This window comes from Chloracidobacterium sp., assembly GCA_015075585.1.
In the GTDB taxonomy this organism is placed as follows: Bacteria; Acidobacteriota; Blastocatellia; order Pyrinomonadales; family Pyrinomonadaceae; genus OLB17.
The window spans coordinates 1,679,214-1,736,884 of record JABTUB010000001.1 but is presented as its reverse complement, the minus strand read 5'-3'; the positions used below and the strand labels follow the sequence as shown (position 1 = coordinate 1,736,884).

Below are 57,671 nucleotides of genomic sequence, written 5' to 3'. Positions count from 1 at the left end.
CGCGCCGATCCCGCGGCCGGGAAAAGTGATCTGCATCGGCCTGAATTATCGCAACCACGCCATTGAAGCAAAAATGGCGATCCCGACATCGCCGATCATTTTTTCAAAGTTTTCGTCCTGTGTTATCGGCCCGGACGAGCCTATATTATTGCCGAGTTTGAGTGCGCAGGTCGATTATGAGGCTGAGTTAGCAGTTGTCATAGGGCGCCGGGCAAAGGCGATCAAGAAGGCGGACGCACGCAGCGTGATACTCGGATATTGTAATTTCAATGATGTTTCAGCGCGTGATCTGCAGTTTGCCGATGGCCAGTGGCAGAGAGGGAAGTCGTGTGATACATTCGCTCCGATGGGCGAGTACATAGTTACCGCAGATGAGGTCCCGGAACCGGAAGATCTGCGGATCCGTTTCCGGCTGAATGGTGAGACGCTCCAAGATTCGAGCACCTCTGAGCTGATCTTTGGCGTATCGGAGTTGATCGCATTCCTTTCGAACCACATCACGCTGGAGCCGGGAGATGTAATTGCGACCGGAACGCCTCCGGGTGTCGGCTTTGCTCGAGACCCGCAGATCTTTCTCGAGGACGGCGACGTTTGCGAGGTTGAGATCGAAGGCCTTGGTATATTAAGAAATCCGGTTATCGCATCTAATGTAAATGTTTGATCTTAAAGGGAAAACGATCCTTGTAACAGGAGCGGCCTCGGGCATTGGCGAGGCTGCGGCAAACGCGGTTGCGTCAGCAGGAGCCTTTGTTTATGTAGCCGACATCGTGCCTGATGAAGGCCGCCGGGTGGCGTCAGCGATCGTCGCTAATGGTTATCGTGCCGAATATATTCATCTCGATGTTGCCAATGAAGATTCGTGCGGCAGCGTAGCCGCATCTGTTCTATCGGAGAGAGGAAAGCTTGATGTCCTGGTCAATAACGCCGGCATCGGCCATGTCGGGACGTTATTGGAAACCACGTCTGAAGATCTCGATCGGCTATACGCGGTCAACGTGCGTGGTGTTTTTGCGTTAACGAAAGCTTTTCTGCCGTCAATGATCGCGGCCGGGACAGGAGTTGTCCTGAATTTGGCCTCGATCGGCGGTGTTGTTGCGATCCGCGAGCGGCTGGCATATTGCACGACCAAATTTGCCGTTGTCGGCTTCACAAAAGCCGTCGCACTCGACCACGCAAAGGATGGTATAAGGGCGAATGCGATCTGTCCCGGGCGGGTTGAGACACCTTTTGTAAAAAGCCGTCTGGCTGAATATCCTGACCCAAAGGCCGCCTACGTCGAGATGGCGGCTACTCAGGCACTGGGCCGAATGGCAACGCCTGATGAGATCGCCGCTGCGATCGTCTATTTGTCGAGTGACGAAGCGGCATTCGTTACCGGTACCGCATTCGAGATCGACGGCGGTTTTGCGGTCGGGAAGTAGCCGTGCCCGGCCACGTGTACGCTTTAATTACAACTATTTATCAGACCCGTTGCGTCTGATAATAAAGATTATGTAATAAATACTGTGGAGATTCTTGAGCCGTCCGTCATCCGATCAATTCCGGCCAGTCGTCCGGCGGTGTGTCCTTTTCATCACCTTCCGATGAGTTTTGCGCCTGTGAACTCGCCGACAGTTCAAGGACGTTCTTTTCCACATATATCGGACAATCAAGCCTTAACGCAAGTGCGATCGCATCTGAAGGACGAGCGTCAAATGCCACGAGTTCATTGTCCTTGTCGATCAGTTCTATTCTTGCATAGAATGTGTTATCGAGCAGGTCGGTAATTACAACGGATGTGACGGAAAGCTGGCACTGAAGAATGACATTTCGCAAGAGATCGTGTGTCATAGGCCGTTGCGGCGTTACCTTTTCGATCTCGAGTGCAATGGCATTGGCTTCGAATGCGCCGACCCATATCGGAAGCATGGCGTCAGTATCGACGCCTTTTAGCACGATTATCGGCGTGTTCGTGTTCGGATCCATGATCAAGGCGCCGATCTTTACTTCTATCTGGTCTTCATTCATTCGGTTAGATCATCTCTCCAAATAGTGAATTTGATTTGATCTGCGTTATCCGCACATCCGCGATCTCGCCGAGCAACGACTTGTCGCCGACAAAATTTACGATCTTGTGGCAGGTTGAATGGCCCGTAAGGCCATTGTCAGTTCGAGACGCAATACCTTCAACTAATACCTTAAGTGTTGACCCTAAGTATCTCTTTAATCTATCATTCCGCGTTTCACGCTGAGCCTTCTCAAGCTCCATGAATCGAACGGTCTTTTCCGCAGGCGACACGTCGTCCGGCATATCGAACGCGGGCGTTCCCGGACGCGGCGAGTATTTAAAGATATAAGCGCTGTCATAGCCGCAATATTTCACGAGGTTGACGGTGTCGCGAAAATCATCGTCTGTTTCGCCCGGAAAGCCGACAATTATGTCAGTTGTTATCGCGATATTGCGGTGCGACGCTTTGATCCTGTCGATCTGTTTAAGATAGCGGTCAATTGTGTGGCCGCGTTTCATCAGTTTAAGGATGCGGTTGCTGCCGGATTGAACCGGAAGGTGCACCCAGTTGCAGAGATTTTCGTTAGATTCGATGGCTTCAACGATATCTTCATTAAAATCGCGGGGAAATGAGGTCGTGAACTTTACACGTTCGATCCCTGTTGCCGCCACTGCTCGCAATAATCGAGAGAACGCCGACTTCCCTTCAAAATCTTCAAGTCCTTCCTCACTTATCGGCCTGTAACTGTTTACGTTTTGGCCGATTAGATGAACTTCCTTTGTGCCGTTCTTACGAAGCTCGTTGACCTGATCGACGATCCCGGAAGCGGAGAGGCTCCGTTCCCTGCCCCGTGAGAAAGGAACGATACAGTATGTGCAGAATTTATTACAGCCCTCTATGATCGGCAAAAATGCGACGTACGGCGAATGTCGATGCGTGTCGGCAACGGTCCAATCATAATCATCCTCGCGTTCGCCAAGGTCCAGCAATTCTCGCTCACCGTTCAAAGCTCGTTCCACAGCGGAGCCGATCCTGCCGACTGCACGGGTACCAAGAACGAAATCGACGCCTTGTATCTTATCGAACAAAGTGTCGCCTTCGAGTTGAGCCACGCATCCCATGACACCGACCACCGGTTTGGGGCCGCTGCCGTGGCGGATCCTTCCGACACGCGTGTAAAGTTTCTGTTCGGCCTTTTCGCGGACGCTGCACGTATTGAGTATCACAACATCGGCTTTTTCGGCTGTATCGGTCATCTCGTAACCTTGGCTCCCGAGTGTCGTCGCAACGCGCTCCGAATCGGAGACGTTCATTTGACAGCCGTATGTTTCGAGATAAACTTTCTTCATAGATGTCTGAAAAATCCCCAAAAACCAAGTCAGTCGAACGAGATTTTATCCACCTTCACCTGCACACCGATTATAGCCTTTTGCAAAGCACTGTCCAACTTAACCCATTGGCGAAGCGGTTGACAGAGTTGGAGATGCGGGCTTGTGCAATCACTGATCTTGGGAACATGTATGGTGCCGTGTCATTCTTCAACACGATGACGAAGGCCGGTATCAAGCCCATCATCGGATACGAGGCGCACATCACATTCGGCAGCCGATTGGATCATTCTGCGATGGTTGCGGCGGGCGAACGGGCGTACTTTAACATCGTGTTGCTGGCCGCGAACGCCCAAGGCCTAAAGAATCTGATAATTCTTGCCTCGAAAGCCTTTACCGAAGGTTTTTATCACCGGCCGAGGATCGATATGGAGCTTCTCGATGAGCTGTCCGGCGGCCTTATCGGCTTGTCAGGCGGGATTATCGGGCCCGTCGGACACTACCTGTCAGATGGTGCGTTTGCAAAGGCGCGATCGATCGCCGGTCGATTTTCGGAGATTTTCGGGCCTGAGCACTTCTATTTGGAACTGCAGGAGAGCGGCATCGCAAGTGGCCTAAATAAAGGAATAATTGAACTTGCCGCTGAGATGAGCCTTCCGCTCGTTGCTACGAATGATGTTTACTATTTAGATGTCGAGGATGCGCGTGCTCGAAGGAGCCTTATTGCGATCGCCGAGGGACAGACGCTGCCGCCGGCGTCCGAGCCGAGTGAAGACATTTGGCGGTACCTGCGTTCAGCCGGCGAGATGTGGAAGATCTTCGGCAAGGAGGTTCCGGAAAGCCTTACAAATACGCTCAAGATCGCTGACATGTGTGATGTTGCGATCGAGCAGGGGGCAGATGTTCGTCAATTGCCGAAGTTTCAGATCCCTATCGGTTCCGATGCAAAAAATGAAGACGAATACTTCAAAAAGGTTCTTCGCGACGGATTTCTCGAACGCCAGCGCGAAGATTGGGCTCCGCTGATCGAGGAAGGCCTCCTAAATCACACTATTGAGGATTATGAAGAACGCCTGCGCGTGGAGATCGAGATCATCCTCCGAATGGGTTTTGCGGGCTACTTCCTGATCGTGTGGGACTTCATTCGATATTCCCGCGAGCAGAATATTCCGGTTGGGCCGGGACGCGGTTCGGCGGCAGGCTCACTCGCGGCGTATTGCATGCGGATCACCGATGTCGATCCTTTGCAGTACGGTCTTCTTTTTGAGCGTTTTCTCAATCCCGAACGCGTTTCAATGCCCGACATTGACATTGATTTCTGCATACGCGGGCGTTCAAAGGTCATCGAATACGTTACCGAACTGTACGGACGTGATTCCGTTTGCCAGATAGTTACATTCGGTACGATGGCGTCAAAGGCTGCGATCAAGGACGTGGGGCGCGTACTCAAACTGCCATACGGTGAGGTCGAGCGAATTGCGAAGTTAATGCCGCCGCCGCGTCGCGGTCGAAATATCAGCATCAAACAGGCTATCAAAGAAGTTCCGGAGATCGGGGCTGCGATGGCGGAGAATCCCGCAATACAGGAGTTGGTCGATCTGGCTCAAAAGGTTGAGGGTTGCTCGCGTCATACGTCGGTACACGCGGCGGGCGTTCTCATCAGTCCGCGGCCGCTTCACGAGCTTGTCCCGATCGCGATGTCGGTAAAGGACGAATTAACGAGCCAATATCCGATGGGTGATCTTGAGAAGGTCGGCATGCTGAAGATGGATTTTCTCGGCCTTACGACACTTACGATCATTCAAGATTGCCTTGACTCGATGAAAGAATTGGCCGGCATTGAACTAGATTGGAAAACGATCTCTACATCCGATCCCGAGACAATGCAGCTGTTCGCAGAGGGAAGGACAGATGCGGTATTTCAGTTTGAATCGTCCGGAATGCAGGACATCTGCCGGAAGATGCGCCCGGAGAATATCGAGGATCTGACGGCCCTGAACGCGCTGTATCGCCCGGGACCGCTTGACGGCGGCATGATCCCTGATTTCGTGGCTCGCCGCCGCGGTCTCAAGAAGGTTGAATATATCGTTGATGAGGTGAAGGAGTTTTTGGAACCAACCTTCGGCGTTTTCGTCTATCAAGAGCAGATCATGAAGATCGCACAGCATCTTGGCGGTTACAGCCTTGGAGAAGCGGATCTGATGCGTCGAGCGATGGGCAAGAAGAATCTGAAGGAGATGGACGCCCATCGCGACCGGTTCGTAGCGGGAGCGGTTGCGAAAAAAATAGACAAAAAGACGGCCGGCGAGATATTTGACCTGATGGCAAACTTCGCCGATTACGGATTTAACCGCAGCCACAGCGTTGCCTATGCGATGCTTGCGTTCAGAACCGCGTATCTCAAGGCGCATTATCCGGCATATTTCTTCTCATCCGTACTTTCCCACGAAGCCGATGATACGGCGAAGGTGTATAAGTACTCGAATGAGCTGCGGTCGATGGGGCTTGAGCTGCTTTCGCCGGATATAAATGAGAGCGGCCTTGGCTTTACACCGCTGCCGAAGGCCGTCCGGTTCGGTCTTTCAGCCATAAAGGGAATTGGATTTTCGGGTTGTGACGCTATAATTCGAGCGCGCGGGACAGTTCCTTTCACTTCCCTTTTGGATCTGGTCGAGCGTGTTGACCCTGCAGCCCTGAATCGGCGAAGCCTTGAAAGCCTTATTGCAGCGGGCGCCTTTGATTCCTTAATGCCGAAGGGTGAAACAGCTCTATCGTGGCGATCGAGGCTTACCGCATCTGTCGATGATGCTGTCAGGCATGGCCAAAGGATGGCCGATGCCCGCCTTCGCGGCCAAAGCGGTTTGTTCGAAGCCGCGTCGGAAGAGATATCTGTTGAACTTGCCGATGCTCCGCCGTGGACCACAATGGAGCTTGCAAAGAATGAAAAGGCCGCGATCGGCTTCCATTTCACGGCTCATCCGCTTGACGAGTATCGGGGAAAGCTCGATGCCATGGGCATCAGAGATATTGCGGAGATGAGTAATATTACGCCGTCGGGATCGTCGGTCCGAATGGCAGGCCTGGTGACGGACTTGCAGGTCAGATACAGCAAGAAAGGCAATCGCTTCTGCACTTTTCGGATCGAAGACCGCACAGGCGGCGTTAAATGCATAGTTTGGGCCGAGGCATTCTCAAGATTTCAAACGATACTAAAGGAAGATCAGATGATCGTGGTCGAGGGTAAGAACGAACAGCCTGACGGAGCCGATATGAATATCATCGTAGCGGAGGCCGTGACGCTCAACGACCTCGTGGCGTCAACAGCCCGATCGATCGTAATCGCTGTGCCGCAGGGGCTTACGAAGGAGAGTGACTTCGATGATATCCTGCAAGTGTTGGATGATCATCCGGGAAATTGTGAAGTGTTTTTTGATGTTAAGATCGAAGCGATAGAGGTCAGACTAAAGGTTGAGGCACCGCGTGTGAGCGTCTCCGGCGATCTTATCAGACGGATAGAAGCTGACGGATGCAGCGTCAGTTGGAATTAAGTAACATAGAGCCATGAGCACAGCTGCTTTTGAACGAGTTCAAACGGCGAGGCATCCTGACAGGCCATATTCCATGGACCTTTTCGAGGATATCTTCACCGATTTTACAGAGATCCACGGCGACCGGCGATTTTCGGATGATCCCGCAATGGTGGTCGGTTTTGCAAAACTCGACGGCCGAGAGGTAGCGGTTGTCGGCCAACAGAAAGGCCGAGATATAAATGACCGACGCCATCGGAATTTTGCTATGTCAAAGCCGGAAGGCTATCGAAAAGCATTAAGGTTGATGCGAATGGCTGAAAAATTCGGACGCCCGATCATCACGTTCATCGACACGCCGGGAGCGTATCCGGGAATTGATGCGGAGGAGCGCGGCCAGGCAGAAGCGATAGCCTTCAACCTTCGCGAAATGGCATCGATAACGGTGCCGATCGTGATTGTCGTACTCGGCGAAGGCGGCTCGGGCGGTGCCTTGGCGATAGGTATCGGCGACCGCGTTCTGATGATGGAAAATGCTGTCTATAGCGTCATTACGCCGGAAGGATGTGCTGCGATCCTGTGGAAGGACGCGAGCCGGGCAGCCGATGCGGCAGAGGGGCTAAAGCTGACGGCGGACAGCCTGAAGAGGTTCGGGATCATCGATGAGATCATTCCCGAACCTGAACTTTGGACTATCGACGCAGAAGGTTCTTCGGAAGAAAACAGCAGCTACAGATCGATCGCAGGCCGCTTAAGGTCGAGACTGATCTCAGTTCTGGATGAACTGTCCAAAAAGGACGCAAAAACGCTCGTGCAGGAACGTTACGACAAATTCCGTGCAATGGGCGAATGGATCTGAGTACTCGTTCTATTGCTCACGCTCAGCCGAGTCAAAACGGTATGTCGTCTTCCGGCGAATCCGGTACTGCAACAGGTGCATTTGCCGACGAAGAACCTTTCGCTGAGGGCTCTGCTCCGGTATATTGCGGTTCGTGATCGTCCGAATACGAAGAGCTCCCCGCCGTGTCGTCACGGCCTGCGCTGATGAACTGCATATCTGTTGCTTGAACGTCGAGCGTATAGCGATTGTTATTATCGCGATCCGTCCACTCTTCGATACGCAAGCGGCCTTCGATATAGACAGGACGTCCTTTGGAGAGATACTTGTTGGCATTCTCAGCTTGGTTTCCCCAAAGCGTGACTTTGAACCATGTTGTAACATCCTGAAATTCGCCCGATTTATCACGGCGCTTCTCATTCGTGGCCATGGAAAAGCTGCAAACGGCCTTTCCCTGCGGCGTAAATCGAAGTTCAGGGTCGCGTCCGAGGTTTCCGACAAGGATAATTTTATTGAATGACATATTTTCCCGAAAACTTAAGTTAAAGATTGAACATCAATATAACACGTTACTGCCTCGTGATAAAATCAATTTTGCCGCTCACTTACATTACCTGATGCACCCTTTGTTTAGACTTACGACCGCGTTTGCGATCTTGTTCCTCCTGGCAGCAGCGACTGTGCCCGCTGCTGTCCGGTTTAGCGAAAAAGCTCCGGTCGATCTGCATCAATGCTGGCGGTCTCAGGACGATGAAGGCTTTATCTCGATCGCTTCGGCAGCGAAACGTGTATTTGGCGTAACAGCGTCTGCACGGGTGGTCGCACTCTCCGCTTTGACCGGCGACCGTCTTTGGTCGGTCGAACTTGGCGGAGTTCCCGCAGCAGAAATGGTCGCCGGTGTCGCGGGGCTCCTTGTGGTGTCAAGATCATCAACCGCCGCCGGTTCAGCCAAAACCAGCCTGCGGCTGCTTAGCTTTGAGACAGGTATCCCGAGCCGAAGCGCTGAGCTTCCCTTGGCGGAAAAGTATTTCCTGCAAGAATTGAACGGGTCTGTGATCATAGCCACCTCGGCCGGCCATGTCCTTTCTCTGGATGCCGTTACTCTAGAAACGAAGTGGGATCGAAAACCGGTCGGTGCGATCGACGGAGCAAATATTTCCGCAAACGGCATCGTACTTATCAGCGGCGAAGGACAGGTACTTGTTCTGTCGCCGCAGGCGGGCGAGGTAGTTTCGGTTTTTAAGACGATCGGAAAACCTGTCGCTGTGCTGGGCATCGGATCAGATAAGGTGATCTACTCGGACGAGCGAGGCAATATCGTGTCCGCTGCTTCCGGCCGAGGATTTAAGGCCGGTGCTCGTGCTGATACGCTTTGGATGATCAACGATCGAGTCCTTGTAACGTCATTTGATAATTTTATCTATTTGCTTACGCCGTCGGGAAGTGTCGAGTGGAAGAGGCGGCTTGGCGGGCGTCCTGCCGGAGTTGCGTTCACTGACGACAAACGCTTGCTCGCATTCGCGCTCGGTACGGCTTCGGCGGTCCTTCTCGACATACGCTCCGGAAAGATCGTCGGCGGCCTCATTTTACCCGAATCAGCGAACTTCGTCCGTCTTCCCGCGGCCCCCGGAAGTAATACCTTTCTGCTGAACGGTGACATCATCGGTTATTCGATCGGGCCATGCAAAATAAAAGGCGACACCCAAGAGTGAGTGTCGCCATAAAGGAGCAAAGACCCGGAAATATATCTTCAATGCCCGGCAGAATGCCTGTGCATTATCTCGTAGATCTCGTCTTTTAATTGAAGTTTTTTCTTCTTGAGGGTAGATTCCTCAAGCTGTTCGTCATCGCTGGGAAAGGTTAGGTGAGCCAATTCTGCTAAGCGTTTTTCATAATCCTGATGTTGCTGTACAAGATCTCTGAACATTGGGTCGGTCTTCAACAATTCATCTCGCACCGCATCAGGCGTTGACAAGTCCATAACGAACTATTCCTCACTTTTCAAAGTATTCGTATCAGCCCGTTGCCGAGCCCCCAAAGTTCGGTAACAGGCTTGATTTGATGTTATCCCAAACCAAATAACAATTCAAGCAGAATATGGTCGGGACAGCCCAAGCCGCATCAAAAGGGCATTTTCCGTGGGATCCGCATAGAAATTGGTTCGTTCACCGGAGATAGTAAAGCCGTTGTCTTGATAAAAACCGATCGCCGGATCATTCGACGCCCTAACCTCCAGCCAGACGTTGGAAACTCCGGCCTGACCGCAGGCGCTGAGAAACGCCTTCAGTAGTTTGGTACCTATTCCGGATCGCCGCGCAGCCGTCGCAACACCGATATTATAGATCTCAGCATCAATTCCAACCGTGTCCGCCGAAGCCGGAACGATCCTTCCTACAATGAACCCGACGATCTCGCCGCTCTCCGCTTCGGCTCGCAGCATTATGGCGTTTGGAAGCCTTAACTCCTCGATATAGCCTTCCGCTGACCACGAGCTAAGCCGCGCCTCCTCTTGGATCTCAAGTATCCGCGCGATATGCCGAGCTTCGATCGGCCGAATTCGTATCTGCTGCATAGCTATGGCTTTGATAAGAACAGCGGAGCGACATCGAGACTGATGGCCGCCGATCCGGCCGCAATGCCGATCGCCTCCGCGGGACTTGAGGTGATCGGCACCGGCTTTGCCGTCGAACTCTCAAATAGCAACTTTAAGTTGTCATCCGACTGCTCGTTCAAGTAAACGATACTGCCAATTCCGAGGTTTCTTGGCAGGGACATAAGATCTTTAGCTGCAACAACTTGTGGGGCTCCGATCGAGGTCATTGTCTCGGCCGTCCTTTCAAAGACCTGAAAACAATAGGCCTCGCGGCCAACGAACAGGACGACGGCCAGCTTTCCGTCTGTCGCTGCGGCTGCGGCCAGCGACTCGAGTAACGAAACTGGTTTGAGGTCGATAGCAAGGGCACGAGCAAGCCCTTTTGCGGTCGCGACCCCTATCCTTATGCCCGTAAAACTTCCCGGCCCCGCCGAGACGAATATCTTCGAAATATCGTGCTTGTTGACGTGATTTCCGCTCAGCAGATGATCTAGCTCGATCAGAATGTCCTCTGCCCTTGATCTGCTTTGCTGCCCGACGGATGTCGCCAGTATTTCTCCATTCTCTAATATTGCCAAGCTGCCGCCGGAGATCGCGGTCTCGATCGCAAGGGAAATTTCTGTTGTGCTCACAATATTTTTGTCTTATCTCGGGCGGAACGGAATATCTTGAAAAGTCCCGGCCCCATCCGCCTGAATATCAGTCCAATTTGATAGTGCAGCCGAATTCTTGCGTCAATGTTCCCTTCCATTTCAACGACGGACCGCAGAGGGTTTGGCGGGATACGCTTTCTTAATTGAGCGATGAACATTTTCGGATCATTCAAAAAATGACTTAGCGGCCTGATCTGAACCGTTCGCCACTCCTTTTCGACAGCACGAAATACCCACCCGGGAATATTCTTTGCATCATCGGCAAAAGGAAGTCCGTCGAGTTCAAGCCCCAGATACTTGTGGGCAAGCCCGAGCACGCAAATGATCCACCGCCGGCGTTTCGAACTTACCGAATTCAGGCAGATATTCCAATCGAAATCAACCGCCCGATTTTTTACAGCATAATAGATATCCCACAGCCGATCCTTATTCCAACCGCCATCTATCAGCCAATGTACACACAGTAAGCGCAGATGGTCCTCTTCGGTGAGGACCCGGATCGACGTGCCGCCGATCTCGACAAGACGGCTTCTGCCGAACAGAGTATCCCACGGCGTTGCGTCAAAAGATCGCAGCCCGCAATGCGGATCGATCGGCAGCCCTGAATGTGATGCTTCAGCAAACAGAGCTTTTGCAGCCGCAAAATCCGCTTCCGCAAACGCGAGATCAATATCCGTCGAATATCGAAACCTTCCTTCCGGAAACATCAGGGCCGCGGCAGGGCCTTTGATCAGGATGGGTTCAATGCCGTGACTGCGAAAAATGGTGAAGGCATCTGCCGCCCTACGGTCGGCGAGTGCATGTTGGAGTGCCAACCACCGTTCATGATCGGAAAGGTAATCTGCGCTGCGGTTGGCGTTAAGATCATTCACGACAAAAGAGTAGCAAAGACAACGGATCTTCACTACTCTTCGTTATATTATACCGGCCCAAGTGCCTACGGTGCGCAGACACCGTTGTTGCATTGTGTTTGACTAGGACATGTGTTAAGCGTCGCACAGTTTGCAGCAGAGACACATGCACACGAACCCGCGGCCATAACACTTTGCGGTGTAACCAAGGATGCGATGACCGGCAATGCTATGACCGAAGCAAGGCCGATCTTCTTAAGGACTTCGCGCCGTGACTGTCCCTTGAAATGAGTGCCGGTCCCCGCTTCCAAAAGATCGTTCTCATTGAGCTGATCAAGTGCAAGCCATACAAGGTCTTCATTAACCTTGCCGCGGGAGCTCTCTTCAAGTCGGCGAACAATGTCTTGGACCGAGTTACTGCCGTCGCAGGACTGCCATACGAGTGCTGCGGACTCATTTAGACAATGAGCCTTGTCGCGGTCAAGATCATAAACAAGCACCTCGCCGGGCATCTCTTGAATGACCAGTCCGGACTTGCGAGCTATGGGATTGTGCGAATTTTTCATCTTATCCTCCAGTAAATATTGTGAGCGTACCGAAAAGCTAACGCCTATTTTATCTAAGAATTACAACTTGTCAATAAAGAGAATGGCTTTATCAACAAAATTTTTTGCATTACTCCGCGTACTTTCAACAAAGGTAACACGAGATGCGAGTTCGTTCAAGACCTTAATTGCAAATTTCGGTGAAAATTTTAATGAGGTTGTTTGTCTCAGCAATCGCATCAGACCTTCGCCTGCTGTCAGAAGGTGCGGCCTGAATCTGCTGTTCTTCCTATACTCGAGAAACATAACGGCGCAAACGGGTGCAGCACCCTCAGCAACAGAACCGCCCAATGCACGCGGATCGGTAATGATCCGAGATGACGGATCGTCGAAGTCCCTGAGCCAAAGTTTCCGCGCGAAAGGATGCACATTGCCTGAATGGTCAATTACGGCGTATTCGTCCGAGTAATAGGTTGCACCGCGGCGCAGAAATTCAGCTACGACCGTGGTCTTGCCCGCAAAACTGTCGCCGGGGAAAAGGATCACTTTACCGTTCCAGCCAATTGCACCGCTGTGCAGGAACACGACATCAGGTGCGCGTTCAGCGATCAGCAACCGCACTCTTGTGTCGAAATACTTGAAGAAGCCTTCTGTTAATTCACAAGCCCCTTCAACTTCGCCGTCAATAGAAATAGCGGCCTGTTCTCCGACCCTGTTCAGTGTCAACAAGTTCGCGGCATTATCGGCGAGGTATGGATCACACCTTTCCAGGAGAGCACTCCGTATTATCTGGCTTCCCTTTTCAAAAAGCTCCGCGTCGTTCGAGGTGAAAGAAACAGGAACGCCGAACGAAATGAAGTCGAATGAGTATTTCTTGGTCATAACTTCCTTTCTCCATACTTCACAGAAAGCAGCAAGACGGCAAGGAACGTAATGAGCAGTACGCCGAATACGATCAGAGCACCGTACGAAAGCCCGCCGAAGAGTGCAAATAGCGTTGCCGTCCCGGCGAGTGCCGCAATAGCACCGTAGAGCGTTGCCATCGCCCAGTGCGGCCTGCCTCCGATGACGAGCCTTTGATAAAGGTGCTCGCGGTGAGCCTGCCAAACCCTTTCGCCGCGCACGAGCCGCCGAGTGATGGTAAATACGGAATCAAAAACGAATGGCCAAACAATTACGATGGAGAAGATCAGAGCTCTTGTGTCTGCGATCGGTTCACCTTTGTGTATAACGAACGGAAAAGATGACAGACAAAAGCCAAGGAAGCTGCTCCCCGCATCGCCCATGAATATCTTTGCGGGCTGCCAGTTGAACAGCAAAAATGCAGCGGAGGCGGCCGCTATAGTTGCTCCGAAGACCATCGCATTCGGCCGGTTGCCCGACAGCATTCCGTACGCGAACCAGCCAATTCCGGCAACAATAGCCTGCAGGCCTGCGATCCCGTCAATGCCGTCCATAAAATTGTAGGCGTTGGTCATCCAGACGATCCATAAACCGCCCAGGATCAAGGAAGCGGCCCCGATCGTCAGACTTACTTCTCCCGGAAATGAAAGCACAGGCATTGCTCCATAGGCAATCATTACTAAGGCTGCGGCTCCAAGATGCACCGCGAGGCGTATAAGGAAAGAGAGTGAATGAACATCATCCAGCCACCCGACAATGATCACAAGTGCCGCGGCAATTACATACCATACAGGCACGTTCACGCCGAGAAAATATGACCCTGCGCAAAATGCGATGAGTATCGTTATAGCGGCTATGACGCCGCCGCCGCGTGGTGTCGGCGTGGTGTGAGAACTCCGTTCGTTCGGATGATCGAGTATGCTTCGTGAAAGGGCAAAAGCGCGAAATTGCCATACGCCGACAAGCGTTACGAGAAATGTTGCTGCCGCTGTAACGGATATCGTCAGCATTGCGAGAGTGCCGCGAGATAATTTTCGGACGCTGTTGCGGCAGAATATTTCGTCAGTGCAGAGTTTCGCGCCCGTTCGCTCATTTCCGCGAGATCCTTCTTTGAACTAAGTATCTGATCGATCACGGTAAGCAATGCATTGGTGTTGCCCGGCCGAATATGCCATCCGACATTATCTTCGTCGATAACCGTCGCGAGTTCGCTTCGTTCGTCCGTAAGAGCCAGGATCGGTTTGCCTGCGGCAAGTATGTTGTATGTGCGGCTCGGCATCGAAACGCCCCGCATCTTGCTTACGAGCGAAACAATAGCAACATCACACGCGTTCAGGAAGACGGCCTGTTCGCTCCGCGGCCTCGGTTCAAGGACAGATACATTCTCCAACTTTCGGCCCCTAACCGAATCTTCGAGCCAACGGCGCTTTACACCCGAACCAAGGAAAATGAAGTGAATATCATTCCGAGCCTTAAGCTGCTCTGCAGCAGCAACAATGGTCTCTATGTCATTCGGATGTCCCATATTTCCGGCATAGAGGAAAACGGTCTTATCGACGATGCCAAGTTCTTGCAGTAATGTGTTCTCGCTGCGCGGACGAGGCTCGACGGTCTCAAGTTCTGCCCAATTCTGAATAATATCGATCGGTACGTCCAGACCGCGGGCCTTCTCGCTGACAAGGTCTTTCATATCACGTCCAACGACGATAATTCGTGCTGCGTGCTTAAACAACCAGCGGTTCATCAACGCGATGAACGAAGTCAGCATTGAAGACTCTTTTGCCTTGCCGACGGCGAAGAGTATTTCGGGGTAATTGTCGTGGATAAGCGGGACGTAGTTTGCCCCCCTTATCAGAGCCGCCAGAGCGGTAACGAACGGCATCGACGGCGGCGTTGTTACTACAAGGACGATGTTCCTTCGCCTGAAGCTTGCGACGGCTCTCAAGAACATCCCGATGCCGAGCGTCGCCATATTTACGAGACGGAAAAGAATGACGTTCTTATTAAGCGTGCTGCCTAAGGCTCGAAATATTTCTACACCGTTATGGATCTCATACCGGTCGGCGCGTGTACCGCGTGCGGAATAGTTAGGCTGGCCGCAGATGACCTTGACGTTGAAATGAGCCGCCATGTCTTCAGCCGTACGCGTCAGATAATATCCGGTCGAGGTCATTTCCGGATAATACAATTCGCTGACGATCCAAAGCGTCCTTTTCTTTTCGTCCGTCGCCATACTCCTTCACAGTTCTCCTATGAAGTGTGGCGTCGAAGGCTAAGGTATCCGAGGACGATCTTGCTGACCGCTTGCGATACATTCGTTGTCATATACTCTGCCGGCGGCTGCCAGTTTGCCGGCTGGGCTATCGCAAGTTCGGCTGCTCGGACGATATCTTCCGGATCGGCGCCGCTAATGATATTGCTGCCGCATTCTACCGTCTCAGGCCTCTCCGTCACATCGCGCAGAGTTACGTTCGGAATGCCGAATATCGAACACTCCTCCTGCACTGTACCGCTGTCGGTCAGCACTGCCAGCGAATTTTTTTCAAGCTTTACAAAATCGAAGAAGCCCATTGCATTCAGAAGCCGCACTCGGGCGGTGCCGGCATCAATGCCGTACTCCTTTATGCGTTCCGCCGTTCTCGGGTGAACGCTGACCAGAATGTCTTTGTCGAATTTTTGGGAAATTGCGGCAAACGCCTTGAATATCCCTGCTATACGCCGGGGAATATCAACATTCTCAGCTCGATGAAGCGTTACGAGAACATATTCGAACGGAGCGACGTTCAGTGTTCGCAGGACTCCGCTGCCGTCGATCTGAGGCTGAAAATCATCGAGTACTTCTTTTATCGGATTGCCTGTTACGAAAATCCGGTCACGGTCGATACCTTCCCGGACCAAATTCTCCTTGCTGCGCTGCGTGTACGGCATCAAGACAGTGCTCGAATGGTCGATGATGCGCCGATTGATCTCCTCGGGGACACGATCGTCGTAGCAGCGGTTGCCCGCCTCCATGTGAAAGACGGGAATGCCGCGCCGAGCGGCAACAATGGCACTCAATGCGCTGTTCGTGTCGCCGAGAATAAGTATCCGATCAGGCTTGTGTTCGGCCATAACCTCATCACATTTCGTGACGATCAGGCCCATCTGTTCGCCAAACGACGAAGAACGTATCCCGAGGTGGACATCAGGCGTTCTGACGCCAAGATCGCGTATGAAGATGTCGCTCAGGCTTTCGTGATAATTTTGCCCGGTGTGTACAGTAACGTGCTCGCTGTGCTGGTCGAGCAGCCGCATAATAAGGCTAAGTCGAATGATCTCGGGGCGTGTCCCGAATATCGTCATTATCTTCATAACTTAATTTCCGGACATGAACCGTTCGATCTCACTGCTGGCGCCGCTCAAAAGCTCGCGCAGTTCGCTGACCGAGATATTGTCGTTGCGCGATGAATATTCAGACGTCAATGCCGGCGTGATCTTGTCGATATCACGCAGCTCGGGCAGTACCGGCAGTATCACATAGTAACCGCCGGACTCGATGGTTCGAAAGCATTCTTCTTCCGACACCATGATCTCATCCACCTTTTCGCCGGGCCGTATTCCCGTAAATATCTTTTCAACCTTTGTTTCGCCCATGAGTGCATCGGCGACGTCAACTATCTTTGCGGCCGGAACTTTTGGAATGAATGTGCAGCCGCGGCGTCCGCTCCTTACCGCTTCGAATACGGTATCAACCGCGCGGTCGAGACTTAGCAGGAACCGTGTCATTTCGGGCAGAGTTATCGTGATCGGCTGACGGTTCTTTATCTGCTCTACGAACAGCGGCACGATCGATCCGCGTGAAGCGATGACATTGCCGTATCGAACGCAGTTGATCGCAACATCAGGGCGATCGCGATTTGCCTCAAGCAGAATGCGTTCCTGAAGTGCCTTTGTCATTCCCATCACGTTGATCGGCTTACATGCCTTATCGGTCGAGATGCCGACAACGGCCTCGACGGGCAGTTGGTTTTCGCGGAGCGCACGGACAATATTCTCTGCTCCGCCGATATTGGTCATCACTGCTTCATACGGAAAATACTCGCATGACGGAACCTGCTTCAGCGCTGCTGCGTGAAACACGATATCGGCATCACGCATCGCGGTTATAAGTGATGAAAGGTCCCGCACATCGCCGATGCGGAATTTAAGCTTCGATCGCGAATTCTCGTATATAACTTCGTCCGTTGCTGTCTTCCGTTCCATAAAGTCGAGCCGCATATAATGCTGCTTCGCTTCATCGCGTGAAAACACGGTTACGCTTGCGATATTTCCCATCTCGCCGGTCAACAACCGTCGAACAAGCGTTTGACCAAGCGAGCCGGTCCCGCCTGTTACAAGAATTCGTTTTCCTTCTAATAAGCTCATTTTTTAAAATTATCGTAGTCGGTGCGGTCTGCTGCCATGATCTTGATCATTTCCGGCCAAGGCAACGGCTTAAATCCGGTTGCGGCTGCAAACTTTCCGCCGTTCAGACTGCGATCTATCACCAACTCGTCGGACGGAGTGATCGTCACATTCGCGTTATATGCATCATTGATCAGCGATAAAAGCTCGAATTTATTGATCGGCTCCGAAGCTACTTGGTAAAGGCCGCTAAGTTCGGGTTGTTCAGCGATCAGATCCCCAATTATATCGGCAAAGATGATCGTTGGAAAGCCGCTGTAGATGGCGTGCGTAAAGCCTTTGACCTCGCCGCCGCGGTTGGATAGAAACCAATCGACGAGGCTGTGCGAGGTGCCTAGTTCGCGGCCGATGATCGAGGTTCGCAGCGTCAGGCAATTCGGTGCGGCCACCTCACCCAAAGCTTTACTCTTTCCGTAGAGATCAATTGCATTCGGCTGATCGTCCTCGGTGTAATTGCCTGCTTTACCGTCAAAAACACAGTCCGTACTTATGCAAATCAGCCGAAAACCCTTTTCCCGAGCCAGTTGAGCAAGTTTATGCGGAAAGACGGAGTTGATCTCAAGCGTTACAACGACATCATTCGCTGTCGGCAGCTGTTTGATCACACCAACAGCGTTGACGACGACATCGGGACGGAGATCTTCAACAGCAGCGGTAACGGAGTCGAAGTTTCGAACATCAACGCCGTCGTAGATCTTCGCTCCGTCGAAAAAACGGTATCGGTCGATCGACGAGCGGTTTGCTCGAATTGTTGCAGCGACCTCAAATCGCCCCGCAAACTGCTGGAAAAGCTTATGGCCGAGCATTCCCGCCGCACCGATGATAAGAACCTTCATTAGAAAATATTATTAGATCGTGTAACTTAACTGTTCTTTGTTAACGTGTTCCATTAACACCGTCTTCAATTATTTCTGCGTACAACTCGGCATATCTTTCAGCGACAGCACGAGGTGAGAAGCGCTCAATATTAGCAAAACCTTGTTTTAACAGCGCTTCGCGACGATCCTTATCGCTGATAACGCGTTCAAAACCCGCACGGATGCTTTTTTCATCGAACGGATCAACAAGCTCGGCCCCTCCGCCGGCAACTTCACGCGTCGGGCTGATGTCACTTGTAACCACCACGCGTGCAGCCGCTTGAGCCTCTATGATCGGAAGGCCGAATCCTTCATACGTTGAACAAAAGCTAACTATATCAGCATCGTGGTATGCCGCCAGCAGCTCATCGTCGCTGAGCTTATCAACAGTAGAATACTCGATATCGGTCTCGGACAACTCCTTTCTGATCGCTTCGTCAATGATACCGACAATTCGCAGATGGCATTTAATGCCCTTAAGCGAACGGATCAATCTAGGAACGTTCTTATTGACAACCGTTCCAAGCTGCAGAATTACGGGGCAAACCTCATTGAATTCCTTCTCGACAGATTCGAATCTTGGATCCAAAGGGTTTTCGATCACTCGGATCTTTGATTCGCAATCTGGCAGGTATTTTACGATCTCGTCCTTCGTTGCCCTTGATATTGCCGTTATGTATTTAACCCTGCGGATCGGCCAATCGACAAACAGCTTCTTTAACAAAAATCGTCTTATACCCTTACGCTCATTCATTAAGAACAGATCGTGTACAGTCAACACCGTCCGATCTTTTGGAAGGGTCAATGCGATGTAGTGGGCGGCACCCGTAAGATGATAAATGTCAGCCTTTTCCGCGTGAAAGAACAACAGGTTCTTTACTATACCCGAAAGGCTGTTGTCATACTCAAGGTTCTGAAAAGCAAAATTGAATCTTTCGGGGTCGAGCGCACCGGCCACGATGCGAAAGACCTTCTCGATGCTGACGAACATCGACGGCTTACGCTCAACGAATATAACCTTGGTCATTGCCGACGGACTCCGGAGCCTGCCGCCATTGCCGCACGGAGCATATCCTCGGAAACGACTGTCGTGCCGACATGGCTAACCGCTATTCCGGCGGCAATATTTGCCAGTTCCGCGGCTTTCCGAAGCGGGATGCCGGCTGCAGTCGCCGCAGCAAGCGTAGCAACGACCGTGTCTCCGGCTCCTGTGACATCAAATACTTCGAGAGCGCTCGCATCGAGATGGAACGTCTCGCTTCCCTGTTCAAAGAGCGTCATTCCGCGTTCTCCCTCTGTGATAAGAGCTGCCTTAAAATTCCCTTCCGCGATTAACGCTTCGCCTGCGGATGCCGTATCCGTCATGCCCGTTGCGGCTTCCGCCTCTTTTGCATTCGGCGTTATCAAATTTGCACCGTAATATCGTGACAGGTCACTGGATTTCGGATCGACAATAACGAATCTATCACCAGCGGCTTTGAAAATGTACGACAAGACGGCGCCGGTGAGAAACCCTTTAGCATAGTCGGAAATTACGATGACGTCCGCGTTATGGATCGCTGCATGAACATCATCTTCTGATATTTCTTCGACCGGATCGGTGGATTCGTTGTCCACACGCACAACGTGCTGGTGATTCGCTACGATACGCGTTTTTACGGTTGTAGGACGCCCTGATATCTCAAAAAGCCGCGGCTCGACGCGGGTTGTACTCCTGATCAGGCCTCTAAGCAGGTTACCGGCGTCGTCATCGCCTACGGCACCGATGAGGATCGCTTCGGCACCGAGGCCTGCAATGTTTGCCGCTACATTGGCGGCTCCGCCGGCATTGTCGGACATCGTTCCCAGCCGGACGACCGGAACGGGAGCCTCCGGCGAGATCCGGCTGACGTCGCCCCACCAATAGCGGTCGAGTATCACATCGCCGATGACGGCGACACGCTTGCCCGAAAATGATGCGCCGTCGATCATGCCTCGGCCTCCTCGGCGAGCAGAGCGTCGATGATCTCGCACCAAAGATGTGCAATGAGAATATGGCACTCCTGTATCCGCGAAGTTCGGGCGGAAGGAACCATTATGCACTGGTCGGTCAACGCCGCCAATTTTCTGCCGTTCGCACCGGTCAACCCGATGATGGTGCAGCCGAGCGAGCGGGCAGCCATCACAGCGGCGATGATATTCGGCGACGTCCCGCTTGTGCTGATCGCGATCAGGCAGTCGCCTTCGCACGCGAGGGCCTCGATCTGCCTTGAAAAGACCCGCTCAAAGCTGTAATCATTTGCCAATGCTGTTAGAGCTGAAGTATCGGTCGTGAGAGCGATCGCTGGAAGCCCTCTGCGCTCCGATTCATAACGTCCCGTAAATTCTGCGGCGAGGTGCTGCGAATCTGCCGCGCTGCCGCCGTTTCCGCATATCAGCACTTTTCGGCCCGATCGAAAGGTATGAAAAAGCGTTCCGGCCGTCTCGTTGATCTGAAGCCGCATGGTGGAGTTCAGAGCCTCGACCGCGTCCAGATGCTCCGCGATCGCGTCGTATTTTCCGTCAGTGTCAGTATTATTCGCAGGATCGTCTGCCGAGCGGATTGCAGCTACGATCTTGCTTGAAGAAAATCCTTCGAGCAGCGGCAGCGAATGAACCTCACCGCCATTGGCTTTTACAATATCCGCTCCGACGATCTCATTTTCGGCCCAATCGCCGCCTTTTACCAGTACGTCCGGCATTATTTCCTTGATAATGCGTGCGGGAGTCTGTTCATCAAAGACAACAACATCGTCAACTGACCTAAGGCTCAGAAGTATCTGCCTTCGCGACTCTTGATCGATGAATGGCCTGCCGCCGCCTTTTGTCCGGCGGATCGACTCATCACTATTTATTGCGACGATCAAGTGGTCGCCAAGGAGCCTGGCACGACGCAAAAGGTCGATGTGCCCCGGATGGATGATGTCGAAACAGCCGTTCGTGAATACAGTTCGCATGATCAATCGGCTTTTATCCTCAACTTTACGACGAGGTTAACAAAGAAGAAACTAATCAAAATGACCGCGAGTGTTCGGATGATCGACGGAAAGATGGTCGCGTAGAATGACTCGTAGCTGACAAGTGTCAGCAGCGGAACATAAGCCACATATTTCCACATCGACGGCGTCGGCGTTTCGACAAAAAGGCGGTAAATTATCCGTAAATAAATGCCGAGAAGGAACATTCCTATCGGTATCCCGATGGGCCCGAAATTTCGCAAAAGATCGGCGAACGGCGAAATAGCGAAAGAATTATCGCTGTAATTGAAGTAGAGTGTGCTGTACGCACGGGCGTCAGACGTCGGCGGCTTGTCGGCCCAGAGGAATCGCGGCACGAATGATGTCAGCGTGTCATTTATGATGTTATTTTCGAGACCGTAGCTCGCCTCATACGGTGCTAAACGTTCGTAGTTTGAAACAACAACCGCGACGGAGCTCAAATTTTCAACGCGATCAGCCATCGCCTGAGCACTATCACGCAACAAAATGGCCGGGTCCTGTGTTGCCAGATAGTCGATCGTCGCACCGATCTGACCGACGTAGTCGCCCGCTTCTACACGGCTTTCGCTGCCCTTGATATTGCGGAAGGATGTTCCGTAGATGATGCCTATGCAGACCGCTAGCACGATCAGTGTTCCGAAGATAAAAGAATTTCGTAAGCCGAGCTTTCGTCCCGAATATTTGAACGCCATCGCGATCGGAAACATGCTTAGGACAAGTCCGCTTCGGCTGCCTAGCAGTGCGGCACGGAATGGGATGAAAAGGATCAGCACGACGAGGACGATATAATAAACCCCTGTTTTTCTGCGGGTGCTGAATATCGCAAGCCACAAAAGCATACTGCCTTCGGACAAAAGGACCAAAAGAAAGTAGATCAGCGCGTCGTACGTACCATAATCCGTAACACGCTGATAGCCGATCAGGCCTTGGACGAATCCGATAAGATTTACGCCGATACCGGCCAAAAGCAGAAGGAGGCCTGCTGCCCATACCCGCGATGGCTGCCATTGCCAATTCGGAAGCCGAACCTCGAGCCTCTCAGCGATAAAACGCCCTATGGGCACCGCGTATCCGGCAGTCAAACCGATAAAACCGACTGAAATATAAACGAGGCTGAGCGGAAGGTTATATTGAGGATCGTCAATGAAAACAAGGAAATACGGATCGACCAAATGGAACGCAACGATCACTCCTCCGATACAGAACGCAGGGAAAATATAGCTCCATGCGGCAAAAACAAGAGGGTGGAAAGGGTCGAATTTTCCTTTGAAATATAGGTACAGGCTTGGAGAAAGTACGACAACGCTCGAAAGCAATGCCCAAGGCAGCAAATAATAATCGCTGAGTGTCCCGGCGAAGCCGTCCTCGAGCCAAACGAACCAGACGCCGAGCAGCAGCATCATGCCCCAAATAATGACGATCGGCATCACTAGGCCGCCGCGCCGCTTTCCGGCATCAAGATCTGTCGCTCCGAAAGAACGCATAAATAACGATTATCGTTTTATCGCCTCGTACGGGCAAACTCTATCGGTCATTTACAGCGGAGTTCAAAGAGCAAACGGCAATGACGCCGTCCGCAACCTGCGGCGAGAATCTTACCGCCGTGTCATTTATCAGATTCAAGTACCAAGGATTGTACGGCCTATGCTCTATTCCCAGATCGTAGAACTTGAAGTCGTCCACCCTAAGTCCTGCGCGTTGAAGCACTAAACTTAGAGTCTTATACGAGTAATAGGCGACGTGATCAGGATGAACCATCTCATTCGTTCCGCCTTTGCCGCGCAGAAAGTATGTCGCAAAACGCATCGCACAATATGCATTTATCGTAGTGATGACGAGTCGTGTTCCACTGTGCATAAATCGTTGGATGCCGGTAAGGAACAATCCCGGATTTGAAAGGTGCTCGATCATTTCACCCGCAATGATCACATCAAAGGTCGTGTCAAGATCAACTTCCTCAAGCTTCTCAAGATCCGCCCGGTAAAGATTCTTGCTCCCGTTCGCGGCAAGCGTATCAATACCCTCTTGATCGTAGTCAAAGCCATAGATCTCGGACGCAGCCGCTTCGAGAGCATTGTGCAGGAGCATACCTTGATCGATGGATTCCTGCGTATACGGATGATTCGTACAGCCGAGGTGCAGTACCTTGCGGCCGTTCGCTTCACTCTTGATAAACTCAACTCTCTGAACAAGTTCCATTACATTTTATTAACTAACGCCTTAGAAAGCTTCGGACTACATCCAACTCCTCTTTGCCGATTAACCCGCTGACGAAGAGCGTTGCCATATACGCGACACCTGCGCCAGCCCACGACGCCAGCAAGGCCGCCCAGCTAAGACGTAAATTGTCGGCAACGGCATATTCTGCGGCCGCCGCCGCCGTGCCCGCGATGGCGAGTACAAACACTATTCTAAGCCAGAATTTCCATAACACTTCCTTGAAGAATAGCTTTTCGATCAAAAAGATCGATATGAGCATTGACGAAAAGCCCGCTGCCCGCGCCGTTGCGATCCCCACATTGTGATAAGTTGATGTCAGGGTCAATATCAGCGAGACAGCCACGATCAAGCACACGGAAAAAATCGCGAGATTAAGTTGAGGGCGGCCAAGTCCCTCGGTCATCTGCCACGCAACCGATTGTATCGCTGCGGCACCGAATGCGACCATTTGAAGCACAAGGAGAATTGACGAATTATCGGCAAAATCCGGGCCCATCCAAAGATGCAGAAAGCCTTTCGAGTTAACGCTTAGAGCAATTACGATGAAAACGACGATCAGCGCGATGATCTTTGTTGCCTTTGTGTAAAGTTTCAGCAGACGCTCACGATCTTGCCCGAACTCGCTTGCAAGTGGAAACAGTACGAGAACAAGACTCGATACGAACGCGTGGAGATAGATGCCGAACGACATCGGCACTACGTAATAGGTCAAGCTCTCGGTACCGAGCCGCTTGGTTATCCAGCCGCGTTCAAATAGTAAGAACGCGTTAGCCAGCAGCTGATAGCCGACAATTCCCGCATTGAAGCGGGCGACCATTATGAGCGTTGCGCGGTCGAGTGTGGGGACCAATGTGAACTCCGGAAGATTTGCTTTTGCCGTTATAGCGTAAACCAAACAAAAGACAAGGCTTACGACCAAATTCCATCCGAGAAGGACGACTAGATCGTAGCCGAGCAAAGCGAGCGCGAGGTTGCCGCCGATAGTAAAAAAACCGTTCGCGGTGTAGATCTTTGAATAAAGATCAAAGCGGTGCAGGCCTTGTACGATCGAGCTGAACAACTGGTTCATCATTGCGATGAAGATCGTTGCGGAAGCGACGTAAAGAGCCGTTACCGTTTGCTGCTGAGCGTCAGCCTCGATCTGAAAAATATCGCTTGTCAGCCAGTTCGCAAGCAGGCAAACGATCACGACACCGGATGCACCGACCGTTACCGCAAAGAAAATACTGGCGGAGATCACTCGCTTGATCTTTTCAGACTCACCCGCGACACGATATTCCGCAATATACTTTGTGATAGCGCGGCCGAAGTTGAAGCTGAACGAATACCCGATAAATGTCAGCACGAGAGCATAGATGCCGTAATCGCGATTGCCCAAGGATCGGACGATCACCGGTGTGGCGACAAAGCTGAGGCACAGCGGCAGGAACCACGTCATCGAACCATAAAGGACGTTGCGCAGGATGCTCTTACCTGTATGTTGCGGTACGGCGTCGCTCATATTCTGCCGAGTGCCTCGTTATAGGAGTCAATGATCGAGTCGGCCACACGGCGCTCATCAAAATGCTTCAGCACGTATTCTTTGCCCTCCGTTGCGAGCCGCGAACGAAGGTCGGGGTCGCGGTCGAGGCGAAGTATCGCGTCGCAAAGAGCTCCGGCATCACCCGGTTCGATCAGTAAGCCGGTCTTTTCGGGAATAATGGCCTCGGGTATCGCATTGATGTTGGTCGAGACCGACGGCAAGCCCATCGCCATCGCTTCGAGCAACGCAATGGGCAGGCCCTCAACATAACTTGCAAGAGCAAAGGCATCTGCGATGCGAAAATATCGCAGTATGCTGTGGCGATCGTGTCCAACATCGGCACTCAAGATGTGGCGGAACTTGTCGCCGAGTTTAAAGCTGTCTATCCGATCAGATTCTTGCTTATTCGGCGCGTTGGGCGAAAGCCAGATGAACGAGATATTGTCGTTGGCCGCAACGGCCTTGCTCGCGGCTTCGAGGAAGACCCACCGCCCTTTTCTGTCTATGAACTGGCCGACACACAGTACGACAAATGCGTGCGGACGGATGCCAAACGCTCTGCGTTCAGCGTCGCGATCGAATGCCGCGGCCGACGCCTGCTCGATCTCGGCGGGATCCACAGCAGTGTAGGTAACCTTAATTTCCTCAAAGAAACGGTTCGTGACCCACGCCTTCAATCCGTTCTTCGTGTCATTATTCGACGCAAAGATGTGAAATCGCGGAAGGCGCGAAACAGCCCGAAGACGCAGACGCCATATCAATTCACGTAAGCCCGAAGCACGCGGCATTATATTATGCATCGTTAGAAACGTGTTGGACCTGCGAAGAGCCAGAGCGGCCAGCAGTATCCACGACTGCCACGGTGCTGTTTCGATATGAAGGATACTTCTTGAAAGATCGTACTTCAAAAGGTATCGGAAGGTCGATGCCTCAGTTTTGATACGCCGCCACTGTCTGCGCAATTTCCTGACGATACCCGGAGCCGCATTCATATCAAGCGAAACATCGCGAAGGTCGTAGCGTATCCCGAGTGCGTCAAGGAAACGGAAAATATCCGGCATTGAATCACGCGGCAGAGCGACGGTTATGTCGAACTCTTCGCGCGCCTGCTTCATAACCGCGAGGAGATAGACCTGTGCTCCGCCCCACTCGACGTAGTTCCAGAGAAAGATGAGTTTTCGCTTACTCTCAACCATCAACGACGGCGGACGCGAATGTTTCGGCGAGCGGCCTCTCCTCGCGTGTCTGTGCCCATTTGCCCTCTATGTTGTGGCCGATCAAAAGACGCAGAAAAAATATCGGAACAGCGAGAAGCCCGAGGAATTTGTTCGGTGCGCCGCCCATATTCGCATTGATGCGCCGACGCAGGCTGTACGGGCCGGTCGGCTTTGAGAAAAGCTGCGTAAGCTTTTCTGATATCGAGAGCGTGCGAAATCCGCTAACCTCGTCGTTAGGTTTGCAGAAAACCTTCGCACGAGGTTCGATCAGCAGGTTCCATCCGCGGCGGCGCATTCGCGGCGTATATTCGGCATCGCCGTACTGAACCAGCTTCTTCTCGTCCATCAGCCCGCACTCGACGATCGCAGCAGCGGGAAAAAGGACACAGTTGCCGACGATAAGCTCGACCCGCCATGGCTTTTTCGGCACTGTATCGACGGTCTGCTTGTACCAATGGCGGAAACCGCCGCTGAAGAACTCGAATCGCGGCGAGACCTGAAATATGTGGCCGGCACGATCCCGATCGATAAGCAAAGCACCCACGACCGAATGCGGATGGCTTTCCGCACATTCTACAAGGCTTTTAATGCAGTGCGGATCGAATGTTTGATCGTTATTTATCGCCAGAACATAATCGGGTTTGTGCGGAAGTGCCGCTTCAATGCCTCGGTTCGTTCCCGCAGTGTACCAAAGGCTGCCGTCGCCCTCGACGATCTCAACCGCGGGAAACTCCGAACGTACGGCGTCCGCCGTTCCATCAGTGGAGCCGTCATCTACGATAATAACGTGCAGATCCAGTCCGTTCCGCTCCGATCGTTCGATACTGCGAAGGCACTCGAGGGTTTCTTCGCGGCGGTTATGGACGGGCGTAACGATCTCGACCTTAAGTACTGTGCCAACGGTCATATCTCCCTCTGGCCTGTGCCTACCGCCAGACAATCGGCATCGACCATTATCTTTACAAGATCGCTGAAGTGAGTCTTTGCCTTCCATCCGAGTTCCCTCTCGGCCTTTGAGGCGTCGCCTATCAAAAGGTCAACCTCGGTCGCCCGCAGGTACGCGTCGCTCAACTCGACAATTGTATCGCCAGCCGAAATATGAGTGCCGCTGCCCGAGAACTCGGCGAGCCTGTCGGCGTCGATCTTGGCAACGACGCCGGTTTCGCTCCGGCCGCATCCCTTCCATTCGATCGTGATGCCAAGGTGTTTGCAGGCTTCTTCTACAAATTCGCGAATGCTGTGCGTTTCACCCGTTGCCAAAACATAATCGTCGGCCTTTTCAGACTGGAGGATACGCCACATTCCATCGCAGTATTCCGGAGCATAGCCCCAGTCGCGCTTCGCATCGAGGTTGCCGAGCGTGAGCTTAGCGGCTTTGCCGCAAACGATGTTCGCAAGCTGGTGGGTGACCTTTCGAGTAACGAATGTCATTCCTCGCCGAGGCGATTCGTGGTTGAAAAGGATACCGTTACTCGCAAAAATGTCGTACGCCTCGCGGTAATTAACTATCGACCAATACGCGAATAGTTTTGACACGCCGTAAGGCGAACGGGGATAGAAAGGTGTCGTTTCACGCTGCGGGACCTCTTGGACCTTGCCGAATAGTTCCGATGTTGACGCCTGATAGAATTTCACCTTGCGAAGGCCTGTTTCGCGGATCGCATCAAGGAACCGAAGTGTGCCGAGTGCATCGACCTGTGCCGTATAATCGGGTATCTCGAATGAAACCTTTACGTGGCTCTGTGCCGCAAGATTATAGATCTCATCCGGCTCTATCTTTTCAAGCAGACGATTCAGGCTGCTTGGATCGATCAGATCACCATAGTGAAGGAAGAGTTTCTTATCAAGGATCTTATCGTCCGAATATAGGTGATCGATCCTGCCGGTGTTGAACGAGCTCGACTTTCGGATGATGCCGTGTACCTCATACCCTTTTTCGAGTAGGATCTCCGTCAAATAACTGCCGTCCTGGCCCGTTATGCCCGTTATCAGTGCCTTTTTCATCTATTGTCTTTTCGCGGCGGTAACTCTTATCGCCTTTGTGTTGAAGATACCAATCGTAAATGCGCTTTAGTCCGACCTCAAGCGGGGTTGTTGCCTCCCAGCCGAGTGCCGTCATACGGCTGACCTCAAGAAGCTTCTGCGGCGTTCCGTCAGGCTTCGAAAGGTCAAAGCTTATCGCGCCGTCAAAGCCGACCGTACGTTTTACAAGCTCGGCAAGCTCTGCAATTGAAACGTCCGTTCCCGTGCCGATGTTCAAATGTGTGATGCCGCGGCTGTAGATGTCGTTCGCATCTACGCTTTTCATCAAATGAACGACAGCCTCGGCAAGGTCATCGACATATAGGAATTCCCGACGCGGGCTTCCGCTGCCCCAAATGAGTACTTCACTGTGCCCGGCATCCTTGGCCTCATCGAATTTGCGGATAAGAGCCGGGATCACGTGCGAGCGCTCAAGGTCAAAATTGTCGCCTTCGCCGTATAGATTTGTCGGCATCACGGAAAAGAAATTGCATCCGTGCTGGCGGTAAAAGTTCTCGCAAAGCTTGATGCCGGCGATCTTTGCGATGGCATAAGGCTCGTTCGTTGTTTCGAGCGGACCGGTCAGCAATGCCTCTTCGCGCATCGGCTGTTCGGCAAGTTTCGGATAGATGCAGGAACTGCCAAGAAATACCAGCTTCTCCACACTGCGCTCGAAAGCCGCGTGGATCACGTTGCTTTCGATCATCAAATTATCATAGATAAAATCCGCTCGGTACGTGTCATTGGCCAGAATGCCACCGACGCGTGCGGCCGCGAGAATAACGATCTCAGCACCGCTTTCTGCAAAGAAAGCCCGTACCGCTCTTTGATCTCGAAGATCCAGTTCAGACGAGGTAGGTTCGAGCCGGTTTCGGAATCCTTGACGCTCTAGCTCCCGGCAGACCGCGCCGCCAACCATGCCGTTGGCACCGGCGACAAAGATCTTCTTGTCCTTCGAGACCATAATTTCGGATAAACAAGCGGCACGGACGAAAGGCGTCCTTTAAGAGAACACGCCGCAGTTGTTCGACGGTGTGCTCCCCGAGCCAAATGTTTTTGAGCTACTCGTCGCGATGGTAGCTGTCGCGATGATAATAGCTCTGGTAGTAGTAATAATTGTCCTGTGCCCGCAGGTTAACGTTATTCAGAACAACGCCGAAGACACGGGCGCCGATATCGTTAAGGAGCTGACGTGAACGCCGTACAACTTGCCGCGAACTCTTGCCCGAGTGAACTACCAAGATCACGCCGTCAACCATTGATGCGATCAGCACGCCGTCTGTGAACGACGCGATCGGCGGTGAATCCACCACAATATGCGTGAATTTCTGTGACAGGAGCTTGAGCAGCGTATTCATCTGCTCAGAACCTATCAGCTCCGCAGGGTTCGGCGGTATCGGCCCTGATGTCAGCAGATGGAGCTGAGAGTCGGCATCGAATTTGACCACGTCATCAATATCCTCCGCACGAAGCTCGCTCGAGAGAAGTGTACTAAGTCCCTCGCCGTTCGTAATGTTGAATACCTGGTGCAGACGCGGCCTGCGCATATCGGCGTCGATGATAAGCACCTTCGCACCGGTTTGAGCGAGCGATATTGCGGTATTCGTGGCCGTCGTCGTCTTTCCTTCGGAAGGAAGGCTCGACGTAACAAGCAAGGATTTCGGCGCGTGTCCGGCTGTTGACAGCAGGATCGATGTTCTAAGCTGGCGATATGCTTCGGCAAGCGAAGAATTCGGATCGTTGTAGATCAGAAGCTCGTTCCGCGAACTATCCGGTTCCTCGTCCTCACTGCCTACGAGAAGAAGCTTCCGCTTCGGCACGGTGTCAATATTCGGGATCGCAGCGAGTGCCGGAAGCTGCAATAGGCTCTCGATCTCCTCGGTCGTGCGGATCGTATCATCAAGGTACTCAAGGAAGAGAGCCAAGCCCATTCCGAACAAAGTTGAAAGTATCAAAGCGGCCCCAACTGTCGTAAGACGCCGCGGCGAAACCGCCGTGTCCGGCGGGATCGCGATCTCAGTTACGCTGATATTATTGTCGCTTCCCTGTGACGCGACATCGTTGCCGCTGACCTGTTTGCGAAGGTTCTCGAGAAAACCCTTGTTCGTATCAAGCGTTTGCTGCAAGAGGCGCAGCTTTACAGCGCCTTGATTCTGGCCCTGAGCCTGATCATACTGCTGATTGAATGAGGAGCGGATCTCGTCCTCATGCTGTTTTGCCTGAAGGTATTTTGTTTTCAGATTCTCGATCAGCGTTTGCCGCGCACGGCGGCGGAATTGATCCAGATCAGCTTGGAACTGCTTTTGCGCCTTATCAAGTGAATCTTGGAAGCTTGCTATCTGAGCATCGACCTCTTTAACCTCAGGAGCGCTCTCCTGATATTCCTGAAGCAATCGAGCCCTATTGGTACGGAGGTCAAATATCCGTTTCATCGTATCGGCCTGGAATGACCGCAGATTATTCTCTTGCTCAGTGATGAAACGGCCCGAAAGCTCCTCGACCTGTGCAGTAAGCCTGTTAGGGTCGGCCTGCACTGTTTGGTAGTTCGCTTCGGCGTTCTTGCGCTCATTTTCAGCGTCCAAAAGCTGTTTGTTCAGCCCCGCAAGACGCTCTATAACGATGGTTTGATCGCCCGTACCAGTCTTAAGTATGCCTTCGTCGCGGGTCAATTCCTGGAGCTGCTCCTCACCCGACTTGATCTCGGCCTGAAGGCTGGCAATACGTTCCTGTAGAAAGTCGTTGGTCTTTCTGCTTGTGCCGGAACGCTTCTCCTGATTCATTTCGGTGAACGTCTCGGCTATGCCGTTGGTTACGGCGGCCGCAAGCTGAGGATCGGTGTTTGAGAACTTCAGCTCTATCAGGCGTGTATCCTTTACGGTTACACGCGATTCGCGAACCGGCTCGATCGACAGGTTCTTGCGGATCGCCTCAACAAAAGGCGCGAGGCGCACGGCCTCTTCGATCTCGGCTGTTGATGCTAAAGAAGAATCTGCTGTCGCGACATCGTCACCGGATCTTTTGGCGGGGCTGCTTGCAAGCCCCAGAGCGCGCAGGGCACCGCGCCACCACGACGTTTGGCCCTGTGTGGCAGCATCAATAAATACCTTATTCGTATCAAGGCTGTGCTCTTTTATGACGCGGCGAAGCACATTGTCGCTGTAGAGCAGTTGAAGCTGTGTATTGAAATATGACGGATCGGGATTCGATATCGGCCGCTGGCGATCGGACGTAACAAGGTCCGGATTGTTCTGCTCGAGATCTACTTGAATGACCGCACGAGCCTGATAGATGTTCGGCTTGCGTGCCATATAGATGGCAACGAGCGTCGTAACCAGCACCGCGATGCCGATAACAAGCCAAAGGCGTTTTCGTATCGCTCGCCAATAGTCGCCAAGCTGGAAGCCTTCTGAGCCCGCGCTGTCGCGATATTGCGGATAGCGGCCCGATCCGGCGATCGCCGGTTCATACCGAGGTTCCAGTTCCGTTGAGCCTTCCTGCGGGTTGGCAATGATGCTGCGTGGTTCTTTCATAAAGGCTCAAGCTAAAATCCGCGGGCAAAAATGCCCGGCACTCCGTTTTGGAGCGTGCGAACGATGCCGTGCATGATCGCCTTTTTATCATCCCTTGAAACTGCAACAATATCGTTCGCCTCAAGATAAGGGTCCTTTGCGGTACCTTTTTCGATTGCCTTGAGATCAACGACGATCTCCTCGCGGTCGAGGCTGTCCGGCTTCTGCCGCAATATCCGTACGGAATCCTTGTCGGTTGCCGACTTTAGGCCCTTTGTCGAAGCGATGGCCTGCGTCAGCGTGATCGGTTCGCGGACGAGTATCTGTCCCGGTTCGACAACGTTACCGTAAACGAACACATTATCCGCAGGAAGCACCGACACGATATCGCCGGGTTCCATGATCAGCGTTCTCTTGCCCTCCTGAACGTCACGGATCTTAAAGTTCATCAACGCAATGTCGTCATCATCCTTGCTAACCGGAGCCTTGTCCCTGCACGTTGTCGTGTTCCCGGGCCTTGCAACAAGCATCCGCGTGCCGGCTTCTTTATTCGGGCCGCCGGCAAGTGCCAATATTTCAAGCAGATGCATGTGTTTGGTAACGAAATAGCTCCCGGGTTTTTCAACCGCGCCAATGACCGATATGGGCTGGGACTTCTGCTCGGCGACCGTCACCGTTACAAACGGATCGACCAAGTATCCGACCTTATATGCGGCCATTATGTCGTTCGCGAGTTCCGCCTCCGTCTTACATACTGCGGCGATGCGTTGATTCAGACGCGCAACGCGAATAAAACCGTCGGGTGATACGGTCTGGCGTATGTTAAGATCGGGATGCCGATATACCTGAATGTCTATCACATCCTGAAAGCCGATCCGGTAGCGATCGGCCGCATTATCCGTAATAACGGCTCCGCCTTGCTGGGCAGCGGCAAAACCGGTGCCAACCATCAGCAGGAATGAAACTACGGCAAGGTGTTTAAATGACTTCATATCTTCCATCCAAGATCAAATTCCGACTCGGGAAGAGTACTGCAACATCCGGCCGATGATACCGCTTGAAAGGCCATATACGCCCAACGATAAACGCCCTGTTTGCAAACGGTAATAATATCAAAGGTTGTGTTGTTTTGAAACACCGATATTGCATCTTTCCGCAATTTACTAAAACTTCCAAACACGTGCATAATTGAGCGGAATGGAAAAAGTGACGCCAATGCTCCGGCAGTATTTGGAGATCAAAAAGCTGTATCCGGGATGTATCTTATTCTTTCGATTGGGCGATTTTTATGAAATGTTCAACGAAGACGCGATCGTCGGCTCGCGCGAACTCGAAATAACCCTGACCGCACGCCAGAAGGATACACCGAATCCGGTCCCGATGTGCGGCGTTCCGCACCATGCGGCCGCTAACTACATTGCGCGGCTTGTCCGCAAAGGTTACCGCGTTGCGATCTGTGAACAGGCCGAAGAGGCGGGCAAAGGCGTAAAGCTTGTAAAACGAGAGGTGGTGCGTGTGATCACGCCCGGAACCGCGATCGACCCTCAGCTTGTTGAGCCGCGCGAACCGGTCTATTTGGCCGCGATCTCGGGCAGCGGCGATTCTTTCGGAGCGGCGTTTCTCGATGTTTCCTCCGCAAATTTCGTATCAATGGAAGAATCGGGCCGCGGGTCGTGGGATAAGGTAATGGAGCAGATGAACTCGTTTGACCCGCGCGAGATCCTTTTTCCGCGTCGATTGGAGAATATGGTTGTTGCCGCATTCGGCAGAGGAAGTGGCGACCTTCCGTTCAACGCACCGAATACGGGCGGCGACGCTCGCGTGTTGACACCGCTCGACGATGATCGTTTTGCTTTTGAGGACGCTGAAAGGCTGCTTAGATCGCAGTTCGCTGTCGCGGATCTGAAAGCTTTCGGGCTTGGAGGACGAAAGGAGGCAGTTACGGCCGCAGGAGCCTGTCTAAGCTACGCTCATGAGACACAAAAGAGCTCGGCGGCTCATATCACCTCGGTCGAGTATCTGGCGGCGGACGAAATAATGATCGTGGATGCGGTCTCGCTGAAGAACCTCGAGATCCTCGAAACGCGCGGCGAATCACCAAAGCGGACACTGTTCGGCGTACTGGATAATTGTGTTACAAGCATGGGTTCGCGGCTGCTTCGGCAGTGGCTTTTGCGGCCTTCGCTTAAACGCAGCGAGATACAGACACGTTTGGCAGCCGTCACCGAGCTGTCCGACACTATCTTCCGCGAGCAGATTCGCGTCCTGCTCAAGGGTGTCAGTGATATCGAGCGGCTCACGGGACGCCTCAATCTTGGTACCGCAACACCGCGTGACCTTACGGCATTGTGCGGTTCCCTTTCTCAGGTGCCGCAAATTCACAATACGCTCGCAGATGTGAATGCCCTTCTGCTTCAAGTTCTGTCCGAGAATATTTTCGAACTGCCGGAGATCACCGAATTGATCTCGCGGGCGATCGAGGACGACGCGCCAAATAATCTGGCTGACGGCGGAGTTATTCGCGAAGGCTTCGACAGCGAACTCGACGAACTCAGACAGGTACTCTCAGGCGGTAAGCAGACGATCGCATCCTTTGAGGCGAGAGAACGTGAACGCACGGGCATCGGAAATCTGAAGATCAAATTCAACAGCGTCTTCGGCTACTACATTGAGGTTTCAAAAGCTCAGCTCGATCGCGTCCCCGCTGATTATGAACGTCGGCAAACGGTCGCTAATGCAGAGCGATATACCACGCCGCAACTGAAAGAATGGGAGCAGAAGGTACTTAGCGCCGAAGAAAGGATCGTAAAACTTGAGGCCGAGTTGTTCCATCGGGTTCGATCTGAGGTTTGCTCCGAGACAAAGAAGCTGCAAATAACGGCAAGGGCGCTTGCTACGCTCGATGTGCTTTGTTCGCTCGCCTTTGCGGCTTCGGCGAATAATTACGTTTGTCCGACGCTTAACGACGGAGACGCGATCGAGATAGAACGCGGCCGGCATCCGATCGTCGAGACCTTCGGTTCGGGTTCGTTCATACCGAACGACATCGTGATGAACAATTCCACGGATCGGCTTCTTATCATCACAGGTGCAAATATGGGCGGCAAGTCAACGATCTTGCGGCAGGTTGCCCTGATCCAGGTTATGGCTCAGATCGGTTCGTTCGTTCCTGCGGCAGCGGCAAGGCTTCCGATAATTGACCGGATCTGGACACGTGTCGGAGCATCGGACGATCTTGCCTCCGGCCGTTCGACATTTATGGTCGAGATGACCGAAACGGCTGAAATACTGCATAATGCAACTCCGCGCAGCCTCATTCTGCTCGATGAGATCGGACGCGGTACATCGACCTTCGACGGACTCTCTATTGCATGGGCCGTTGCGGAATATCTCCATAATTCGCCCGAACATTCGGCGAAGACATTGTTCGCGACACATTATCACGAGCTGACCGAGTTGGCCGAAAACCTTCCCGGGGCAAAAAATTATCAAATAACGGCAGAGGAGAAGGACGGTGAGGTCGTATTTCTGCACAAATTACAACCGGGAAAAGCGTCAAAGTCGTACGGGATAGCGGTCGCCCGCCTTGCCGGCCTGCCGCTGCCCGTTGTTGAGCGGGCTAAAGAGGTGCTGAAAAAGCTCGAGCGATACGAGCTGGCGGTTTTTGCTGATGACAAAAGGAACGGACTCGCAAAGGCGGCGGGCCGGCACGCGGCATCGCAAGTCTCGCTTTTCGCTGTTGCAAATGAGTCGGCGATCGACGCGATCCGCGAGGTTGAGGTCGATGTGATCTCAGCTGATGAAGCAAAACAGCTTCTGGCAGAGATCAAACAAAAGCTTGTGTGAGGTTAAGATGGCGAACAGAAGAGATTTCTTAAAAGCTGCGGCGATAGGCTTGACGGCTTTGTCGGTTGACGGTCATTCGGGCGAGGGATCCGAGAGGTTTCGACGGCCGGTTGTTGTTTCAACCTGGGACAGCGGAATGAGCCCGAATGCGGCTGCGTGGGAAGTGCTTTCGAAAGGCGGCAGGGCGCTCGATGCTGTCGAGAAAGCGGGTAACAGGAGCGAAGACGAGCCGAGCTGTTGTGTCGGGCTTGCGGCACTTCCCGACCGCGACGGCATCGTAACCCTCGATGCCTGCATTATGGATGAAAATGCGAACATCGGTTCGGTCTCATTTCTTGATCGGATAAAGCATCCTGTCTCAGTCGCCCGCCGCGTAATGGAAAGAACGCCGCATGTAATGCTCGCCGGCGAAGGAGCAAGACAGTTCGCTGTCAGCGAGGGTTTCGAGCTTGAATCAGGTGATCTGTCGCCCGAGTCTGAAAAAGCATGGAAGGAATGGTTGAAAGGGTCTAACTACAAGCCGTGGCAAGTAAGCCCCGGAGGCAAAGCCGGAAGCACTTCACAGTTCGCGCCTGCGTTCTTTGCCGATGGAACGCCCAACCACGATACAATGGGCACGATCGCGATGGATGCGAAAGGCGACCTTTCGGGAATGGTAACGACCAGCGGCCTTGCCTACAAAATGCACGGCAGGGTCGGTGATTCGCCGATCATCGGCGCAGGGCTGTTCGTGGATAATAAGATCGGTGCCGCAACGAGTTCCGGTGTAGGTGAAGAGGTGATCCGTATCTGCGGCACGCATACGGTCGTTGAGCAAATGCGGTTTGGAAGGACGCCTCAAGTAGCGTGTGCCGAGGCAGTCCGTCGGATCGTCGAGCGTATGGGTGATTCTGCAAGGTCGATCCAGGTCGGTTTCGTTGCACTCTCAAGGTCAGGTGAGGTCGGAGCTTACTCAGTGACGCCGGGCTTTGTGTATTCGGTCCGAAACGCGTCTGTCAATAAGGTTTTTGCAGCTCCAAGCCATTTCAAGCAGAACCATCCGGCCTGAGCCGATCACCCGAGTAAACGTGAAAGTGCAAGTGTTTTGAGTCCTGATAATGCCCGAGGTTCGTGAGCACACGGGCTGCACCGTGCTGTTCCACCACACTTGCAGCGACCTTTCGGGCAACTTCGAGCAGTTCCAGGAGCAGGTCGTTGTCATCGATCGTTAACAAAGAGCCGATGTGTAGCTTCGGAATTACGACGATATGCGTTTCCCAGAAGGGCCTTGTATGGTAATAAGCCAGGACGTTCGCGGTCTCAGCAACCTTCTTTACGTCAATTTGCCCGCTCAAGACGTTCTCGCAGTAGAAATCTTCGGTCATAGGCTGCTTTATTTAATAATTTCCGGCTGATAAACTCAAGCTTTTGCAGCAGATGCAGATGAGCATCGCAGAACTATCAACAAAAGAAAAGGCCGGCCGAATGATGTTCATCGGTATCGGCGGGCCGGAACTTGATGCTGCGGCATTGGAGCTTCTTGGCGATATAAAGCCGGGCGGTGTGTGCCTTTTCGCACGTAATATCCGTGATGCAGGGCAGACGCGTAAACTTCTTGACGACATACGCGCTGTGCTGCCGTTTGAGCCGTTCTTAAGCCTTGATCAAGAAGGCGGCACTGTCGATAGGCTACGCCGTGTGCTTGCTCCGATGCCTGCCGCAGCAAAGATGCGTAACGCGGATGATGCCAGTACGCTGGGCAATATCATAGGCGAGGCGATCTCGATCCTCGGTTTCAATACGGATTTTGCACCGGTAGTCGATGTTATTGATCATCAAAGGTCTTCGGTCAGCAACGGGCTTCACAATCGTGCATTCGGCTTGTCTGCCGACGATGTGATACGGTTCACAACAGCATTTCTCGAAGAATTAAGGCGGTGGAACATTCTTCCTTGTCTAAAACACTTTCCCGGCCTCGGTGCGGCAACGAGCGATTCGCACGAGGAATTGCCTGAGGTCGGGATCGACGATGATGAACTTTTCCGTGTTGATCTGGCACCGTATCGAGCTTTGTGCAGCAAGGCCGGCCGCGGCTTTGTGATGTCGGCACACGCAGCGTTCCCTTTCTCAAAGTTGCAGGAGACCGATCAACGTGGCAAACTCATACCGTCTTCATTGAGCCGCAATTTTGTGACCGGCCTGCTGCGCAACGAACTCGGATCTGAATCAATTGCGGTGACCGATGATCTTGAAATGGGGGCGATCCTGCGCAATTTCGGCATCGGCACGGCAGCAGTAATGGCCGTAAATGCAGGCGAAGACATGCTGGCCGTTTGTGCCGGTGCGGAAAATATACGGGAAGTCAGGGACACGGTCGTGTCGGCCGTAGAACAAGGCCGGATCGCCTCGCGTCGCGTAGATGATGCTGTCGAACGCATCGAGGCCGCCAGGCACGGCCTAAAACCTCCCGCAAGTTTTGATGAAGCCCGGCTTAAATATATCACTGCCGAGATCGCTGCATTTACCAAAGACCTTGACGGATAGGAGGCTCGACCCGATTTGAGAAAACTGATCTTAATTGCACTTGTTCTGGCTCTGATCTCTACTGCTTCGACCTGTAGAAAGCGGGCGACGGACACGGTAACAATAGCCCTATCGGAGAAATTCTCTACCTTTGACACCATAACCTCGACCACATCTGATGCTGCCGCCGAGCGCGTCAAGAACCTGATGTTCAATGCACTGGTGAAGAAGGATGAGAATTTCGATTACGTCGGGGAGCTTGCCAAAGATATCCAAACTTCGCCGGATGGTACCGCGATCACATTCATCCTGCAGGATAATGTGAAGTTCCATAACGGCACCGATCTTTCCTCTGCGGATGTCAAATACACCTTTGATCAGCTTTTCGAAAGCAAGGGTTACAAATCCGGAGCATTCTTTGATACGGTCCCCGCTGACAAGGTTGACGCCGCGAAGGCTCCCGCTGATGCTCCTGCTGCGAATACGAACGCTAACGGAGCAGTGAAGCCCGCCGAGGCTCCAAAGACCAAGGCCGTTCCGCACATTTTGTCGATCGAAACGCCCGATGCTAAAACGGTTGTATTCAAGATCGCACGGCCATCGCTGCGGAATCAGCTTCTTTCGAATTTGGTTGCGGTTCCGATCATTCCGAAAGATTCGGCGGCAAGGCAAAAGGATTCGCCGATGGGAACAGGGCCGTTCAAATTCGTCAGCTTTGATGCGAGCCAGAGCATCGTTGAGCTTGCCGCGAATCAAGAGTATTGGGAAGGTGCGCCAAAGGTGCCGAAGATACGCTTGAAGACCCTGACCGACGCTAATTCGCTTCAGGCCGAACTTCAACGCGGTGATGTCGATCTGGCTCCGAACCCGAATAACATCTCGCCGGACACGATCAAGGCGTTCACACAAAGCCCGACGTTGAAGGTTGAGCAGTCGGACGGTTCAAATGTCCAGTATCTTGTTTTCAATTCGCGCACTTCCCCGCTGAAAGAAGCTAAACTCCGCCAAGCGATCGGCTATGCCATCGACCGAAAAAAGATCGTTGCCGAACTTCTGTTCGATCAGGCAAAGGTGGCTGATTCGATCCTGCCGCCGCAGTCGTGGGCATTCAGCCCGGGCACCACATACAGCTATGATCCGGAAAAGGCAAAACAGCTGATAAAGGAAGCCGGTTACAACGGCGAACCGATCATTTTCAAATACGGTTCGGGAAATCTGGCGGTAAATCAGTACGCTCAGGTCATTCAAAGCTCGCTGAACGAGGCAGGGTTTAACGTCCAAATTCAAACCATTGAGGCCAATACGGCCCGTAAAGAGGTTGCTCAGGGCCTATACGGGATCTATACAGGCGTTTGGATCGGCGGCAACCAAGACCCGATATTTTTGCGCGATCTCTTCGCAACCTCGAAGATCCCGAGCGGAACGGTAAGCTGCTGCAATCGGAGTTTCTACTCGAATCCCGAATTCGACAAGGTTGTCGCGGATGCCGAGAACGAGGCCGACCGCGGAAAGGCAAAGGAGCTGTATCAAAAGGCATGGCAGATCGCCAGCAGCGACCTGCCGCTGCTGCCGCTTTGGTATCCGGCGAATATTGTTGTTGCGAACAAACGCATCGGCAACATAAAGATAAATCCGAGCGGCGATTGGGGCTTTATTCGAAATATTACCGTTGACCAATAGTGCGGTAGAACTTGACAATGCCCGTTCACAGGGTAGAATTATCATTTGCCACGCGGGAATAGCTCAGTTGGTAGAGCGCAACCTTGCCAAGGTTGAAGTCGCGAGTTCGAGTCTCGTTTCCCGCTCCATCTCTTTCGGGTAGGCAGTTCGCAGTCGGCAGTCGGCAGTGTTTTTTAGATCTGCAAAAAGCCAAATGCCAACTGCCTACTCGCATCTTAGGGCGGCGTAGCCAAGTGGTAAGGCAGAGGTCTGCAAAACCTTTATTCATCGGTTCGATTCCGATCGCCGCCTCCAAAACCACTCCGATCCGTCGTTGTACTGACCGCTTCAATATAGTAGGCTTTTAAGAGAACTCTTGATAGAAGCCATGCAAGCGATCAAGAAACCCGTCAGCAAGAAAGGCGGAGTTCCCCGGACACGGGTCAGCCGCTGGCGTGCCGCTGCGCTCATCACGGTCAATGTCCTGATCGTTGCTCACATCATACAATGGCGGCTCACCGGATATACGGTTTCGCCGGTCGAACCTGCCGAGGCAATGTACACGCTACAGCGCGGTGCGATAAATGCGGGCGTTATCTTCTTCAGCCTCGCGATACTCACGACGCTGGTACTCGGCCGCTTCTTCTGCGGCTGGGCGTGTCACATGGTGGCGCTGCAGGACTTTTGCGGATGGCTTCTTTCCAAGATCGGAATGAAGCCGAAGCCGTTCCGTTCGCGTCTCCTCATATACGTTCCGTTCTTGGTGGCGTTCTATATGTTCGTATGGCCGCTGGCCGTACGATTTTTTACAAAGCCGCCGACCGAGCGTTTGATCCCTGAATTCTCGAACCAACTGATGACGACCGAATTTTGGGCATCATTTCCGCCTGTCGGCGTGGCAATTCCCTTCTTGTTCATCTGCGGATTTATGACCGTTTGGTTCCTCGGATCAAAAGGTTTCTGTGCGTACGCCTGTCCCTACGGCGGCGTTTACCGGCTTGCGGACACGCTTTCGCCGATGAAGATCCGCGTAACGCCGGCGTGCGACCAGTGCGGGCTTTGTACTGCGGTTTGCACATCGCACGTTCGTGTTCATACTGAGGTCGATCAGTTCGGCATGGTGGTCGATCCGAATTGTCACCGAGCGATGGATTGCGTGGACGTTTGCCCCCAGGATGCTCTCTATTTCGGTTTCGGAAAGCCGACCATTGCTATTAAGGGCCGCAAATCACTGAATAAGAGCTATACGCTAACTTGGCCCGAAGAGATCCTCGGTGTTTGCGTCTTTATTCTGAGTCTGCTTGCCGTCTGGGATGTATATCATTTGGTTCCGATGTTCATGGCAGTCGGAACCGCGTTGGTTACGGTTTATCTGACGCTGACGCTTCTCCGTCTGATCGAATTTCCCGATATGTCATTCTATCGCTTTAGCCTTAGGTCAGCCGGTAAATTTAAGATCGCGGGTTTCGTGTTTCTGATCTTTGCGGTGTCGTGGATCGGCCTTAACATTCACAGTGGCTGGGTTCACTTTAATGAGCGCACGGGAGCCGGCGCATTTGAAAAGATCACTGTCCCGGATGAACTCGTTCTTGCCCAAGCTGACCCTGCTCAGTGGCTTACACCGCTTGACCGCGAGAATATCACGAAAGGCAAGCAGCGTTTTGACCGTGCCGCGGCCGCGGCGTTGTTCGTGAACGATGAATCGCTGACAAAGCGCGCATGGCTCGAATATTTAAGCGGCAATACGGAACGTGCGGTCGAGCTGTTGGGTTACGCGGCAACCCGCGTATCAGGGCGTGCGAAGGCGTTATCGCTTTATTATCGCGGCTCGATACTTAATCGCCTCGGACGCTACGACGAAGCGCTGGCCGATCTCGACAGTGCTATCGCCGAACGCCCCGATCTGGTGCTCGCGCGCGTCGAAAAGGGTGAGTCGCTTTGGCTGCTCGGACGGCAAAAGGAAGGTTTGCAGGAGTGGGCAGCCGCCGTAAATGACGATCCGCGCTCAGTACTTGCAAGGCTTATGCTGACAGGAGCTTCGGAATCATTCGGCGATATGCAGACGGCTTTGGCCAATGAACGCGCCGCGGAGAGGGTCATTCCCGACGATCCTTACTTCCACTGGATGCTTGGCCTTCGGCTCCAGAATGTCGGTATGGATGACCTTGCCAAGAAGCACTTCCGGCGCTCGATACAACTCGATCCGCAGTTCCGATTCAGGCGTACAACAGCTGATAAGTCTATATGATCCGTTTACGTTCGGGTTTTTGAGGTTTGGCTTTGACCGGCTGAGTGCTAAAAGATCCGAGCATATCCTTAAGGACATGATCGATCACCAGTGGGTCAACGAGCATATCCAAGTGATCAAATCCGTGCGGCCGTCGAGTGATACTTAACGTCGAATTATCCGGAAGATCAGCAGTTCTCACCTCACTTTCTGAACCCGCCTCGAATCGGCGCACTCTTGACAGCGTTGTGCAGACAAGATCTTTCTTCACCGACTTTGACACAGTACCAGCAACACAAAAAAGGCTGCTCGATATCGGCACCATTCCGTCCGCATCTCCAAAGCGTTTGCCGAGAGCGTTAACCAAACCGACATTTGCGAGAGCTAGCATTCTGTGGCGGTTATCGCTGCCGCTCCCGAATTTGAGATCAAGCAGCATGGCGGCAAGTTCAAAACTGCTGAGGGTTGGCGACACAATGCCTGAATACGCGATCAACTTTGAGGAATATGGTGCAAAGGCAGCATTACGTCGAGCGAGGGCCGTGTTTATGTCGGTCGAGCTGATGCTCAGTTTGCGGTCGAAATTGTCCCACCGCAGGTCAGATCGGTTCGCTGCGGTCGCCGCAGGCCCTGAACGCCAGTAGATACGATGCAGGGCATCATACGCGGCGTTCAGTGATGCCGGAACGAATTTGCTCATTGTTTCCGTGTCGTTCGCCGCAGGCGTTCCGTGGTGCGGTGTTGCAAGCGTGATCAGCCCGAGCGTAGTGTCGCCGCCTTTTTTGCCTTTCCATTGTCCGCTTCGATGCACGGTCTCGGCCATATACGCCGTCGCGATGATACCGCCCATGCTGTGAGCGACAATTACGTGCGAACGATCCGGCAGACGGTCGTCAATGAGGTCGCGGAGTCTTTCGGCCAAGACGCTCACAGGTTCGCGATCGCTGCAATATTGAAATAAGTAAGGTGTGAATCTCGCCGCCGCCTGCTTGTCGTTCTCAAAAGCGGCAAGGAGAGCATCCCAGTAATGGGCATCAGCGTTAATATCGGCGTCATCCGGAACACCTTCGTGCCCGTGGATCAAAATTAGCGGCGTCTTTGCGGCATCCTCCTTTCCGGCAGGAATCATGGACACAAGCGGACCTTCGCGGTCGCTGCAAACGGCAAATGTGCCGAGTGTTCCGAAGAGCAGAATAAATAGGACCAGCAGCGGCCGATATATCATATGTTACCTCGATCGTGTATTTATCTCTTCCAAAACCGCATTTCCCGGGCAAAGAATGTCTCGCCCGAGCGTGTTAAGCGGAGCCGATGTTGTGTTTATGATATCGTGCAGCTCACGCGAATCTTCGTTCATATACAGCAGGCCGGTTAGGATCTCGCCGTTTTGTTTTGAACGCTGAATAGCATTGATAGCCGAGATCCTATCCATCGGATCCCAATCCTTTGCCAGCTTATGCAGGTGGATCGTCGAGCCGTCGTGCATAAGCAGATCCTTTACACTGCCTGCTTCGTAAGTCGTAACGATCTCTTCAGCAAAGGGCACAAAATCAATGGTCGATGTCGCTTCCACATGCTGGCGAACGTAGTCATACGACTTGGTCGAGCCGACGTTATTGTTGAAAGTCACGCATGGGCTGATCACGTTCAACAGAGAAAAGCCGTTGTGCTTCATTGCCGCTTTCAGTAGCGGGATCAACTGCTCCTTATCGCCGGAGAAGCTTTGACCCACGAAAGTTGCCCCGAGTTCGATGGCAAGGCCTGCAAGGTCGATCGCCTGAAAGAGATTCTCATGGCCGGATTTATTGATCGAACCGACATCCGCCGTAGCGCTGTCCTGCCCTTTCGTCAGGCCGTAACAGCCGTTATTCATCACAATGTAAACCATTTTTAGGTTGCGGCGAATAACGTGTACGAATTGCCCCATGCCGATCGATGCCGTATCACCATCGCCCGAGACGCCGAGATAGATCAGGTCGCGATTTGCAAGATTCGCCCCCGTTGCGACCGAAGGCATGCGGCCGTGGACCGAATTAAACCCGTGCGAATTCGACAGGAAATATGCGGGCGATTTTGATGAACAGCCGATGCCGGAAAGCTTTGCCACCTTGTGCGGTTCGATATCAAGCTGCCAACAGGCTTCTACGATCGCGGCATTTATCGAATCATGGCCGCAGCCGGCACACAGTGTACTGAGGCTGCCTTGATAATGGTCCACCGTGAAGCCGAGCTCGTTCTTCGGCAATGAAGGATGTCTGAATGTTGATCTTACGTAGGTCATTTAAGTTTAAGTTTATTCCACTCTTCCACTGTGATATCGCGACCAAGGATTTCACCGGCCTCACGCAGCATCATTCGAAGTTGCGGAACTGAATACTCTAAATTCGAAGGAACCGTCAAGCGATGATTCTCAAATAAAAGAAACTGATGTCTGGAACCAGAATATGGTCCGTCAAAACCGAGTCGCCGAAGTCTGCGAATAAAATCGCTTCGCTTACACGGGTGCCACTGGCTCATAAGCGGGTGTGTGATTCAAGTTGATGTTTGAAAGTACCGGTAACTCATGACCCAGCTTAAGACCAACGAGAACCCAATCTTCCAGCGTTGAACGCAATTCGCTTTCACATTCACGTAGAGTAGCCGCAAACGCCACGACCCCTTTACAGGATGGGATTCGCCCGGAAAATGTATTGTCTTCCAATTTGTCATACTCAGCTTCTTGGAGAGCAAGTTCCACGTAATCGCTCAAAATGTAGTTTCCTGACATATCAATATCCTAACATTAACCGAATACCAATGCTTCGCGAAGCGTGACACGAAAACTTTCAAACAACTCTCCACGGGTTCATTCCTGAAAATTCACTCCCGAAATTCTCTCGACCTAACTGATTCACCAATCGCCGTCCTGCTTAACAACTACTGTGTATTCGCCTTTCATCACAATTTTATTCTAGCATGCAGAATACCCGCTCGATTCCACAACGTCTCCAAATCACATACTTCATCAATATTAGGTAAGGAGATCTCAGAAAGTTGCTGTCCCAAATATAAACCACGAATAGTTGGAATCACATCCTTTGTAAGTAGGCATGCCTTATTTGCAGATCTCACTTTCGCCGTTCTTTGAGAAAGCTGTAAATACAGCACTCTGACGAAAAGAAAGAGAGAAACTAATGTCGTCGAAATACTCTAACCCCTATTATTACTATATCTTGACCTAAAGACGCCCCCATATCTGTCTAAAAATATTATCCGCGGTGATCGGCATTCCGTCGTAGTTCAGCACGGGAATGAGTTTTTCGGATAGGCCACTCGCTATCGCTCCGGGTTCTGACAAGGCGGTGCCGAGTTCGATCATCATCAGACTGCGGAATTGAGCATCTCGATTTTGTTCGATGACGAAGATGCGGTCGTGTGACGCGACAAAATCAGCGAATGCCTTACCGAAAGGAAATGCTTTCGGCCGCATGGCGTCGAGAGCGATACCTTCTGCCGCAAGCATTTCGATCGCTTCTTCCGCCGCATATATCGACGTGCCGAAGAAGATCACGCCGTCGTTTGAGCACTTTTCCTCCTGATAAAAATGCGGCTGCGGAACGATCTCCTTTGCGGTGTCCCATTTCGTTGCGAGACGATCCATATTGCGCTGGTAGGCAGCGGCGTCTTCCGTGTATGCGGCATATTCATTTCGCGACGAACCGCGCGTCGTGAATGCACCGCGCTCGACGTGAGTGCCCGGCGTTGTGCGATATGGTATTCCGTCGCCGTCAACGTCCAAATAGCGGCCCCATTTGCCGTCGAACTTTGTCCCATTCGAATAGATCCCATCAAGCTGTTCTGCCGTGAGCACCTTTCCGCGGTCGTATTCGCGGCTGTCATCCCATTCGAGAGCGTCCGTAACGTGATCGTTCATTCCGAGGTCAAGATCGGTCATAACCATCACGGGCGTTTGCAGCCTTTCGGTGAGGTCGAAAGCAAGTGCTGTCATTTCAAAGCATTCCTTTGGCGTGGACGGCAGCAGCAGCGGATGTTTTGTATCGCCGTGTGAAGCGTATGCGGCAAGCATCAGATCGGACTGCTGAGTTCGGGTCGGCATTCCGGTAGAAGGACCGGTTCGCTGCACGTCAATAAGCACAGCGGGTATTTCAGCGAAGTAGCCCAGCCCGAGGAACTCATTCATCAGGCTGAGGCCCGGGCCGCTTGTCGCCGTAAAGGAGCGGGCTCCGTTCCAGCTTGCCCCGATCACCATTCCGATCGCGGCCAGCTCGTCCTCAGCCTGGACGATCGCAAAGTTATTCGTGCCGGTTTCCCGATCGACGCGATATTTCGAGCAGTACTTTGAGAATGAATCGACTACGGATGTTGACGGCGTGATCGGATACCACGCTGCAACGGTCGCGCCGCCATAGACCGCACCGAGTGCACATGCCGCATTGCCTCCGTATAAGATCTTTCCTTCCAGAAGGTCACGGCGCTCGACGCGCAGATCGAACGGGAATTCAAAATTCTCCTTTACGTAATTGACTCCGAGATTCAGCGCATTGATATTCGGCTCGATCAGCTTTTCCTTTCCTTTGAATTGGTCGGCGATAAGGCCTTCCAGCACCGGAAATTCAATGTCGAACAGCGTTGCGAGGGCGCCGATATACAATATGTTCTTGAATAGCTGCCGCTGCCGTGCATCGCGATACTCGGCGTTGCAGATCTCGGTCATCGGGATGCCGAGCATCGTAACGTCATCGCGAGAGAAGCCGGGCGGAAGCGGCTTTGTGCTGTCATAAACGAAGTATCCGCCGCTTTTTACATCCGCCAGATCCTGCTTGATCGACTGCGGATTGACCGAAACCATCAGATCGACACCTTCCCGGCGGCCGAGGTGACCTTTTTCGGAAACACGCACCTCGTACCACGTCGGCAGGCCCTGGATATTTGACGGAAAGATGTTCTTGGGTGTTACGGGAATTCCCATCCGAAAGATCGCGCGCGTGAACAATGCGTTGGCAGATGCCGAACCTGTACCGTTGACGTTCGCGAAGCGAACCACAAAATCATTTATTTTCATCGAGTTGGAACGCGATCAGGACATAAGTGAACGCCGCTGTATGCTGCGGTTTAGCCCGATCGATGAGCCATAAAAATACCGTTGATAGAATAACGCAGAAAGCAGCATCTTCAAATGTTGTTTACCCGTTCTGATCGGTACATCCTGCCTTTTTCCGGATAGCAAATACGGCGTGAACGGCATGGCTCTTGAACCGAGTTCATTTTAGATGAAAAAAAGAGTGCAGTTTATGCGCTGCATCATATATTGCGGTATCACTGTCTGAAAGAATGAGAGTGAACAAATGTTTGACGCGTGGAGGGCACCGGCAGATCGGGCCGCCACGCGAAGGAAGAATGAGGTAATTAAAATGAAACTTGAACCGACCCGAACCGTTGCAGATTATGTTGTGAACTTTCCGCCATCGAAGAGGGTTTTTGAGAAACTTGGAATTGACTACTGCTGCGGCGGCAAAAAACAGATCACCGAGGCTTGCAGCGATACCGGCGTCGAATTCGAGACGCTGAACGAACTATTTGAAAAAGAGGCGAACAGGCCGCAGAACACGGAGAGCGGCACGGCTGAACTGGATTTCAATGCAATGTCGCTGGCGGCACTTTCGGATCACATCGTCCGCTGCCACCACGATTTCACGCGCGAAGAAGATGCACGCATAGCCGCATTGCTCGACAAGGTGTGCGGTGTCCACGGACGCAATCATCCCGAACTGCTTCAAGTGCGTGAGGTCTTTTCACGCCTGAAGTCGGAACTCGAAGCTCACATGCTCAAGGAGGAGCGTATGTTGTTCCCGTACATCGCCCTGATGGAGAGTGCGTTCGGCTTTGGTCTGCCTTGTCCGCCGGCACCATTCGGTTCAACGCGAAATCCGGTTGCCGTCATGATCAGCGATCATGATGCGGCGGCGGAGATGCTCAAGGAGATCCGCGAGCTGACGGATGACCTTACGCTGCCCGGCGACGCGTGTATGTCGTACAGGTCGCTTTTTTCGGCACTTGGCGGCCTCGATAAGGACATTCGGCAGCACATACACCTCGAGAACAACATTCTCTTCCCGAAAGCGATCGCAATGGAGGATGCAGGCGTTCCCGAAGGCGTGCAGGAGATGCAGGAGGCAGCTTGCGGCTGCGGGCATAGCCACGGTCACGGCCATGCACACGGACATGCGCATGCACACGGACACGGCGGCGGAGGCTGCGGCTGCGGCTGCGGAAGCGGCCACGGGCATGGTGTCGTAACGATCAGTGAAACCGATCCGGGCCCGGCAGTACAGGCGTCAGGCCATGCGTGCGGCTGCGGCGGCCATCACTAAAGAGCAAAACCCGATATCCCACTGCACATAAAACAAGGCGTCGTCATCGTCGAAACGACCTCGAATGATGAAGACGCCTTTTATGATCGTACATTTTTGCGCGGAGCGTCGCGGCCGATCAGAATTCCCTGCGGATGCGTTGATCGCATTTCTTGCAGTTCAGCGATTGGCCAAGCCGCGAACGGCGGCCTTCTTCGGTGAGCACCCATTCGCGGACGCGAAGCGGCGGATCGTGCCGCACGTGCTGGTAGTGCCCGCATTCGAGCATTGCGACCCAATGTCCCATTTCATCCATAATAAAACTTGTAATGACACGCTGCACGGTTCCCTCCTTTTCGTGATCCTATGTTCTTAAGTGTGCTTCGAGCCGATCGGTGTCGCCTATCATGATCTTTCCGCGCTCGATAGTGATGTCGCCGATCTCGGCAAGATGCCGGATCGTGCGGATGGCCGTTTCGGTCGTGAGGCCCGCCATTCTGGCGATGTCCTCGCGGCGGAGTTTTATCTTAACCGGCGGCGGATCATTCGCCGCATTGAAAAGGCGTATCAACACGCCTGCGATCCTTTGCTCCGCAGAGCCGCCCGCGAGGGTGCTAATGAGTCCTGTTTTCTGCCGCAGCATTGCCGACATCCAATGCAGGACTATCAGTGAGAATTCCGGGCTTTCCTTTAGTAATTGAAAAAAATCGTCGCGGTGGAGCAGTAGAATCTCGGACTCTTCTAGGGCATAGGCCGACGCAGGATAGACATCGCCGTCAATGACCGGAGGCACCGCGAACATCTCGCCCGCACCAAAGATACCGATGATGACCTCCTTTCCCGCATCGGGAAACTGCACCATCTTCACACGGCCACTGACAATGATCGGCAGGTAATCAGCCCGTTCTTCGGCAGCGAAAAGCTCTTCGTTCGGATGATAGGCCCGCCGTCGGCCGTATTTTGTCAGCGATCCCTTTAACGCCTCACTCGCTGCGGTCAGTATCGGCTCGGCCCTCTTCGATATCTTCATCCGATTAAGATTTTCTCACGAAACCTCGGAAAAACCAGAATTGCCGAACGGACTTCAATTATTCGAAGATCGGTTCCCAAAGCTCGACCTTGTTGCCGTCCGGGTCGATTATCCACGCGAATTTGCCGTTCTCATGGGTTTCCGGGCCTTGGATGACCTCAATGCCGGAAGCCGTAAGCTGTGCGACCATTTCGTCCATATTATCGATCCGGTAGTTGATCATGAACGAAGAGTCGCTTGGTGCGAACCATGCCGTATCGTGTGCTGCCGCATTCCAGACGGTGATGCCGCCGTCCGGAGCCGCGTCACTTTCCCATTTAAGGATCGCACCGCCCCAAGGCTCCAACTCGAGGCCCAGATGCTTTGCGTACCACTCCGAAAGCTCGGTATGATCCGTCGCACTCTTAAAGAAAACTCCGCCAATGCCGGTTACTTTTGCCATAACGTCGATCAATGGGGCCTATTCAGCCGCAGCTCTCCTTTTCGTCTTCAAATAAAAATATCGTGTAACAAATACTGCGATCTGCGCAAGCAGGGCGATGCCAAATCCCGTTTGCGGGCCGAAGAAGTACGTCAATGCAACCCACGAGGACGCACCAAGGATGGCCCAGACGATGCCCATGTACATCCAGAAGCCTGTGAGTATTGCGAGCGGGATAAATACCATCTGCGTGAACTGCTGGTATTCGGCCGCCTCTGCCACCGGCTGATAAACGTACCCGAGCACCGGTATCACGGCGACAAGGTGTACGATGCGAAGGATGACGCGTTTTGCGCTTGGTTTCATCGGTGAACACCCTCACTCGATTAGAGCGAAAATGAATGAACTAGACGACCGGTTTTGTAAATCCGACGTGCAGCGGCTCGATCAGTTTAGCGAACTTGATCAACCGTTTCTCTGAGTTGATCGGTCCGACGACCTGCACTGCGATTGGAATGCCCTCGCTATTTAGCCCCAGCGGGATAGTAAGCGCAGGGTGTCCGGTTGCGTTAAAGACGACGGGATAAAGGAAGTTGTCCCAGTAATCGACATTTGTCCCGTCAACGGATATGGGCGAGTGCTCAGGGTTGTGCTTAATGGCGGGAACGGACGCTACCGGCATTATCAACAGATCATATTTAGTAAAGAATTTTTCCAGTTCCCTTGTCTGCTCTTCGCGACGCCGAATGTAATCATCATACTTGGCTGCGTCGAGGTCCGACATGCGGTCGAATACCTCGGACAGATCTATTCTGTGATTGTCTGCTTGCTTGAACTCACGAATGGCGAATTGCCTTAACAGCCAGGGCACCTTCTCAAACATCACATAGATAGCGAGCATCCGGTGCATCGCGACCATCTTGTCAAAATCGGCAGGCTGATCTTCGGTGACGGAGACGTTCGCCGAGTTGAGAGCCTCCGCGAATTTTCTCAGCCTATCCTTGATATCCCTACTGACAAGAATTTTGTCATTGCCAAATTTCCATTCGTCGAAATACGCGATCCTATAATCTTTAAGATCGTCTTTCGGCTCGAGCATCTTCGCCTTCTGCTCGGGCCAATTGTTCATAATAGCGTTCCAAGCGAGATCGATATCATCGACGGTGCGAGCGATCGGGCCGGCGACCATCATCCGACGGTATTTAGGATTCCCGGGTTCACCGGGAAACTGATTTGCATCAGTCATGCTGCCGTCAGTAGTCTTGAGGCCGTAGAGTCCGCAATTGGCTGAAGGGATACGGATACTGCCGCCAAAATCTCCGCCCAGAGCGATCGGAGCAAAGCCCGAAGCGACCGACGCCGCGCCGCCGCCCGTGCTGCCACCCGGAGTTCGCGTGAGATCGTAGGGGTTGTTTGCCCGAGGATATATTTCACCGATCGTCTGCGCGTCAAACAACATCTTCGGCACGTTGGTCGTTCCGAGTACGATCGCGCCTTCATCGATAAGGGCGTCAACGACACCGGCATTTTTAGCGGCCACAAAGCCCTGAAACATCTCTGCATTCACTGTTTGGGGCTTACCCTTGACGGCAAATTCTTCCTTTATGCTGACAGGCACGCCCTCGAGCAACCCGAGAGGTTCGCCCTTAGCCACCTTTTCGTCCGCTTTCTTCGCGGCGTCGAGCGCCTCTTGTTCGAACAGCCAAACGAATGCGTTCGTCTTGTAATTGTTGTTCTTGATGTAATTGATGTGTTCCTGAACGATCTCGACAGAGGTTGCCTGCCTGTTCTTGATCATCGCAGCAAGCTCGGTTGCCGGTTTGAAAATAAACTTGCCCGCAACAGGCAGTTCCTTTTCGGGCTTTTCAAAAAGCTCTGCCTGCAAAACAGGTTTCTCGCCGATCGGCTTCGGTATCAGTGAGTAAACATAGATGCCCAAGCCAACCGCGGTCAGCAGGATGACTCCGATCACTACGCCAACCCACTTCAATATCCTGCGTATTTTTGACGACATTTCTTTTCCTTTACCGTCGTGTTATTAGGTCTTTTGCAATATCTTCTCCATTTTCGTCGATTTTGCAAGCTCGTCCACGCGTTTGTTGAGAAATCGCAGCTCTTACATCAGCCGGTCCTCGATAGTTTCGACGTGGACACCGCCGACGACGCCGGTGATCAGCGAGGCGTTCGGGTTCCACTTCGGAGCTTTTTCGTAAAAATCACGCATGCTCGTTCGTTTCTCGATCTGTTTCTCCAAACCTTTTTGCGTGTATCCTGTCAGCCAGCGAATGACCTGATCGAGCTCAGCTTTGGTTCGCCCCTTTGCCTCCGCCTTCTTTACGTAATGCGGGTACACACCCGCAAAACTCATCGCGAAAACCCTTTCCCAATTCGAATTCATAAGTTCGTCCCGGTGAAACAGCCCGAGTCAACTTTCCATAAATTGCCTCCAGCTTTAGCTGGAGGAATGAGGGAAAAAAAGAATCGGGCTTTAGCCCAACCAATCTCAAGCCGAAGCATCTTTGTGTATTTCAAAACCAGTCCTCGACAGAAACTCCGAAAACTCGTCTTCCGATGAAACCCTTTGATGATGTTTTTCTTGATCGGCGAGGTATTTACGGACCGATTCAAGATTTGATTCGCTCACAGATGCAACGAAATACTCGTCTTGCCACTCGAAGCATCCCGACGGCCCCTAAACATTCCCCCGCCGCGCCGTCTCCTGCTGCGACAACCGGCCAAGGCTCAGGATAAACAGAGCACTCGCGGCGATTTAGGCGATTGTGCTTAAGGATTGTGTCATTGAGATTGTCGCTACCGTTCTCGGTTTTTGCAGGTTGTGATTAACGCCCGCTACTTAGCCTTCCGATGATTCCGAAAATGCCGATGATATAGGTCGCAATCATCCAGGCTGTCGCAAACTTCACACCTCTCTGAGCGGCAGCGAGATTACCGGCATCGGCTACTTGTTTTGCCCGATAGGCCATGTAAGTAGCGACAGCCCCGCCCAGACAACAAAAAAGAATGCTGATTGCACTGATTACAAGGATTGTATTCGCTTGTTTGGAAACAGCGGCAAGTTCGGTAGCTTCTGACGCAGCCTGTTCGGGAAGCTTATCGTCGAGATCGAGAATTGGCATGTTCAGTTACGATATTTATCGACAATCACTAGAGAATTCGCCACCATTTGAAATAATGGACGACTCCTTTCAAAGGTTGCTACCTATTCGGCTCTCGTGTCTTCAGTTCCGCCAGCGGCAAATTTCAGGAAAATTAAGCGGTTGTTGTAGAGGATGGCATATTGAAGCGTGCGCATCGTCATGCTGAAATCCAAACGCTCACCCCGCTCTTCGAGTACCCACATTCCCCCGTTCGATCCTTCGAGGGTTATCGGCTTGCTCTCGAGTATTTTTGCGCCGTCAGGAACGAAATCCTTGAGATTTCGGGCGGAGAATAGCTCGTCAATATCACGTTGGGTCACGCGCACTCCCTTTGGCGGCGTGAATTGTTGAACCATTATCAGAGCGGCGACATCACTCCGGCCATATTCGGCCTTAAAGAATTGCACCACGTTGGGTCGGTTGCCCTCACGAGCCATCCAACTCATTGGAACCTTGATTTCGAGATTTAACCCTTTTGCCTTCGGGTGGTTCGCCGTACTGTACGTTCTCGTAAAGCCTCGCATGAATTCTAGTCCAGGACTCTTTCTAAAATCCGGGTTAAAGGAAAGAAGTGTTTCCTTAACTGGCGTGTCGATATCGCCCTTAGCTCTCGAAGAAACCCTTGCAATGAAATCTCTCGCAACGGATTCCGTTATAGAGGTTGCGGGCAGTTTTTTATCGAACTCGTCCTTCAAACGCTGCCTGACGGCGTCGCTGAATTGTTCTCCTATTGCAGTACAGGACTTCCCGAACGTGACACTGAAAGCCGCTTCAGCCTGGTAGAGCGAAACGCCCAATGAGGGGAAATCACGTCGAATCTGATCGAGACTTCGTTGCTGGCCTAAACAATATCCGTACGTCTGAAAGAGTTCCCGGTTACGTGCTTCGGGATCAGACGTGTTGACCTGAGCTACGGCGGTGCACGCTAGGAGAGCAAATATTAGACAGAGACATACCTTCATTATTCCCTCCTAAAGGCTAAGGCGTCTGTTTCTTCGGTGCTTTTTCGACGTGGGACGCTGAAATCCACGCAGCTAGTTTGCCGGGGTCGGCGGAATAGACGTTGCGGACGATGCCGTCGAGGGTGCGGACGATGACCATTCCTTGAGGGACTTTCGCTGCATCGTCGGCAGTGGCCTGGACGTGTTCGGCGGTGGCCGGGGCAGTTGTTGGGAAAGTCGCTTCGAACGCGGCTTTACCGAACCGCGTTTCGCGGCAATTAGCCACGCCATTTACGGCGTGGTAATGATCGCTAAGATTTTCATAGGGCGTTTTAACGTCCTTCTCGCGCCGCTTTAGCATCATAGCTCGTGATCCTTTCAAGGCGTTCGTGAATCGCGCCTTTTCGGTGGTGTTCCTTTTGGTTCTTTATAATATATGCTACAACCCATTGCAAGTCCCGTGTTCCGAACGTAACAATCCCATAACCACGCTGCCATTCCAACGCTTTCGGCTGCACCTCGTGATTGATGTAATATGAACTGCCGCCTTTTAGTTTTCCTATCCAATCCGAAACGAGGATGTTTGGTTCGAGACTTATGCCGATATGAACGTGGGTTTCGATTCCGCCGATCGCGTGAAGATAGGCTCCGGGAGTTTCAATGATCTTGTGTATCAGAAAATGATAGAGACGGTCCTCGATCCGCGGCGTAATCATCGGCAGATTATTTTTCGTGTGCCACGTGATGTGTAAATTGATCTCGGAATATACGCTGTCTGACATTTACTTTCTTGCGTTTTTTTTAAGGACGTTAAAACGCCCTAAAATAGGATTCTCGGCTTCCTACCACGTCCTAAAGGCCGTGGCTAATTGCCCTTCGGGACAGATCCATCTGATTTCGAGTGTCGATTAGCACTGTGTTCCGCTAATTTTTACAGGGAACGCGAATAACCACACTTCATTCGACATAAAACTAAGCGGCGCCGTTTCCATTCCTTTCTATCTGCACCAGATTACCTACCACCGTCGGGCCGTATTTGATCTCGCCGGCTTTGGTGACGTTGTACCAGAAGGCCTGCATATCCCAGGCGGCGGTGGGGCAGCGTTCGGCACAGAGGCCGCAGTGGAGGCAGACGTCTTCGTCTTTGACCATGACGCGGCCGGTCTTCAGGCCGTCCTGAACGTAAATGTCCTGTGCGGTGTTGAGCGCGGGAACCTTAGTGCGTTTCCGAAGATCGTCCTCGTCGCCGTCAGGAATGAACGAAATGCAGCTTGTCGGGCAGATATCGACGCACGCATCACACTCGATGCACTTCGGCGCGTCGAAAACGGTCTGCACATCACAATTCAGACAGCGTTGTGCCTCCTCATAACCCGTCAGCGGATCGAAGCCAAGTTCGACCTCCTTCTTTCTGTCCTTCAGCGTGAGATCTTTCGGCGCCTGCGGCACGACAAAGCGTTTGTCGTGATCGATCGTGCTGTCGTACGCCCATTCGTGAATGCCCATCTTCATCGAATGAAGGTTGACAAACGGCGAGGGCCTGTCGGCGACAAGGTCTTTACCGCTGCAGAACAGATCGATCGATATCGCGGCTTGATGGCCGTGCGCGACCGCCGTGATCACATTCTCGGGGCCGAACGCCGCATCGCCGCCGACAAAGACCTTCGGATGCGTCGAGCGGAAGGTCGTTTTGTCAACGACCGGCAGTTCCCATTTGCCGAATTCGATGCCGATGTCGCGTTCAATCCAGGGGAACGCATTCTCTTGCCCAACCGCTATCAGGACGTCGTCAGCTTCGTAGAACACGTCAGGCTCGCCCGTCGGGACGAGCGAACGCTTGCCGTTCTCGTCGTATTTGGCTTCTACTTTCTCGAATGTCATGCCCACGAGGCGAGGAGGAGACCCAGTCGCTACCGCTTCCGGTTCTGACAAGACGAACGCCTTGGGCACGTGGTTGTCAATAATGGGAATGCCTTCGTGCATCGCATCCTCTTTTTCCCAAGGGCTTGCCTTCATCGATGCAAATGGCGAACGCACGATCACCTTTACATCTTCGCCCCCAAGCCTGCGTGCTGTTCGGCAGCAGTCCATCGCCGTGTTGCCGCCGCCAAGCACGATCACACGCTTGCCGATGCTCTTTGTGTGTTCAAAGGCAACGTTGGCGAGCCAGTTGATACCGAGGTGAATGTTGGCATCGCCTTCCTGACGGCCCGGAAGCTCCGGCAGGTCGCGCCCTTTCGGTGCCCCCGAACCGATGAATACGGCGTCATAATCACCGGCAAGCAGCTCCTTCATCGACGATACGTAATGTTTGAAGTGCGTGTGAATGCCGAGCCGCAGAATATATCCGACCTCCTCGTCCAACACTTCTTCCGGCAGGCGGAATGCAGGTATCTGCGAACGCATAAAGCCGCCCGCTTTTCGCTGCTCATCATACAGATGTATCTCGTAACCTAAGGGTGCAAGGTCGCGCGCGACCGTCAAACTCGCCGGCCCGGCACCGATCAATGCGACCTTCTTGCCGTTCGGCGTGAAAGGCCCTTGCGGCATATACGGCAGCACCTCATCACGATTGTCCGCCGCAACCCGTTTCAGGCGGCATATCGCAACCGGCTGTTCTTCGACGCGGCCGCGCCGGCACGCAGGCTCGCAAGGCCTGTCGCAAGTTCGCCCCAGAATGCCGGGAAAGACGTTCGAATCCCAATTGACCATATACGCTTCGGTGTATCGCCCGGCAGCGATCAAACGGATATATTCAGGCACCGGCGTATGCGACGGGCAAGCATATTGGCAATCGACGACCTTGTGAAAGTACTCAGGATCTTTGATATTCGTTGGTTTCAATGAAAAAAGCCCTTCTATTGATGGAAATGTGACACGAATATGATAATTGAACGGAAAATTATTTTCTAGCAAATACGGCCTGCAAACTGTATGATTTAGTTTGTCGCGGCATGCTCGGCCGCACATGTCCATCCGAAATGCAGAATCTTGCCCCGTCAGTTGAGTCCGTACTCGGCTTGCCTGAGTATCTTGCGTATATCGCGATCTTTGTCTTTGGAGCCTGCATAGGCAGTTTCCTGAATGTAGTTATTTATCGAGTGCCGAATGAAATGTCGCTGTTTCCGTCGTCGAAGTGCCCGGCGTGCGGCAAAGCGATCACGCCATGGTATAACGTGCCGATACTAGGCTGGCTGATGCTTCGCGGTAAATGTGCCGAATGCCGCGGCGGTATCTCGTGGCGTTATCCGGCGATCGAACTTCTCACCGCAGTGCTTTTTTGCGTCGTTTATTGGAAGATCGGCTTCACGCCGTATTTTGCTCTAGCGCTGGCATTTACGGCAACGATGATCTCACTGATCTTTATCGATGCCGAACATATGATCCTGCCGAACGTGATCACGTACCCGATGTTCGTGATCGCACTGCTCGCCCGCATTCTGTTTCCTATCATTTTTACCGGCTTTACGTTCTCCGACACGCAATATGCTCCTGTTTCAATGC

At 52.7% G+C, this 57,671-nt stretch carries 53 protein-coding genes, 2 tRNA genes and 2 pseudogenes (2 of these 57 cut by a window edge); 14 read left to right on the top strand and 43 right to left on the bottom strand.

Annotation, left to right across the window (positions count from 1 at the left end; all coding sequences use genetic code 11):
• Nucleotides 1-661: the 3' portion of a fumarylacetoacetate hydrolase family protein gene (locus tag HS105_08030; protein ID MBE7516536.1), read on the top strand. It extends 218 nt beyond the left edge of the window; only the last 661 of its 879 coding nucleotides appear in the window; the start codon falls outside the window, past its left edge; its stop codon occupies nt 659-661.
• A complete protein-coding gene (locus tag HS105_08025; GenBank protein MBE7516535.1) occupies nt 654-1,421 on the top strand; it encodes a glucose 1-dehydrogenase in 768 nt (255 codons plus the stop codon). The genes HS105_08030 and HS105_08025 overlap by 8 nt, the downstream gene beginning before the upstream one ends.
• A 106-nt stretch (nt 1,422-1,527) precedes the next feature.
• Here HS105_08025 and HS105_08020 read toward each other — a convergent pair whose 3' ends face one another.
• Complete coding sequence (locus tag HS105_08020) at nt 1,528-2,007, bottom strand: bifunctional nuclease family protein (protein ID MBE7516534.1); 480 nt, start codon at nt 2,005-2,007, stop codon at nt 1,528-1,530.
• Between the two features lie 4 nt (nt 2,008-2,011).
• Nucleotides 2,012-3,337: a tRNA (N6-isopentenyl adenosine(37)-C2)-methylthiotransferase MiaB gene (gene miaB, locus HS105_08015; protein MBE7516533.1), complete on the bottom strand. Its 1,326-nt coding sequence runs from the start codon at nt 3,335-3,337 to the stop codon at nt 2,012-2,014.
• Nucleotides 3,338-3,339: 2 nt separating this feature from the next.
• On the opposite strand from miaB, the gene dnaE reads away from it, so the two are divergent.
• On the top strand, nt 3,340-6,864 hold the full coding sequence (dnaE, locus tag HS105_08010) for a DNA polymerase III subunit alpha (protein ID MBE7516532.1): 3,525 nt from the start codon (nt 3,340-3,342) through the stop codon (nt 6,862-6,864).
• A gap of 13 nt (nt 6,865-6,877) precedes the next feature.
• Nucleotides 6,878-7,702 (top strand): acetyl-CoA carboxylase carboxyltransferase subunit alpha, encoded by an 825-nt coding sequence (locus HS105_08005; protein MBE7516531.1) that lies wholly within the window; start codon nt 6,878-6,880, stop codon nt 7,700-7,702.
• Nucleotides 7,703-7,733: 31 nt separating this feature from the next.
• Here HS105_08005 and HS105_08000 read toward each other — a convergent pair whose 3' ends face one another.
• Nucleotides 7,734-8,204, bottom strand: coding sequence for a single-stranded DNA-binding protein (locus tag HS105_08000; protein MBE7516530.1), 471 nt, complete (start codon nt 8,202-8,204; stop codon nt 7,734-7,736).
• Between the two features lie 103 nt (nt 8,205-8,307).
• Between HS105_08000 and HS105_07995 the strand changes: the two genes are divergently transcribed.
• Nucleotides 8,308-9,393, top strand: coding sequence for a PQQ-binding-like beta-propeller repeat protein (locus tag HS105_07995; GenBank protein ID MBE7516529.1), 1,086 nt, complete (start codon nt 8,308-8,310; stop codon nt 9,391-9,393).
• A 38-nt stretch (nt 9,394-9,431) separates the two neighbouring features.
• Here the strand turns inward: HS105_07995 and HS105_07990 are convergent, their stop codons facing one another.
• From HS105_07990 to HS105_07875, 24 genes and pseudogenes are all read right to left on the bottom strand, one after another.
• Entirely contained in the window at nt 9,432-9,662 is a 231-nt protein-coding gene (locus tag HS105_07990; protein MBE7516528.1) for a DUF465 domain-containing protein, read from the bottom strand.
• A gap of 105 nt (nt 9,663-9,767) precedes the next feature.
• Nucleotides 9,768-10,253, bottom strand: coding sequence for a ribosomal protein S18-alanine N-acetyltransferase (gene rimI, locus HS105_07985; GenBank protein ID MBE7516527.1), 486 nt, complete (start codon nt 10,251-10,253; stop codon nt 9,768-9,770).
• Between the two features lie 2 nt (nt 10,254-10,255).
• A complete protein-coding gene (gene tsaB, locus HS105_07980; GenBank protein ID MBE7516526.1) occupies nt 10,256-10,906 on the bottom strand; it encodes a tRNA (adenosine(37)-N6)-threonylcarbamoyltransferase complex dimerization subunit type 1 TsaB in 651 nt (216 codons plus the stop codon).
• Nucleotides 10,903-11,832 carry a nucleotidyltransferase family protein gene (locus HS105_07975; protein MBE7516525.1) on the bottom strand — a complete coding sequence of 310 codons (930 nt, stop codon included), beginning with the start codon at nt 11,830-11,832 and terminating at the stop codon, nt 10,903-10,905. Before HS105_07975 ends, tsaB begins: the two co-directional genes overlap by 4 nt.
• 32 nt (nt 11,833-11,864) lie before the next feature.
• Entirely contained in the window at nt 11,865-12,344 is a 480-nt protein-coding gene (locus tag HS105_07970) for a PqqD family protein (GenBank protein ID MBE7516524.1), read from the bottom strand.
• A 60-nt stretch (nt 12,345-12,404) separates the two neighbouring features.
• Nucleotides 12,405-13,205 carry a hypothetical protein gene (locus HS105_07965; GenBank protein ID MBE7516523.1) on the bottom strand — a complete coding sequence of 267 codons (801 nt, stop codon included), beginning with the start codon at nt 13,203-13,205 and terminating at the stop codon, nt 12,405-12,407.
• Nucleotides 13,202-14,236, bottom strand: coding sequence for a glycosyltransferase family 4 protein (locus HS105_07960; GenBank protein MBE7516522.1), 1,035 nt, complete (start codon nt 14,234-14,236; stop codon nt 13,202-13,204). The genes HS105_07965 and HS105_07960 overlap by 4 nt, the downstream gene beginning before the upstream one ends.
• On the bottom strand, nt 14,230-15,459 hold the full coding sequence (locus HS105_07955; protein ID MBE7516521.1) for a glycosyltransferase family 4 protein: 1,230 nt from the start codon (nt 15,457-15,459) through the stop codon (nt 14,230-14,232). The genes HS105_07960 and HS105_07955 overlap by 7 nt, the downstream gene beginning before the upstream one ends.
• A gap of 17 nt (nt 15,460-15,476) precedes the next feature.
• Nucleotides 15,477-16,577 (bottom strand): UDP-N-acetylglucosamine 2-epimerase (non-hydrolyzing), encoded by a 1,101-nt coding sequence (gene wecB, locus HS105_07950; protein ID MBE7516520.1) that lies wholly within the window; start codon nt 16,575-16,577, stop codon nt 15,477-15,479.
• Nucleotides 16,578-16,580: 3 nt separating this feature from the next.
• A complete protein-coding gene (locus HS105_07945; protein MBE7516519.1) occupies nt 16,581-17,630 on the bottom strand; it encodes a polysaccharide biosynthesis protein in 1,050 nt (349 codons plus the stop codon).
• Nucleotides 17,627-18,505 (bottom strand): SDR family oxidoreductase, encoded by an 879-nt coding sequence (locus HS105_07940; protein MBE7516518.1) that lies wholly within the window; start codon nt 18,503-18,505, stop codon nt 17,627-17,629. The genes HS105_07945 and HS105_07940 overlap by 4 nt, the downstream gene beginning before the upstream one ends.
• 40 nt (nt 18,506-18,545) lie before the next feature.
• Complete coding sequence (locus tag HS105_07935) at nt 18,546-19,553, bottom strand: glycosyltransferase family 4 protein (protein MBE7516517.1); 1,008 nt, start codon at nt 19,551-19,553, stop codon at nt 18,546-18,548.
• Entirely contained in the window at nt 19,550-20,497 is a 948-nt protein-coding gene (gene rfaE1, locus HS105_07930) for a D-glycero-beta-D-manno-heptose-7-phosphate kinase (protein MBE7516516.1), read from the bottom strand. The genes HS105_07935 and rfaE1 overlap by 4 nt, the downstream gene beginning before the upstream one ends.
• Complete coding sequence (locus tag HS105_07925; GenBank protein ID MBE7516515.1) at nt 20,494-21,009, bottom strand: D-sedoheptulose 7-phosphate isomerase; 516 nt, start codon at nt 21,007-21,009, stop codon at nt 20,494-20,496. The genes rfaE1 and HS105_07925 overlap by 4 nt, the downstream gene beginning before the upstream one ends.
• A 90-nt stretch (nt 21,010-21,099) precedes the next feature.
• Nucleotides 21,100-21,501, bottom strand: a pseudogene (locus HS105_07920) (adenylyltransferase/cytidyltransferase family protein).
• Between the two features lie 2 nt (nt 21,502-21,503).
• On the bottom strand, nt 21,504-23,027 hold the full coding sequence (locus HS105_07915) for a hypothetical protein (GenBank protein ID MBE7516514.1): 1,524 nt from the start codon (nt 23,025-23,027) through the stop codon (nt 21,504-21,506).
• Between the two features lie 40 nt (nt 23,028-23,067).
• Nucleotides 23,068-23,742, bottom strand: coding sequence for a methyltransferase domain-containing protein (locus tag HS105_07910; protein MBE7516513.1), 675 nt, complete (start codon nt 23,740-23,742; stop codon nt 23,068-23,070).
• A 13-nt stretch (nt 23,743-23,755) separates the two neighbouring features.
• On the bottom strand, nt 23,756-25,264 hold the full coding sequence (locus HS105_07905) for an oligosaccharide flippase family protein (GenBank protein MBE7516512.1): 1,509 nt from the start codon (nt 25,262-25,264) through the stop codon (nt 23,756-23,758).
• Nucleotides 25,261-26,481 (bottom strand): glycosyltransferase family 4 protein, encoded by a 1,221-nt coding sequence (locus HS105_07900; GenBank protein ID MBE7516511.1) that lies wholly within the window; start codon nt 26,479-26,481, stop codon nt 25,261-25,263. The genes HS105_07905 and HS105_07900 overlap by 4 nt, the downstream gene beginning before the upstream one ends.
• Nucleotides 26,474-27,409, bottom strand: a complete 936-nt coding sequence (locus HS105_07895) for a glycosyltransferase family 2 protein (GenBank protein MBE7516510.1) — start codon at nt 27,407-27,409, stop codon at nt 26,474-26,476. The genes HS105_07900 and HS105_07895 overlap by 8 nt, the downstream gene beginning before the upstream one ends.
• On the bottom strand, nt 27,406-28,506 hold the full coding sequence (gene gmd / locus HS105_07890) for a GDP-mannose 4,6-dehydratase (GenBank protein MBE7516509.1): 1,101 nt from the start codon (nt 28,504-28,506) through the stop codon (nt 27,406-27,408). The genes HS105_07895 and gmd overlap by 4 nt, the downstream gene beginning before the upstream one ends.
• Nucleotides 28,427-29,488 (bottom strand): GDP-L-fucose synthase, encoded by a 1,062-nt coding sequence (locus HS105_07885; GenBank protein MBE7516508.1) that lies wholly within the window; start codon nt 29,486-29,488, stop codon nt 28,427-28,429. The genes gmd and HS105_07885 overlap by 80 nt, the downstream gene beginning before the upstream one ends.
• Before the next feature lie 97 nt (nt 29,489-29,585).
• A complete protein-coding gene (locus HS105_07880; GenBank protein MBE7516507.1) occupies nt 29,586-32,054 on the bottom strand; it encodes a polysaccharide biosynthesis tyrosine autokinase in 2,469 nt (822 codons plus the stop codon).
• Nucleotides 32,055-32,065: 11 nt separating this feature from the next.
• Entirely contained in the window at nt 32,066-33,025 is a 960-nt protein-coding gene (locus HS105_07875) for a polysaccharide biosynthesis/export family protein (GenBank protein ID MBE7516506.1), read from the bottom strand.
• 205 nt (nt 33,026-33,230) lie between these two features.
• Here HS105_07875 and mutS point away from each other — a divergent pair, with 205 nt between their 5' ends.
• Together mutS and HS105_07865 are read left to right on the top strand one after the other, a co-directional pair.
• The gene (mutS, locus tag HS105_07870) at nt 33,231-35,879 is read left to right on the top strand and encodes a DNA mismatch repair protein MutS (protein ID MBE7516505.1); all 2,649 of its coding nucleotides are present in this window, start codon (nt 33,231-33,233) and stop codon (nt 35,877-35,879) included.
• Between the two features lie 7 nt (nt 35,880-35,886).
• Nucleotides 35,887-36,927, top strand: coding sequence for a N(4)-(beta-N-acetylglucosaminyl)-L-asparaginase (locus HS105_07865; GenBank protein MBE7516504.1), 1,041 nt, complete (start codon nt 35,887-35,889; stop codon nt 36,925-36,927).
• Here the strand turns inward: HS105_07865 and HS105_07860 are convergent.
• Nucleotides 36,905-37,243, bottom strand: a complete 339-nt coding sequence (locus HS105_07860) for an HIT domain-containing protein (protein ID MBE7516503.1) — start codon at nt 37,241-37,243, stop codon at nt 36,905-36,907. The two genes, HS105_07865 and HS105_07860, sit on opposite strands and share 23 nt — an antisense overlap.
• Before the next feature lie 58 nt (nt 37,244-37,301).
• Here HS105_07860 and HS105_07855 point away from each other — a divergent pair, with 58 nt between their 5' ends.
• The 5 genes from HS105_07855 (at nt 37,302) to HS105_07835 (ending at nt 42,288) form a co-directional block, all read left to right on the top strand.
• Nucleotides 37,302-38,402: a hypothetical protein gene (locus tag HS105_07855; protein ID MBE7516502.1), complete on the top strand. Its 1,101-nt coding sequence runs from the start codon at nt 37,302-37,304 to the stop codon at nt 38,400-38,402.
• A gap of 15 nt (nt 38,403-38,417) precedes the next feature.
• A complete protein-coding gene (locus HS105_07850) occupies nt 38,418-40,061 on the top strand; it encodes an ABC transporter substrate-binding protein (GenBank protein ID MBE7516501.1) in 1,644 nt (547 codons plus the stop codon).
• Between the two features lie 52 nt (nt 40,062-40,113).
• Nucleotides 40,114-40,189, top strand: a tRNA-Gly gene (locus HS105_07845).
• Between the two features lie 91 nt (nt 40,190-40,280).
• A tRNA-Cys gene (locus HS105_07840) sits at nt 40,281-40,355 on the top strand.
• Between the two features lie 73 nt (nt 40,356-40,428).
• Nucleotides 40,429-42,288, top strand: coding sequence for a 4Fe-4S binding protein (locus HS105_07835; protein ID MBE7516500.1), 1,860 nt, complete (start codon nt 40,429-40,431; stop codon nt 42,286-42,288).
• Here the strand turns inward: HS105_07835 and HS105_07830 are convergent.
• From HS105_07830 to HS105_07815, 4 genes are all read right to left on the bottom strand, one after another.
• The gene (locus tag HS105_07830) at nt 42,281-43,492 is read right to left on the bottom strand and encodes an alpha/beta fold hydrolase (GenBank protein ID MBE7516499.1); all 1,212 of its coding nucleotides are present in this window, start codon (nt 43,490-43,492) and stop codon (nt 42,281-42,283) included. The genes HS105_07835 and HS105_07830 overlap by 8 nt on opposite strands.
• 3 nt (nt 43,493-43,495) lie before the next feature.
• On the bottom strand, nt 43,496-44,548 hold the full coding sequence (locus tag HS105_07825) for a 2-oxoacid:ferredoxin oxidoreductase subunit beta (GenBank protein MBE7516498.1): 1,053 nt from the start codon (nt 44,546-44,548) through the stop codon (nt 43,496-43,498).
• Between the two features lie 213 nt (nt 44,549-44,761).
• Nucleotides 44,762-45,034: a type II toxin-antitoxin system HicB family antitoxin gene (locus HS105_07820; protein MBE7516497.1), complete on the bottom strand. Its 273-nt coding sequence runs from the start codon at nt 45,032-45,034 to the stop codon at nt 44,762-44,764.
• A 450-nt stretch (nt 45,035-45,484) separates the two neighbouring features.
• Entirely contained in the window at nt 45,485-47,329 is a 1,845-nt protein-coding gene (locus tag HS105_07815; protein ID MBE7516496.1) for a 2-oxoacid:acceptor oxidoreductase subunit alpha, read from the bottom strand.
• Nucleotides 47,330-47,678: 349 nt separating this feature from the next.
• On the opposite strand from HS105_07815, the gene ric reads away from it, so the two are divergent.
• On the top strand, nt 47,679-48,638 hold the full coding sequence (ric, locus tag HS105_07810; GenBank protein ID MBE7516495.1) for an iron-sulfur cluster repair di-iron protein: 960 nt from the start codon (nt 47,679-47,681) through the stop codon (nt 48,636-48,638).
• Nucleotides 48,639-48,756: 118 nt separating this feature from the next.
• Here the strand turns inward: ric and HS105_07805 are convergent, their stop codons facing one another.
• The 11 genes and pseudogenes from HS105_07805 to HS105_07755 form a co-directional block, all read right to left on the bottom strand.
• Nucleotides 48,757-48,960 carry a DUF3565 domain-containing protein gene (locus HS105_07805; protein MBE7516494.1) on the bottom strand — a complete coding sequence of 68 codons (204 nt, stop codon included), beginning with the start codon at nt 48,958-48,960 and terminating at the stop codon, nt 48,757-48,759.
• Nucleotides 48,961-48,981: 21 nt separating this feature from the next.
• Entirely contained in the window at nt 48,982-49,647 is a 666-nt protein-coding gene (locus tag HS105_07800) for a Crp/Fnr family transcriptional regulator (protein MBE7516493.1), read from the bottom strand.
• A 58-nt stretch (nt 49,648-49,705) separates the two neighbouring features.
• The gene (locus HS105_07795) at nt 49,706-50,089 is read right to left on the bottom strand and encodes a VOC family protein (protein ID MBE7516492.1); all 384 of its coding nucleotides are present in this window, start codon (nt 50,087-50,089) and stop codon (nt 49,706-49,708) included.
• Between the two features lie 18 nt (nt 50,090-50,107).
• Nucleotides 50,108-50,434 carry a hypothetical protein gene (locus HS105_07790; protein ID MBE7516491.1) on the bottom strand — a complete coding sequence of 109 codons (327 nt, stop codon included), beginning with the start codon at nt 50,432-50,434 and terminating at the stop codon, nt 50,108-50,110.
• 40 nt (nt 50,435-50,474) lie between these two features.
• Nucleotides 50,475-52,082, bottom strand: coding sequence for an amidase (locus HS105_07785; GenBank protein MBE7516490.1), 1,608 nt, complete (start codon nt 52,080-52,082; stop codon nt 50,475-50,477).
• A 24-nt stretch (nt 52,083-52,106) separates the two neighbouring features.
• Nucleotides 52,107-52,466, bottom strand: a pseudogene (locus HS105_07780) (DUF2200 domain-containing protein).
• Nucleotides 52,467-52,908: 442 nt separating this feature from the next.
• Nucleotides 52,909-53,205 (bottom strand): CD225/dispanin family protein, encoded by a 297-nt coding sequence (locus HS105_07775; protein MBE7516489.1) that lies wholly within the window; start codon nt 53,203-53,205, stop codon nt 52,909-52,911.
• A gap of 83 nt (nt 53,206-53,288) precedes the next feature.
• Nucleotides 53,289-54,188: a hypothetical protein gene (locus tag HS105_07770; GenBank protein ID MBE7516488.1), complete on the bottom strand. Its 900-nt coding sequence runs from the start codon at nt 54,186-54,188 to the stop codon at nt 53,289-53,291.
• A gap of 16 nt (nt 54,189-54,204) precedes the next feature.
• A complete protein-coding gene (locus HS105_07765) occupies nt 54,205-54,531 on the bottom strand; it encodes a hypothetical protein (protein ID MBE7516487.1) in 327 nt (108 codons plus the stop codon).
• Nucleotides 54,500-54,949, bottom strand: a complete 450-nt coding sequence (gene tnpA / locus HS105_07760) for an IS200/IS605 family transposase (GenBank protein ID MBE7516486.1) — start codon at nt 54,947-54,949, stop codon at nt 54,500-54,502. Before tnpA ends, HS105_07765 begins: the two co-directional genes overlap by 32 nt.
• Nucleotides 54,950-55,139: 190 nt before the next feature.
• On the bottom strand, nt 55,140-57,011 hold the full coding sequence (locus HS105_07755; protein MBE7516485.1) for an FAD-dependent oxidoreductase: 1,872 nt from the start codon (nt 57,009-57,011) through the stop codon (nt 55,140-55,142).
• A 137-nt stretch (nt 57,012-57,148) separates the two neighbouring features.
• Here HS105_07755 and HS105_07750 point away from each other — a divergent pair, with 137 nt between their 5' ends.
• A protein-coding gene (locus HS105_07750) for a prepilin peptidase (protein MBE7516484.1) crosses the window boundary here: on the top strand, nt 57,149-57,671 show its 5' portion. The gene runs 362 nt beyond the window's last position; 523 of the gene's 885 nt are visible here — the first part of the coding sequence; its start codon is at nt 57,149-57,151; its stop codon lies off the right edge, out of view.

Bases quoted from the DNA above. Each gene is read 5' to 3' on its own strand.
- HS105_07770 (MBE7516488.1), bottom strand. From the start codon at position 54,188: ATGAAGGTATGTCTCTGTCTAATATTTGCTCTCCTAGCGTGCACCGCC.
- ric (MBE7516495.1), top strand. From the start codon at position 47,679: ATGAAACTTGAACCGACCCGAACCGTTGCAGATTATGTTGTGAACTTT.
- HS105_07945 (MBE7516519.1), bottom strand. From the start codon at position 17,630: ATGAGCTTATTAGAAGGAAAACGAATTCTTGTAACAGGCGGGACCGGC.
- HS105_07785 (MBE7516490.1), bottom strand. From the start codon at position 52,082: ATGTCGTCAAAAATACGCAGGATATTGAAGTGGGTTGGCGTAGTGATC.
- rimI (MBE7516527.1), bottom strand. From the start codon at position 10,253: ATGCAGCAGATACGAATTCGGCCGATCGAAGCTCGGCATATCGCGCGG.
- wecB (MBE7516520.1), bottom strand. From the start codon at position 16,577: ATGAAGATAATGACGATATTCGGGACACGCCCCGAGATCATTCGACTT.
- HS105_07900 (MBE7516511.1), bottom strand. From the start codon at position 26,481: ATGGTTGAGAGTAAGCGAAAACTCATCTTTCTCTGGAACTACGTCGAG.
- HS105_07960 (MBE7516522.1), bottom strand. From the start codon at position 14,236: ATGCTGACGATATCCGTTACAGCGGCAGCAACATTTCTCGTAACGCTT.
- miaB (MBE7516533.1), bottom strand. From the start codon at position 3,337: ATGAAGAAAGTTTATCTCGAAACATACGGCTGTCAAATGAACGTCTCC.
- HS105_07775 (MBE7516489.1), bottom strand. From the start codon at position 53,205: ATGCCAATTCTCGATCTCGACGATAAGCTTCCCGAACAGGCTGCGTCA.
- mutS (MBE7516505.1), top strand. From the start codon at position 33,231: ATGGAAAAAGTGACGCCAATGCTCCGGCAGTATTTGGAGATCAAAAAG.
- tnpA (MBE7516486.1), bottom strand. From the start codon at position 54,949: ATGTCAGACAGCGTATATTCCGAGATCAATTTACACATCACGTGGCAC.
- HS105_07970 (MBE7516524.1), bottom strand. From the start codon at position 12,344: ATGAAAAATTCGCACAATCCCATAGCTCGCAAGTCCGGACTGGTCATT.
- HS105_07795 (MBE7516492.1), bottom strand. From the start codon at position 50,089: ATGGCAAAAGTAACCGGCATTGGCGGAGTTTTCTTTAAGAGTGCGACG.
- HS105_07990 (MBE7516528.1), bottom strand. From the start codon at position 9,662: ATGGACTTGTCAACGCCTGATGCGGTGCGAGATGAATTGTTGAAGACC.
- HS105_07855 (MBE7516502.1), top strand. From the start codon at position 37,302: ATGAGCATCGCAGAACTATCAACAAAAGAAAAGGCCGGCCGAATGATG.
- HS105_07800 (MBE7516493.1), bottom strand. From the start codon at position 49,647: ATGAAGATATCGAAGAGGGCCGAGCCGATACTGACCGCAGCGAGTGAG.
- HS105_07885 (MBE7516508.1), bottom strand. From the start codon at position 29,488: ATGGTCTCGAAGGACAAGAAGATCTTTGTCGCCGGTGCCAACGGCATG.
- HS105_08005 (MBE7516531.1), top strand. From the start codon at position 6,878: ATGAGCACAGCTGCTTTTGAACGAGTTCAAACGGCGAGGCATCCTGAC.
- HS105_07865 (MBE7516504.1), top strand. From the start codon at position 35,887: ATGGCGAACAGAAGAGATTTCTTAAAAGCTGCGGCGATAGGCTTGACG.
- HS105_07915 (MBE7516514.1), bottom strand. From the start codon at position 23,027: ATGCGTTCTTTCGGAGCGACAGATCTTGATGCCGGAAAGCGGCGCGGC.
- HS105_07815 (MBE7516496.1), bottom strand. From the start codon at position 47,329: ATGAAAATAAATGATTTTGTGGTTCGCTTCGCGAACGTCAACGGTACA.
- HS105_07830 (MBE7516499.1), bottom strand. From the start codon at position 43,492: ATGATATATCGGCCGCTGCTGGTCCTATTTATTCTGCTCTTCGGAACA.
- HS105_07940 (MBE7516518.1), bottom strand. From the start codon at position 18,505: ATGAAGGTTCTTATCATCGGTGCGGCGGGAATGCTCGGCCATAAGCTT.
- HS105_07875 (MBE7516506.1), bottom strand. From the start codon at position 33,025: ATGAAGTCATTTAAACACCTTGCCGTAGTTTCATTCCTGCTGATGGTT.
- HS105_07820 (MBE7516497.1), bottom strand. From the start codon at position 45,034: ATGTCAGGAAACTACATTTTGAGCGATTACGTGGAACTTGCTCTCCAA.
- HS105_07835 (MBE7516500.1), top strand. From the start codon at position 40,429: ATGCAAGCGATCAAGAAACCCGTCAGCAAGAAAGGCGGAGTTCCCCGG.
- HS105_08025 (MBE7516535.1), top strand. From the start codon at position 654: ATGTTTGATCTTAAAGGGAAAACGATCCTTGTAACAGGAGCGGCCTCG.
- HS105_07955 (MBE7516521.1), bottom strand. From the start codon at position 15,459: ATGGCGACGGACGAAAAGAAAAGGACGCTTTGGATCGTCAGCGAATTG.
- HS105_07790 (MBE7516491.1), bottom strand. From the start codon at position 50,434: ATGAAACCAAGCGCAAAACGCGTCATCCTTCGCATCGTACACCTTGTC.
- HS105_07965 (MBE7516523.1), bottom strand. From the start codon at position 13,205: ATGACCAAGAAATACTCATTCGACTTCATTTCGTTCGGCGTTCCTGTT.
- HS105_08020 (MBE7516534.1), bottom strand. From the start codon at position 2,007: ATGAATGAAGACCAGATAGAAGTAAAGATCGGCGCCTTGATCATGGAT.
- dnaE (MBE7516532.1), top strand. From the start codon at position 3,340: ATGTCTGAAAAATCCCCAAAAACCAAGTCAGTCGAACGAGATTTTATC.
- rfaE1 (MBE7516516.1), bottom strand. From the start codon at position 20,497: ATGATCGACGGCGCATCATTTTCGGGCAAGCGTGTCGCCGTCATCGGC.
- HS105_07860 (MBE7516503.1), bottom strand. From the start codon at position 37,243: ATGACCGAAGATTTCTACTGCGAGAACGTCTTGAGCGGGCAAATTGAC.
- HS105_07935 (MBE7516517.1), bottom strand. From the start codon at position 19,553: ATGACCAAGGTTATATTCGTTGAGCGTAAGCCGTCGATGTTCGTCAGC.
- HS105_08000 (MBE7516530.1), bottom strand. From the start codon at position 8,204: ATGTCATTCAATAAAATTATCCTTGTCGGAAACCTCGGACGCGACCCT.
- HS105_07925 (MBE7516515.1), bottom strand. From the start codon at position 21,009: ATGCGGCTTCAGATCAACGAGACGGCCGGAACGCTTTTTCATACCTTT.
- HS105_07765 (MBE7516487.1), bottom strand. From the start codon at position 54,531: ATGATGCTAAAGCGGCGCGAGAAGGACGTTAAAACGCCCTATGAAAAT.
- HS105_07880 (MBE7516507.1), bottom strand. From the start codon at position 32,054: ATGAAAGAACCACGCAGCATCATTGCCAACCCGCAGGAAGGCTCAACG.
- HS105_07910 (MBE7516513.1), bottom strand. From the start codon at position 23,742: ATGGAACTTGTTCAGAGAGTTGAGTTTATCAAGAGTGAAGCGAACGGC.
- gmd (MBE7516509.1), bottom strand. From the start codon at position 28,506: ATGAAAAAGGCACTGATAACGGGCATAACGGGCCAGGACGGCAGTTAT.
- HS105_07905 (MBE7516512.1), bottom strand. From the start codon at position 25,264: ATGAGCGACGCCGTACCGCAACATACAGGTAAGAGCATCCTGCGCAAC.
- HS105_07825 (MBE7516498.1), bottom strand. From the start codon at position 44,548: ATGACCTACGTAAGATCAACATTCAGACATCCTTCATTGCCGAAGAAC.
- HS105_07895 (MBE7516510.1), bottom strand. From the start codon at position 27,409: ATGACCGTTGGCACAGTACTTAAGGTCGAGATCGTTACGCCCGTCCAT.